Origin of the sequence: Actinomadura sp. 6K520, assembly GCF_004349245.1 — a bacterium.
Taxonomy (GTDB): domain Bacteria; phylum Actinomycetota; class Actinomycetes; order Streptosporangiales; family Streptosporangiaceae; genus Spirillospora.
Genome location: NZ_SMLC01000001.1, coordinates 54,166 through 110,764, shown reverse-complemented (window position 1 = coordinate 110,764; position 56,599 = coordinate 54,166). Strand labels below are relative to the sequence as shown.

At 73.1% G+C, this 56,599-nt stretch carries 54 protein-coding genes and 1 pseudogene (2 of these 55 running past the window's edge); 18 read left to right on the top strand and 37 right to left on the bottom strand.

The features are described from left to right. Window positions 1-1,593: the 3' end of an ATP-dependent helicase gene (locus E1289_RS00570; RefSeq protein WP_131974074.1), read on the top strand. 3,036 nt of this gene lie to the left of the window's left edge; only the last 1,593 of its 4,629 coding nucleotides appear in the window; its start codon lies off the left edge, out of view; it ends in the stop codon at window positions 1,591-1,593. A gap of 29 nt (window positions 1,594-1,622) precedes the next feature. Here the strand turns inward: E1289_RS00570 and E1289_RS00565 are convergent. Continuing rightward, window positions 1,623-2,456, bottom strand: a pseudogene (locus tag E1289_RS00565) (DMT family transporter); the annotation flags it as partial. Window positions 2,457-2,547: 91 nt separating this feature from the next. On the opposite strand from E1289_RS00565, the gene E1289_RS00560 reads away from it, so the two are divergent. Continuing rightward, a complete protein-coding gene (locus E1289_RS00560; protein WP_131974073.1) occupies window positions 2,548-3,180 on the top strand; it encodes a TetR/AcrR family transcriptional regulator in 633 nt (210 codons plus the stop codon). Between the two features lie 4 nt (window positions 3,181-3,184). Here the strand turns inward: E1289_RS00560 and secA2 are convergent, their stop codons facing one another. Further along, window positions 3,185-5,533, bottom strand: coding sequence for an accessory Sec system translocase SecA2 (gene secA2 / locus E1289_RS00555; RefSeq protein WP_131974072.1), 2,349 nt, complete (start codon window positions 5,531-5,533; stop codon window positions 3,185-3,187). Between the two features lie 231 nt (window positions 5,534-5,764). Between secA2 and E1289_RS40010 the strand changes: the two genes are divergently transcribed. Then, complete coding sequence (locus E1289_RS40010; RefSeq protein ID WP_279486419.1) at window positions 5,765-5,896, top strand: hypothetical protein; 132 nt, start codon at window positions 5,765-5,767, stop codon at window positions 5,894-5,896. Between the two features lie 71 nt (window positions 5,897-5,967). On the opposite strand, the gene E1289_RS00550 is transcribed toward E1289_RS40010, so the two are convergent. Further along, window positions 5,968-7,194 (bottom strand): ROK family transcriptional regulator, encoded by a 1,227-nt coding sequence (locus tag E1289_RS00550; protein WP_131974071.1) that lies wholly within the window; start codon window positions 7,192-7,194, stop codon window positions 5,968-5,970. A gap of 254 nt (window positions 7,195-7,448) precedes the next feature. Here E1289_RS00550 and E1289_RS00545 point away from each other — a divergent pair, with 254 nt between their 5' ends. Genes E1289_RS00545 through E1289_RS00520 form a run of 6 tightly spaced genes read left to right on the top strand, consistent with a single transcriptional unit; the run spans window position 7,449 to window position 13,329 of the window. Continuing rightward, window positions 7,449-8,717, top strand: coding sequence for an extracellular solute-binding protein (locus E1289_RS00545; RefSeq protein ID WP_131974070.1), 1,269 nt, complete (start codon window positions 7,449-7,451; stop codon window positions 8,715-8,717). A gap of 36 nt (window positions 8,718-8,753) precedes the next feature. Further along, complete coding sequence (locus tag E1289_RS00540) at window positions 8,754-9,725, top strand: sugar ABC transporter permease (protein WP_131974069.1); 972 nt, start codon at window positions 8,754-8,756, stop codon at window positions 9,723-9,725. Next, window positions 9,722-10,564, top strand: coding sequence for a carbohydrate ABC transporter permease (locus E1289_RS00535; protein WP_131974068.1), 843 nt, complete (start codon window positions 9,722-9,724; stop codon window positions 10,562-10,564). Before E1289_RS00540 ends, E1289_RS00535 begins: the two co-directional genes overlap by 4 nt. Then, window positions 10,561-12,015 carry a glycoside hydrolase family 3 N-terminal domain-containing protein gene (locus E1289_RS00530; RefSeq protein ID WP_243712510.1) on the top strand — a complete coding sequence of 485 codons (1,455 nt, stop codon included), beginning with the start codon at window positions 10,561-10,563 and terminating at the stop codon, window positions 12,013-12,015. Before E1289_RS00535 ends, E1289_RS00530 begins: the two co-directional genes overlap by 4 nt. 50 nt (window positions 12,016-12,065) lie before the next feature. Then, complete coding sequence (locus E1289_RS00525; RefSeq protein WP_131974067.1) at window positions 12,066-12,530, top strand: Rrf2 family transcriptional regulator; 465 nt, start codon at window positions 12,066-12,068, stop codon at window positions 12,528-12,530. Window positions 12,531-12,546: 16 nt separating this feature from the next. Then, on the top strand, window positions 12,547-13,329 hold the full coding sequence (locus tag E1289_RS00520) for a DNA-formamidopyrimidine glycosylase family protein (RefSeq protein ID WP_131974066.1): 783 nt from the start codon (window positions 12,547-12,549) through the stop codon (window positions 13,327-13,329). Window positions 13,330-13,362: 33 nt separating this feature from the next. Here the strand turns inward: E1289_RS00520 and E1289_RS00515 are convergent, their stop codons facing one another. The 13 genes from E1289_RS00515 to E1289_RS00455 form a co-directional block, all read right to left on the bottom strand. Continuing rightward, window positions 13,363-13,893, bottom strand: coding sequence for a hypothetical protein (locus tag E1289_RS00515; RefSeq protein WP_131974065.1), 531 nt, complete (start codon window positions 13,891-13,893; stop codon window positions 13,363-13,365). Window positions 13,894-14,028: 135 nt separating this feature from the next. After that, window positions 14,029-14,496 carry a DNA starvation/stationary phase protection protein gene (locus E1289_RS00510; RefSeq protein WP_131974064.1) on the bottom strand — a complete coding sequence of 156 codons (468 nt, stop codon included), beginning with the start codon at window positions 14,494-14,496 and terminating at the stop codon, window positions 14,029-14,031. 126 nt (window positions 14,497-14,622) lie between these two features. Beyond that, on the bottom strand, window positions 14,623-14,976 hold the full coding sequence (locus tag E1289_RS00505) for a helix-turn-helix transcriptional regulator (protein ID WP_131950198.1): 354 nt from the start codon (window positions 14,974-14,976) through the stop codon (window positions 14,623-14,625). A gap of 117 nt (window positions 14,977-15,093) precedes the next feature. Further along, the gene (locus E1289_RS00500) at window positions 15,094-16,383 is read right to left on the bottom strand and encodes a CinA family nicotinamide mononucleotide deamidase-related protein (RefSeq protein WP_131974063.1); all 1,290 of its coding nucleotides are present in this window, start codon (window positions 16,381-16,383) and stop codon (window positions 15,094-15,096) included. 511 nt (window positions 16,384-16,894) lie between these two features. Beyond that, entirely contained in the window at window positions 16,895-17,482 is a 588-nt protein-coding gene (locus E1289_RS00495; RefSeq protein ID WP_131974062.1) for a CDP-alcohol phosphatidyltransferase family protein, read from the bottom strand. Beyond that, on the bottom strand, window positions 17,479-18,885 hold the full coding sequence (gene rimO, locus E1289_RS00490) for a 30S ribosomal protein S12 methylthiotransferase RimO (protein WP_131974061.1): 1,407 nt from the start codon (window positions 18,883-18,885) through the stop codon (window positions 17,479-17,481). Before rimO ends, E1289_RS00495 begins: the two co-directional genes overlap by 4 nt. 139 nt (window positions 18,886-19,024) lie before the next feature. Further along, window positions 19,025-19,777: a helix-turn-helix domain-containing protein gene (locus E1289_RS00485; protein WP_131974060.1), complete on the bottom strand. Its 753-nt coding sequence runs from the start codon at window positions 19,775-19,777 to the stop codon at window positions 19,025-19,027. 175 nt (window positions 19,778-19,952) lie between these two features. Further along, a complete protein-coding gene (locus E1289_RS00480; protein WP_207928702.1) occupies window positions 19,953-22,604 on the bottom strand; it encodes a DNA translocase FtsK in 2,652 nt (883 codons plus the stop codon). A gap of 143 nt (window positions 22,605-22,747) precedes the next feature. After that, window positions 22,748-24,433: a ribonuclease J gene (locus tag E1289_RS00475; RefSeq protein ID WP_131974059.1), complete on the bottom strand. Its 1,686-nt coding sequence runs from the start codon at window positions 24,431-24,433 to the stop codon at window positions 22,748-22,750. Continuing rightward, on the bottom strand, window positions 24,430-25,368 hold the full coding sequence (gene dapA, locus E1289_RS00470; RefSeq protein ID WP_131974058.1) for a 4-hydroxy-tetrahydrodipicolinate synthase: 939 nt from the start codon (window positions 25,366-25,368) through the stop codon (window positions 24,430-24,432). The genes E1289_RS00475 and dapA overlap by 4 nt, the downstream gene beginning before the upstream one ends. Window positions 25,369-25,559: 191 nt before the next feature. Continuing rightward, window positions 25,560-25,781 carry a hypothetical protein gene (locus E1289_RS00465; RefSeq protein ID WP_131974057.1) on the bottom strand — a complete coding sequence of 74 codons (222 nt, stop codon included), beginning with the start codon at window positions 25,779-25,781 and terminating at the stop codon, window positions 25,560-25,562. A gap of 138 nt (window positions 25,782-25,919) precedes the next feature. Continuing rightward, window positions 25,920-26,969, bottom strand: coding sequence for a hypothetical protein (locus E1289_RS00460; RefSeq protein ID WP_243712509.1), 1,050 nt, complete (start codon window positions 26,967-26,969; stop codon window positions 25,920-25,922). A gap of 17 nt (window positions 26,970-26,986) precedes the next feature. Further along, window positions 26,987-27,895: a DMT family transporter gene (locus E1289_RS00455; RefSeq protein ID WP_243712508.1), complete on the bottom strand. Its 909-nt coding sequence runs from the start codon at window positions 27,893-27,895 to the stop codon at window positions 26,987-26,989. Between the two features lie 40 nt (window positions 27,896-27,935). Here E1289_RS00455 and E1289_RS00450 point away from each other — a divergent pair, with 40 nt between their 5' ends. Continuing rightward, window positions 27,936-29,330 carry a PLP-dependent aminotransferase family protein gene (locus tag E1289_RS00450; RefSeq protein WP_131974055.1) on the top strand — a complete coding sequence of 465 codons (1,395 nt, stop codon included), beginning with the start codon at window positions 27,936-27,938 and terminating at the stop codon, window positions 29,328-29,330. Window positions 29,331-29,356: 26 nt separating this feature from the next. Here E1289_RS00450 and E1289_RS00445 read toward each other — a convergent pair whose 3' ends face one another. Both E1289_RS00445 and E1289_RS00440 read right to left on the bottom strand, forming a co-directional pair. Continuing rightward, window positions 29,357-29,719: a VOC family protein gene (locus tag E1289_RS00445; protein WP_131974054.1), complete on the bottom strand. Its 363-nt coding sequence runs from the start codon at window positions 29,717-29,719 to the stop codon at window positions 29,357-29,359. Continuing rightward, window positions 29,716-29,982, bottom strand: coding sequence for a hypothetical protein (locus E1289_RS00440; RefSeq protein ID WP_131974053.1), 267 nt, complete (start codon window positions 29,980-29,982; stop codon window positions 29,716-29,718). The genes E1289_RS00445 and E1289_RS00440 overlap by 4 nt, the downstream gene beginning before the upstream one ends. A 123-nt stretch (window positions 29,983-30,105) precedes the next feature. Here E1289_RS00440 and E1289_RS00435 point away from each other — a divergent pair, with 123 nt between their 5' ends. From E1289_RS00435 to E1289_RS00420, 4 genes are read left to right on the top strand one after another with little or no spacing between them, the layout of a single operon-like run. Then, the gene (locus E1289_RS00435) at window positions 30,106-30,657 is read left to right on the top strand and encodes a CGNR zinc finger domain-containing protein (RefSeq protein ID WP_131974052.1); all 552 of its coding nucleotides are present in this window, start codon (window positions 30,106-30,108) and stop codon (window positions 30,655-30,657) included. Window positions 30,658-30,714: 57 nt separating this feature from the next. Next, window positions 30,715-31,281, top strand: a complete 567-nt coding sequence (locus E1289_RS00430; RefSeq protein ID WP_131974051.1) for a GNAT family N-acetyltransferase — start codon at window positions 30,715-30,717, stop codon at window positions 31,279-31,281. Between the two features lie 34 nt (window positions 31,282-31,315). After that, a complete protein-coding gene (locus tag E1289_RS00425) occupies window positions 31,316-32,965 on the top strand; it encodes an MFS transporter (protein ID WP_243712507.1) in 1,650 nt (549 codons plus the stop codon). Window positions 32,966-32,999: 34 nt separating this feature from the next. Continuing rightward, a complete protein-coding gene (locus E1289_RS00420; protein ID WP_131974050.1) occupies window positions 33,000-33,866 on the top strand; it encodes a 1,4-dihydroxy-2-naphthoate polyprenyltransferase in 867 nt (288 codons plus the stop codon). Window positions 33,867-33,909: 43 nt separating this feature from the next. On the opposite strand, the gene E1289_RS00415 is transcribed toward E1289_RS00420, so the two are convergent. Beyond that, window positions 33,910-34,584 (bottom strand): uracil-DNA glycosylase, encoded by a 675-nt coding sequence (locus E1289_RS00415; protein WP_131974049.1) that lies wholly within the window; start codon window positions 34,582-34,584, stop codon window positions 33,910-33,912. Window positions 34,585-34,696: 112 nt separating this feature from the next. On the opposite strand from E1289_RS00415, the gene modA reads away from it, so the two are divergent. Further along, entirely contained in the window at window positions 34,697-35,476 is a 780-nt protein-coding gene (gene modA / locus E1289_RS00410) for a molybdate ABC transporter substrate-binding protein (protein WP_131974048.1), read from the top strand. A 232-nt stretch (window positions 35,477-35,708) separates the two neighbouring features. Here the strand turns inward: modA and E1289_RS00405 are convergent, their stop codons facing one another. The 18 genes from E1289_RS00405 to rimP all read right to left on the bottom strand — a co-directional run bounded on the left by E1289_RS00405 (window position 35,709) and on the right by rimP (window position 54,173). Further along, window positions 35,709-36,575, bottom strand: coding sequence for a hypothetical protein (locus tag E1289_RS00405; RefSeq protein ID WP_131974047.1), 867 nt, complete (start codon window positions 36,573-36,575; stop codon window positions 35,709-35,711). A 41-nt stretch (window positions 36,576-36,616) separates the two neighbouring features. Then, complete coding sequence (locus E1289_RS00400; RefSeq protein ID WP_131974046.1) at window positions 36,617-37,147, bottom strand: transglutaminase family protein; 531 nt, start codon at window positions 37,145-37,147, stop codon at window positions 36,617-36,619. Continuing rightward, on the bottom strand, window positions 37,147-37,884 hold the full coding sequence (dapB, locus tag E1289_RS00395; protein WP_131974045.1) for a 4-hydroxy-tetrahydrodipicolinate reductase: 738 nt from the start codon (window positions 37,882-37,884) through the stop codon (window positions 37,147-37,149). The genes E1289_RS00400 and dapB overlap by 1 nt, the downstream gene beginning before the upstream one ends. A gap of 37 nt (window positions 37,885-37,921) precedes the next feature. Continuing rightward, complete coding sequence (locus tag E1289_RS00390) at window positions 37,922-38,545, bottom strand: NAD(P)H-dependent oxidoreductase (RefSeq protein WP_131974044.1); 624 nt, start codon at window positions 38,543-38,545, stop codon at window positions 37,922-37,924. Window positions 38,546-38,625: 80 nt separating this feature from the next. Next, window positions 38,626-39,000: a phage holin family protein gene (locus E1289_RS00385; RefSeq protein ID WP_131974043.1), complete on the bottom strand. Its 375-nt coding sequence runs from the start codon at window positions 38,998-39,000 to the stop codon at window positions 38,626-38,628. Window positions 39,001-39,040: 40 nt separating this feature from the next. Further along, window positions 39,041-40,369 carry a pitrilysin family protein gene (locus E1289_RS00380; protein ID WP_131974042.1) on the bottom strand — a complete coding sequence of 443 codons (1,329 nt, stop codon included), beginning with the start codon at window positions 40,367-40,369 and terminating at the stop codon, window positions 39,041-39,043. Between the two features lie 75 nt (window positions 40,370-40,444). Continuing rightward, entirely contained in the window at window positions 40,445-42,802 is a 2,358-nt protein-coding gene (locus E1289_RS00375; protein ID WP_131974122.1) for a polyribonucleotide nucleotidyltransferase, read from the bottom strand. A 310-nt stretch (window positions 42,803-43,112) separates the two neighbouring features. Next, window positions 43,113-43,382 carry a 30S ribosomal protein S15 gene (rpsO, locus tag E1289_RS00370; protein ID WP_131974041.1) on the bottom strand — a complete coding sequence of 90 codons (270 nt, stop codon included), beginning with the start codon at window positions 43,380-43,382 and terminating at the stop codon, window positions 43,113-43,115. 306 nt (window positions 43,383-43,688) lie between these two features. After that, a complete protein-coding gene (locus E1289_RS00365; RefSeq protein ID WP_131974040.1) occupies window positions 43,689-44,627 on the bottom strand; it encodes a bifunctional riboflavin kinase/FAD synthetase in 939 nt (312 codons plus the stop codon). 98 nt (window positions 44,628-44,725) lie between these two features. After that, a complete protein-coding gene (locus E1289_RS00360) occupies window positions 44,726-45,397 on the bottom strand; it encodes a hemolysin III family protein (RefSeq protein ID WP_243712506.1) in 672 nt (223 codons plus the stop codon). A gap of 108 nt (window positions 45,398-45,505) precedes the next feature. Then, window positions 45,506-46,387, bottom strand: a complete 882-nt coding sequence (gene truB, locus E1289_RS00355; RefSeq protein WP_131974039.1) for a tRNA pseudouridine(55) synthase TruB — start codon at window positions 46,385-46,387, stop codon at window positions 45,506-45,508. Between the two features lie 15 nt (window positions 46,388-46,402). Then, the gene (locus E1289_RS00350) at window positions 46,403-47,740 is read right to left on the bottom strand and encodes a bifunctional oligoribonuclease/PAP phosphatase NrnA (RefSeq protein WP_243712505.1); all 1,338 of its coding nucleotides are present in this window, start codon (window positions 47,738-47,740) and stop codon (window positions 46,403-46,405) included. Continuing rightward, complete coding sequence (gene rbfA, locus E1289_RS00345; protein ID WP_131974038.1) at window positions 47,737-48,285, bottom strand: 30S ribosome-binding factor RbfA; 549 nt, start codon at window positions 48,283-48,285, stop codon at window positions 47,737-47,739. Before rbfA ends, E1289_RS00350 begins: the two co-directional genes overlap by 4 nt. Before the next feature lie 82 nt (window positions 48,286-48,367). Next, window positions 48,368-48,676, bottom strand: a complete 309-nt coding sequence (locus E1289_RS00340; protein ID WP_243712504.1) for a DUF503 domain-containing protein — start codon at window positions 48,674-48,676, stop codon at window positions 48,368-48,370. 203 nt (window positions 48,677-48,879) lie between these two features. Next, a complete protein-coding gene (gene infB, locus E1289_RS00335; RefSeq protein WP_131974037.1) occupies window positions 48,880-51,918 on the bottom strand; it encodes a translation initiation factor IF-2 in 3,039 nt (1,012 codons plus the stop codon). A gap of 108 nt (window positions 51,919-52,026) precedes the next feature. Further along, window positions 52,027-52,329 (bottom strand): YlxR family protein, encoded by a 303-nt coding sequence (locus E1289_RS00330; RefSeq protein ID WP_131974036.1) that lies wholly within the window; start codon window positions 52,327-52,329, stop codon window positions 52,027-52,029. Window positions 52,330-52,333: 4 nt separating this feature from the next. Further along, window positions 52,334-53,383, bottom strand: coding sequence for a transcription termination factor NusA (gene nusA, locus E1289_RS00325; RefSeq protein WP_131974035.1), 1,050 nt, complete (start codon window positions 53,381-53,383; stop codon window positions 52,334-52,336). A 25-nt stretch (window positions 53,384-53,408) separates the two neighbouring features. Further along, entirely contained in the window at window positions 53,409-54,173 is a 765-nt protein-coding gene (rimP, locus tag E1289_RS00320; RefSeq protein ID WP_131974034.1) for a ribosome maturation factor RimP, read from the bottom strand. A 211-nt stretch (window positions 54,174-54,384) separates the two neighbouring features. On the opposite strand from rimP, the gene E1289_RS39325 reads away from it, so the two are divergent. From E1289_RS39325 to E1289_RS00300, 3 genes are all read left to right on the top strand, one after another. Next, on the top strand, window positions 54,385-55,377 hold the full coding sequence (locus E1289_RS39325; protein WP_243712503.1) for a ferritin-like domain-containing protein: 993 nt from the start codon (window positions 54,385-54,387) through the stop codon (window positions 55,375-55,377). A gap of 84 nt (window positions 55,378-55,461) precedes the next feature. After that, a complete protein-coding gene (locus E1289_RS00305; protein WP_131974033.1) occupies window positions 55,462-55,803 on the top strand; it encodes a hypothetical protein in 342 nt (113 codons plus the stop codon). 133 nt (window positions 55,804-55,936) lie between these two features. After that, a protein-coding gene (locus E1289_RS00300) for an SAM-dependent methyltransferase (RefSeq protein ID WP_131974032.1) crosses the window boundary here: on the top strand, window positions 55,937-56,599 show its 5' portion. It continues 402 nt past the right edge of the window; only the first 663 of its 1,065 coding nucleotides appear in the window; it begins with the start codon at window positions 55,937-55,939; its stop codon lies off the right edge, out of view.

The following is a 56,599-nucleotide window of genomic DNA, read 5'->3' as shown; positions in this document are numbered from 1 at the left end:
GTGGGCGTCCCCGAGGCGTTCCTCGAACCGGTGGACGACCCGCTCGGCGACCTGGTCTCCCGGTACGCGCGCACGCACGGCCCGTTCCGGGCGGGCGAGCCGGCGGCGCGCTTCGGGCTGGGCGTGGCCGTGGTCAACGAGACGCTGCGGAGGCTGGCGGGCGCGGGACGGGTCGTCGAGGGCGAGTTCCTGCCCGTCGAGACCGTGCCGGGCCCGCTGACGAGCGAATGGTGCGACACGGGCGTGCTGCGGACGCTCCGGCGCCGGTCGCTGGCCCGGCTGCGCGCCGAGGTGGAGCCGTCGCCGCCGGAGTCGCTCGGCCGTTTCCTGCCCGCCTGGCACGGTATCGCGGGCGGGTCGAGGCTGCGCGGCGTCGACGCGCTCGTCCAGGCCATCGAGCAGCTCCAGGGCGCCGCCGTGCCCGCGTCGGCGCTGGAGTCGCTGGTCCTGCCGTCGCGGGTCCCGGGCTACACCCCGGCCATGCTGGACGAGCTGACCTCCGCGGGCGAGGTCGTGTGGGCGGGCCAGGGCGGCCTGCCGGGCGGCGACGGCTGGGTGGCGCTCTACCTGGCCGACACCGCCCCGCTCCTCATGCCGGAACCCGCCGAGATCACCCTGACGCAGGCGCACCAGGCCGTGCTCGACACGCTCGGCGATGGCGGCGCGCTGTTCTTCCGGGCCCTGTCCGACCGGGTGAACGCGCACGTGACCGCCGCCGACGCCGACCTCGCCACCGCCGTGTGGGACCTCGTCTGGGCCGGGCATCTCACCAACGACACGATGGCCCCGCTGCGCGCCGCCCTCGGCTCGGGCCGTCCGACGCACCGCTCGCGGACGACGCGGCGCGGCCGGCCCGTCCTGCCGTCCCGGACGGGCCCTCCCACGGTCGCGGGACGCTGGTGGACCCTCCCCGGACGCGAGGCCGCCGCGACCCTCCGGTCGCACGCCCTCGCGGAGGCGCTGCTGGAGCGGTACGGCATCGTCATTCGCGGCGCGGTCGCGGCCGAGCGGACACCGGGCGGGTTCTCCGCCGTGTACCCCGTCCTGCGCGCGTTCGAGGAGACCGGCCGCTGCAGGCGCGGCTACTTCGTCGAGGGCCTGGGCGCGGCCCAGTTCGCGCTGCCGGGCGCGGTCGACCGGCTCCGCGCGCTCCGCCCGGCGCCGGCCGCTCCCCCGGACGACATCTCCGCGCTCTGGGAGACGCCCCGCCGGCCGGACGACCGTGCCCTCGTGCTGGCCGCCGCCGATCCGGCGAACCCGTACGGCGCGGCGCTGCCCTGGCCCGAGCGCGCCGACGAGGTCGCCAGCGGGCACAAGCCGGGACGCAAGGCGGGGGCGCTGGTCGTGCTCACCGAGGGCCGGCTCGTCCTCTACGTCGAGCGGGGCGGCCGTTCGCTGCTGACCTGGGACGACGATCCCGGCGTCCTGCAACCGGCGGTGGACGCGCTCGCGCTCGCCGTCCGGGAGGGCGTCCTCGGGAAGCTGACGGTCGAGCGCGCCGACGGCGCGGCGATCGCCGACTCGCCGCTGGCCGCCGCGCTGGAGTCGGCCGGCTTCCATCCCACGCCCCGCGGCCTGCGGCTGCGCGCCTGATCCGCCGGGCCCCGCAGCGCGACGGTGACGGCGGCGCCGCACACCAGGACGCCCAGGAGCGAGAGCGGGGTCAGCGTGCTGCCGAACATCAGCCAGCTCCAGATCATCGTGGTCGGCGGGGTGAGGTACAGCAGTGCCGAGACCCGGGTGACGCCGGTCCGGCGGACGTTGACCCAGTACAGCCCGTACCCGCCGAACATCGCGACGATGACGAGCAGGGCGATGGCCGCCCAGAAGGCCGGCTCGGCGGGCGGGACGAGCGTGCCCTCGGCGCCCGCGAGGCCGGAGAACAGCACCGTGGCGACACCGGCCTGCACGGCGAGGGCCTCGGGAAGCGCGAGGGCCGGGCGGGTGCGCCGCTCGACGAGGGTCGCGGCGACCAGCGACAGCATCGCGGCGAACGGAAGCAGGTACGCCCAGGCGGGGGCGCCGCCGCGCAGGTCGCCGCCGACGACGAGGGCCACCCCGGCGAGGCCGCCGACGAACCCGGCGAGCTGCCGCCGGGTGATCGGCTCCCCGAGCAGCGGGACGGCGAGGGCGACCGCGACGAGCGGCTGGAGGGCCGCGATCAGGCTGCTGATGCCGGCGGCGACGCCGTGGTCGACGGCCGCGAAGACGCCGTACAGGTAGCCGCCCTGCCCCAGCACCCCGATGACGGCGTGCAGGGCGAGGTCCCGGGGCGGGATCCGGCGGCGCCGCCGGGCGAGCAGCGCGCCGAGGAGGGCGGTGGCGATGATCAGTCGCCAGGCGAGCAGCGCGCTCGCGGGTGCGTGCCCGGAGCCGAGCTCCGCGCCGATGAAGCCGGAGCTCCAGGTGACGACGAAGGCGGCGCCGAGCAGGGCGTCCGGGTGGCGCACGGCCATGATCACTCCCCAGGTATACATACCGGTATAGATACATAGTAGCTATACCGGTATGTATACTTGTGGTGTACGTCAAGGGAAGGGAGCCGCCATGCCCGGCACCACCGCGCAGGAACGGCCGCTCACGCCGGCCGCCCGGCGCGTGCTCCAGGCCGCGAACGAGCTGTTCTACGAGCGCGGCATCGGCTCCGTCGGCATGGAGCTGATCGCCGCCCAGGCCGGGGTCACCAAGAAGACCGTCTACGACCGGTTCGGCTCCAAGGACGCGCTGATCCTCGCCTACCTGCGTGCCCGCGACGAACGCTGGCGCGACTTCCTGACCGGCCGGCTCGCCGCCGTCCCGGACGCCCGGGAGCGCGTCCTCGCCACTTTCGACGCCCTCGGGGACTGGCTGAGCACCGAGTCCGCGCGCGGCTGCTCGATGGTGAACGCCTGCGCCGAACTCCCCGACCCCGGCCACCCGGTCCACGCGGTCGCCGCCGAGCAGAAGGCATGGATCAGGGACCTCTACGCCGGCCTGACCGGCGGCGCGGACGGCGCCCTGGCCGACCAGCTCCTCATCCTGCACGAGGGCGCGGTGGTCGCGTTCAGCGTCGGCGGCGTCCGCGACGCCGCGGCGAAGGCCCGCGCCGCCGCCGACGCGCTCGTGCCCGGCACGATCCTGCCCGACACGATCCTGCCTGGCACGGACCTACCCGGCACGGGCCTGCCCACCGGCGGCTGACGGGTCAGCGGCGGCCCTTGAACATGTTGATCAGGCCGCGCAGGGCGCGTTCGTCCAGGGAGCCGAAGGGGTTGTCGTGGACGAGGTACGTCCACGTCGCCGACGGCCGCTTGAGCCCCGCGGAGTCGAGGTCGATGCCGTCCGCGGAGGCGGTGAGCGCCTCGAACGCGGCGATCGAGCGCTTCCGGGCGTCGCCGAGGAGCCGCTTGCCCGCCGGAACCGCCTCCCGGTTGAACTCGACCAGCGGGTCGAGGCCCCGGCCGAGCGACCGCAGGTGGATGCCCTCGCGGAGGTCCGCGAGGTAGGCGAGGTGCTCGGCCCAGCAGCGGTCCAGCTGGTACAGGACGATCTGCCGCGCGGCCGCCGCCACCGCGTCCGCACCCGCGATCCCGGTCAGCTCGGCGTGCCGCCCGGCGGCCTCCGCCGCCATCGCCCGGTCGGCGGCGTCGCCGTGCAGGACTGCGTCGCGCTCCGCGAGCAGCTCGCGGCGCTGCAGGCCGATCAGGTGGTTGTAGCGCCAGGTGTTGCGGTGCAGTTCGAGGTCGACGCCCTCGGCGACGCGCTGCGCGTGCCCGACGATCCAGTGGGCGCCCTTGTCCGTGATGAGCCCGTCGTCGTCCGAGGCCGCCTTCGGCCGCTCGTCGGGCGCGTAGCGGGTGACGAGGTCGTCCTGGAGGCTGGTGAGGAACACCGAGCCGCCCGGGTCGCCCTGGCGTCCGGCGCGGCCCCTGAGCTGGTCGTCCAGGCGGCTGCTGTGGTAGCGGCCGGTGCCGATGACCAGGAGGCCCCCCGCCGCCGCGACGCGGTCGTGGTCGCTCCCGCCCGCCTCGGCGGAGGCGGTGCCGGGCGCCGCGGGCGCCCCGCCGGTGCCCCGCGAGGGGCTGCCGCCGAGGCGGATGTCGGTGCCGCGCCCGGCCATCTGGGTGGAGACGGTGATCGCGCCGTACGCCCCGGCCTCGGCGATGATCGCGGCCTCCTCGGCGTCGTTCTTGGCGTTGAGCACGACCGGGTCGAGGCCGGCGCGGCGCAGCCGGCGCGCCAGCCGCTCGGACTCGGCGACGTCGCCGGTGCCGATCAGCACCGGGCGGCCGGCGGCGTGCGCGGCGGCGATCTCCTCGACGAGCGCGACCTCCTTGTCGGCGGCGGTCGCGTACAGGCGGTCGGGCCGGTCCTCGCGGACGCAGGGCGTGTTCGGCGGGATCACCGCGATCTGCAGCGAGTAGAACTCGGTGAGCTGCGGCGCGACGGCCATCGCCGTGCCGGTCATGCCGCACCGGACGGGGTAGCGCCCGATCAGTTCCTGGACGGTGATCGAGTCGAGGATCTCCCCGCTGGGCGACGCCTCCAGGGCCTCCTTCGCCTCGACCGCGGCCTGCAGGCCGTCCGGCCAGCGCTGCAGCAGCGCCACCCGTCCTCGCGACTCGCTGATCAGCTTCACCGCGCCGTCCCGGACGATGTAGTCCACGTCGCGGTGGAGCAGGACCTCGGCGTGCAGGGCCACGTTCACGGCGGTGAGGGTGCGCAGCTGCTCGGGCGCGTAGAGGTCGACGCCCAGGACGCGCTCGACCTCCCGCGTCCCCTCCGCCGTGAGCTGGACGTTGCGGGCCTCCTCGTCGGTGGAGTAGTGCAGGCCGGGACGCAGCCGACGGACGAGGTCGGCGTACCGGGGGTCGGCGGAGTCGAGGTCCGCGGCGCCCGCGAGCACGAGCGGCACCATCGCCTCGTCCACCAGCACCGAGTCGGCCTCGTCGAGCAGCGCGACGGCGGGCTCGGGCTGCACGATGCCGTCCGGGTCGGTGGCCAGCCGGTCCCGCAGCAGGTCGAAGCCGATCTCGCTGACCGGCGCGTACGTCACGTCGGCCCGGTACGCCGCGCGCCGCTCCTCCGGTGTGGACGACTGCCCGACCCAGCCGGTCGTCACGCCGAGCAGCTCGTACAGCGGGCCCATCCATTCGGCGTCGCGGCGCGCGAGGTAGTCGTTGACCGACATCACGTGGACCTGCCGGCCGCGCAGCGCGTACCCGGCCGCGGCGAGGGCGCCGGAGAGGGTCTTGCCCTCGCCGGTGGCCATCTCCGCGACGTGCCCGGACAGCAGCGCGAGCGTCCCGATGAGCTGCACGTCGAACGGGCGCTCGCCCAGCGTCCGGCGGGCGGCCTCCCGCCCGAGGGCGCAGAGTTCCGCGAGGTCCTCCTCCGCGCGCAGGGCGGCAACGGCGGCGGTCAGCTCGCCGTCCGAGAGCCCCCGGACCCGGGACTCGCGCCGGCCGGCCTCCTCGACCAGGGCGCGGAACGGCGCCAGATCGACGCTCCCCGGCTTCTGGACGAGCCGCCGCAGCCGGTCACGCAGCGCCATGGCGCCGCCTCTGTTCATCGGTCACGGGTTCTCCCACGGCGGGTACGGTACTGCGATCCCCTCCATGATCCCAGGGCGCCGCCGCCGGGTCGTCCCGGTGTGCCCTCCCCACTTGGTCTGACCTCGATTTCATTCCTCAGACGGATCTCCCGGCCCCGCGCGTTTGAAAGCATGGGTGCATCACGGGGTTGCGGTGGCAGGGCAAGGCGCCACCGCGGAACGGGGTTTCGCATGACACCTACGGCACGCAAGGCCGCCGCGATCCGGCGCAAGCGCCAGGTCATCAGCCGGACGGTCCTCGACCGGGCGATCAGCGACCCGCGGCGGCTCCCGCCGCGGGCGGTGGCGACGGCCGCCAAGTAAGACACCGCCAAGGAGCACGACGGGAACGCTCCATAGAGCGCCCCCACCGGCTGGGGGCGCTCTTCGCTTCGCTAGGACTCCCCCGACGCCGAGAAGACGTCGTCGCGTGCCCGTTCGAGTGCCGCGTGCAGGGCGCCGCGCAGGACGGGATTGCCCGCCACCTCGGTCACCGCCACGGACGGACGGGTCGGGCTGATACGTCCGACGATCTCTTCGATGCGGGTGGCGAGGGGTTCCCCGCCGGCGCGGCCGAGGCTGCCCGACAGCACGACGAGCCCGGGGTCGAGGACGATGTTGACCGACGTCACGCCGTAGGAGATGCGGCGGGCCAGGTCGTCCAGGAACGCGCCGCCGCAGTCCTCGTCGGCGGCGGCCGCGCGGACGCACTCCACCGCGGTCGGCTCGGTGATGCCGTGCTCGTGGGCGAGGGCGCGGACCCCGTCCGCGCCGACCAGGGCGCCGTAGCCGCCGGCGAGGGTCGGGATCCCCCAGGACGTCGACTCGGTCACGCCCTCGTCGGCCGGGCCGCGCCGGGCGGTGCCGAGCGGCAGCGGCGCCCCGGGGACCGGCAGGTAGCCGATCTCGCCGGCGCCGCCGGAGCGGCCGCGGTGCAGCCGCCCGCCCAGCGTCACCGACATGCCCATGCCGCGGTCGAACCACATGAGGGCGAAGTCGTCGGCGTCGCGCGCGGCGCCGTACGCGCGCTCGGCGACGGCGGCGAGGTTCACGTCGTTCTCTATCGTCACCGGCCGCCGCAGGTCGGTCCGCAGCGCGGCGAGGACGCCCTCGTGCCAGGCGGGCAGGTCGAAGGAGAACTGGACGTCGCCGGACCTCGGGTCGACGACGCCCGGGGTGCCGATGACGAACGCGTTCAGCTTCGACAGCGCGACCTTCGCCGAGCGGCACGCCTTGACGACGGCGCTGTGCACCATCTTCACCGGCTCGTCGGCGCCGTTCGGGTCGACGGTGACCTGGGCGGCGATCTGGCCGGTGATGTCGGCGACGCCGGCGGTGACCCCGTCCGGCCCCACCTCCAGGCCCGCGACATAGGCACTGGACGGGACGACGGCGTACAGGGCGGCGTTCGGCCCGCGTCCGCCCGCCTGCGACCCGACGACCGCGACGAGCCCGCGGTCCTCCAGCCTGGACAGCAACTGGGACGCGGTCACCTTGGACAGCCCGGTGTGCTCGCCGATCTGCGCGCGGGTCAGCGGCCCCTGCTCGACGAGCAGGTCCAGCGCCGCGCGGTCGTTGAGTTCACGCAGCAGCCTCGGCGTTCCCGGGCGGTTGGCGGCCATGCGGTACCCCTCGAAGTCTCAATCCGCTAACGAGCAGTTTTGTTTAGGAAAGTTTCTTGTTAGTTTACGCCCAGGCGCCAACTGGTCCATACCCCGGGCAGGGGGCGCTCGCAGAGCGCCGACTGGCGAGCAGGGCGCCCGCGTGCGATGCGAACGCGAGAGGGGCATGGCTGGGACCCTAAAGGGTCCGGGCCGTGTCCACTCGCACCGCAGGCCACCAGGCCGCGCGAGGCGAAGCCGGAAAGGATCCCCCAGTGAAGTACATCAAGGTTGCGGCCGCCGCGGCCGCGATCGCCCTGGCCGCCACGGCCTGCGGCGGCGAAGACGGCGACGGGGCGGACGCGGGCAAGGACCCCGCGCAGCTCAAGGTCTGGATGATGGGCGAAGGAACCCCGGAGCAGACGCGGTTCCTCGACGCCGTCGAGGCCGACTTCAAGGCCGAGCACCCCGACACCGACGTCCAGATCAAGTACGTGCCGTGGCCGCAGGTCGCCACCACGTTCCAGAAGGCGGCCGCCGGCGGCGAGGGCCCCGACGTGACCGAGATCGGCAACACCGACGTCCAGTCCCACATCGCGCAGGGCAGCCTCGCCGACATCACCGACGAGTTCAAGGGCTGGGCCGACGGCAAGACGCTCAACAAGACGGCCCTCGGCAACGACCAGGCGGACGGCAAGACCTACGCGGTGCCCTGGTACGGCGGCGTGCGGGGCGTCTGGTACCGCACCGACTGGTTCCAGGAACTCGGCATCCAGACGCCCAAGAACTGGGCCGAGCTGACCGCCGCGGCGAAGAAGGTCCAGGACGAGAAGAAGGTCCCGGGCATCGGGGTCCCGAGCGACCAGACCAACGCGCTGCTCAGCTTCATCTGGGGCAACGACGGCGCGGTCGCCGTCCAGGACAACGGGCGGTGGAAGGGCCGGCTCGACCAGCCCCAGGCCGTCGAGGCGGTGAACTTCTACGCCGGCCTCGTCGCCAAGGAGAAGGTCGCCCCCGAGAAGTACATCGGCAAGAACGAGCTGGAGGGCCCGCAGCGCGACTTCGCGCTCGGCAAGCTCGGCATGTACTTCGACGGCAGCTGGGCGCTCAAGGAGATGAAGAAGATCGCCGACAAGGACGCCGGCAAGTGGGGCGTCTTCCCGATCCCGACCAAGGCGGGCGGCAACGCCCCGGTCATGGCCGGCGGGTCCGACCTCGGCGTCTGGGCCGACAGCGAGGCCAAGGCCGCGGCCTTCGACTACATCACGATCCTGAACAACGCCAAGCACGCCAAGGCGTGGGCCGACTACAGCGGCTTCTCGTCCATGCGCTCGGACGTGAAGTTCTCCGACCCGAAGCTCGCGGTCTTCACCGACATCGCCGCCAACACCCAGTTCCCGCCGATCAGCGCCGGCTGGGGCGAGTTCGAGCAGGCCAAGAAGGTGCTGCCGAACACGGTCAAGGCGATCATGCAGGGCGCACCGGCCGAGGCGGAGCTGAAAAAGGCGAACGAGCAGGCCAATACCCTGCTCAACGCGTCGTAGCCCGCCGCCTCGTCACCTCGGCTGATCGGACCGTCCATGCTCGACACCGCTCCCGCGGTGCGGAAGCCGCCCGGCCGGAGAACCTCCGGCCGGGTGCGCCTCCGCCGCAGGCCCCGACTCGGGCCCTACCTGCTGATCGCGCCCACCGTCGTCGTGATCGCCGTCCTGATGTTCTGGCCGATGATCCAGATCGGGATCATGTCGTTCCAGAAGGTCGGCAACCGCCAGCTGCGCGGCGAGCCGGCCGAGCAGGTGGGCACCGGGAACTTCGAGAAGATCCTCGACGACCCGTTCTTCTGGCAGACCCTCAAGCACACCGTGCTGTTCGCCGCCGTCGCGGTGACCCTCACCCTGGTCATCGGGACGCTGGTGGGGCTGCTGCTCAACCGGCTCGGCAAGCGGATGTCGGCCTTCGTGGCGGGCGGCGTGATGATCGCGTGGGCGACCCCGCCGGTCACCGCCGCGATCATCTTCTCCTGGCTGTTCGGCTCGACCGGCGGCCTCGTCAACTGGTCACTGGACCTGCTGCCCGACGCCCTCGTCGGCGGCGGCTGGAACGACCACAACTGGTTCGCGACGCCGCTGTCCACCTACACGGTCCTCACCGTCTGCGTCGTCTGGCAGGCGTGCCCGTTCATCGCCGTGTCGGTCCTGGCGGGCCTGAAGAGCGTGCCGGGCGAGCTGTACGAGGCGGCCCGGGTGGACGGGTCGGGGCCGTGGCGGACGTTCTGGAGCATCACCTACCCGATGCTCAAGCCGATCTTCCTCGTGCTGGTCGTCATGTCGATCATCTGGGACTTCAAGGTCTTCACCCAGCTGTTCATCATGTCCGGGATGGCGAACCGCGACGCGTTCAACCTGTCGCTCTACGCCTACTCCGAGGCGTTCGGCTCGCTGAATCCGAAGCTCGGCATGGGATCGGCGATCGCGCTCGTGCTGACGATGATCCTGCTCGTGGTGACGGCCCTGTACGTGCGGGTCATGGTGCGGCAGGGGGAGACCAGATGAGACGCTCGCGTGTCCGGAAGATCCTGCTGAACGGGACGGGGCTGCTCGTCTTCGTCCTCGCGGTCTTCCCCGTGTTCTGGATGGCCTCGACCGCGTTCAAGCCCAACACCGAGATCTTCAGCACGACCCCGAAGCCGTTTCCCGTCGACCCGACGCTGGAGCACTTCGACCTCGTGCTGAACGGCCGCATCGCGGAGGTCTCCTTCTGGGAGTACTTCCGCAACAGCGCGCTGCTGGCCATCGCGACCGTCCTCGTGTCGGGCCTGCTCGCGCTGATGGCCGCGACCGCCGTGGCCCGCTTCCGCTTCCGCTTCCGCACGACGTTCCTCGTCATGCTGATCGTGGTGCAGATGGTGCCGCTGGAGGCGCTGGTCATCCCGCTGTTCCTGGACCTGAAGACGCTCGACCTGCTCAACAGCCTCGGCGGGCTCACGCTCGTCTACATCGGCTTCGCCGTGCCGTTCGCGATCTGGATGCTGCGCGGGTTCGTCGCCGCGGTGCCGCGCGAGCTGGAGGAGGCCGCCGCGATCGACGGCGCCGGGCCGGTCCGGACGTTCTTCACCGTCATGCTCCCGCTCGTCGCCCCCGGACTGGTGGCGACCAGCATCTTCTCCTTCATCACCGCCTGGAACGAGTTCATCTTCGCCTACACGTTCCTGAACGACCAGGACAAGTACACCCTCCCGATCATGCTGCAGTTCTTCTTCGGCCGCAGCGGCAACGCCTGGGGGCCCATCATGGCAGCGTCCACGCTGCTCACCATTCCCGTCATCGCCTTCTTCCTCCTCGTCCAGCGCCGCATGGTGTCCGGCCTCACCGCCGGGGCGGTGAAGGGGTGACGACCGACGACATCGCGACCACCTCGGACATCGCCCGCCTGGCGCGCGGCACACTGCTCCCGTCGTTCCCCGGCGCGACCGCGCCCCGCTGGCTGCTGGACGAGCTGGAGGCCGGCCTCGCGGGCGTCACGCTGTTCGCCCTCACCGGCAACGTGCCGAGCCCGGAGTCCCTCGCCGCGCTCACCGCGCGGCTGCGCAAGGCCGGCGACCCGTTCGTGGCGATCGACGAGGAGGGCGGCGACGTCACCCGCCTCGGCGGCCACCGGGCGGGCAGCCCCTACCCGGGCAACGCCGCGCTCGGCGCCGTCGACGACCCCGACCTGACCCGGCGGGTCTACCGCTCGCTGGGCGCCGAACTGGCGGAGGTCGGCGTCAACGTCAACTTCGCGCCGTCGGTGGACGTCAACACCGCCGACGACAACCCCGTGATCGGCACCCGCTCGTTCGGCTCCGACCCCGGTCTCGTGGCGCGGCACGCCGCCGCGTCCGTCGCCGGGACGCAGGAGGCGGGCGTCGCGGCGTGCGCGAAGCACTTCCCGGGCCACGGCGCCACCGTGGACGACTCCCATCTGTCGGTCCCGCTCGTCGACGCCGACCTGGACCTGCTGGAGCGCCGCGACCTGGTGCCGTTCCGGGCGGCGATCGAGGCCGGTACCGGCGCGGTGATGACCGGGCACCTGAACCTGCCCGCGATCACCCGCGGGGTGCCCGCCACACTGTCCCCCGAGGCGATCACCGGGCTGCTGCGCGAGCGGCTCGGCTACCGCGGAGTGATCGTCACCGACGCGCTCGACATGGCGGGCGCGAGCGGCGCGATCGGCATCCCGGAGGCGTCGGTGCGGGCGCTCATCGCGGGCGCCGACCTGCTGTGCCTCGGCCCGAACGAGCACGCCGAGACCGTCCGGGCGACGCTCGCCGCCATCGGCGGGGCCGTGCGGGCCGGGCGGCTGTCGCCGGAGCGGCTGCGGGACGCCGCGGAGCGCACCGGCCGGCTCCGGGAGTGGCTCGCCGGGCGCCCGCCCGCCGCGGTGGACCGCGCCGCCGGGCTGGAGGGCGCCCGCCGCGCCGTCCGCGTGCGCGGGTCGCTGCCCGGCTGGAACGGGGCGCCGCTGGTCGTGGAGACGGAGTCGCCGGGGAACATCGCGGTCGGGCCGACCCCGTGGGGCCTGCACCCGTGGGCCCCCGACGCCGTCCGCGCCGCGGCGGCCGGGACGGCCGAGCGGGTGCTCAAGGACGCCGCCGGGCGCGGCCTCGTGGTCGTCCTGCGTGACGCGCACCGGCACGCGGGCCAGCGGGCCCTCACCACGGCGCTGCTGACCGCCCGGCCCGACACGGTGGTGGTGGAGATGGGCCTGCCCGTCTGGCGTCCGGAGTCGGCCGTCTACGTCGCCACCTACGGCGCCGCCGCCGCGAACGCCCAGGCAGCGGCCGAACTGCTGGGCCTCTGCTAGCGGACGCGGACCAAACCCGAGTGGTCCGATCGGCAAGGGATAATGCTCATATGCGATTGTCCGCCCGGGTCGACTACGCGTTGCGCGCCGCCGCCGAGCTGGCGGTCGCCGGGAGCCGCCCGGTGACCGCCGTCCAGCTCGCCGAGGCGCAGCAGATACCGCCCAAATTCCTCGAGAACATCCTCGGCCAGCTGCGCCGGTCCGGTCTCATCCGGAGCCAGCGGGGCCCCGAGGGCGGCTACTGGCTGGCGCGGCCGGCCGGGGAGATCTCCCTCGCCGACATCATCCGCGCCATCGACGGGCCGCTGCTCGGCGTCCGCGGGGAGCGCCCCGAGCACGTCGGGTACCAGGGGCCCGCTCGTTCCCTGCAGGAGGTGTGGATCGCGCTGCGCGCCAGCGAGCGCGCCATCCTCGAGCGGGTCAAGCTCGCGCACATCGCCGCCGGTGAGCTGCCCGAGCCCGTCCGCAAGCTGACCGAGGACCCGGCCGCCTGGGAGAGCCCCTCGCTGATCTGAGCGTCCCGGAGGAGACATGCCGGAGGGCGATGTCGTCTGGCTGACCGCCCGGCGCCTGCGCGAGGCGCTGGCCGGGCGGCGGCTGACGCGGTCGGACTTCCGCGTCCCCCGGTTCGCGACCGCCGACCTGCGCGGGCGGACGGTGCTGGACGCCGTGTCACGGGGCAAGCACCTCCTCGTGCGCGTGGAGGGCGGCCTCACCGTCCACACGCACCTGATGATGGACGGGCGCTGGCGGATCGGCCCCGCCGGCCCCGCGCCCCGCGACCACCGGGTGCGGCTCGTGCTGGCGAACGCGGAGTGGCAGGCCGCCGGCTACTCCCTCGGCCTCGTCGAGGTGCTGCGCACCGCCGAGGAGGACAAGGCCGTCGGCCACCTCGGACCCGACCTGCTGGACCCGGCGTGGGGCGCGGAGACGGCCGCCGAGTCGGCCGCCCGGCTCGGCGAGCGGCCCGGCCGGCCCATCGGCGAGGCGCTGCTCGACCAGACACGGCTCGCCGGGATCGGCAATGTCTACAAGGCCGAGATCCTCTTCCTGCGGGGCGTCAATCCGTGGACCCCCGCCGGGGACGTGCCCGACCTGCCAGCCCTGGTGGAGCTCGCTCACCGGCTCCTGGACGCCAACAAGGAGCGGCACGGGCACATCACCACCGGCGACCTGGGGCGCGGCCGTGAGCACTGGGTGTACGGGCGGGCGGGGCGCCCCTGCCGGCGCTGCGGTGCCCGCGTCGAGCGCGCCCAGCAGGGCGCGCAGGCGGGTGAGCGCGTCACGTACTGGTGCCCGCACTGCCAGCCTTGACCGCACGGCCGGCCTTGACCGCCCGGCCGGGGGTCAGGCGGCGGTCACGGTGCCGTCCGCGACGGTCAGCACCACCTGCGGGCCGCCCTCACCGCAGCCCTTGCCGTTCGGGAACGTCGCCTTCGGGGTGACGTCGAGGCGCCGGTCGACGAGCGTCCGGCCACCGGTGTCGCGGAGCGTGAGCGTCACCCGCACGGGCGCCTTCGGGAGGCCCTCCACCATGGCGAACCCGGTCTTGCCTCCGTCGGGCGACGCGGAGGCTCCGCAGACGGCGTCCGGCTCCTCGCCCTCGCAGCCCATCGGGACGCTCGTCGACGACGGCCTCAGCTCGATCTCCGGCTCCCGGCACGTTCCGTCCCAGCACACCCGCAGGGACGCGGACGCGACGCGCGCCGCGCCGGGGGGTTCGACGGCGACGTTCATCCCCGGTGACGAGCCGATCGCCGTGCATTCCGCGCCGGCGCCTTCCGCGCCGCAGGCGGTGAGGGCGAGCAGCGCGGCGCCGAGCGCCCCGAACGCCAGAAGCGAGGACCTCGTGGGCGGAACCCTCCGCGTAACGTCCATCCCCCATGATCGCCACATCCGGGACGCGCCGCGCCAGGAGACACGAAAAGGCCCCGGCCCCGCCGGGTGTTCGGCGGGGCCGGGGCCTTTCGCACGCGGGAGCCGTCAGGCGCGCCGGGCCGGAGCCCGGGCATCTCAGGTCTGCGCCTGGAACATCCAGTGCTGCTTCTCCAACTCGGCCGTGATGCCGATGAGCAGGTCCTGGGTGACCTGGTCCGGCTCGTCGGTCGCGGCGACGCGCTCGCGGAACCGCTCGATCATCTGGGCGAGCAGGTCGGTGATCGCGGCGACGACCTTGTCGTCGTCGAGGTAGCCGGCCTCCAGTTGCGGGACCTTGGTGCGGTCCGCGACCGTGCGGGCCCGGCCGTCGGGGTTCACGCCGATCGCGACGGCGCGCTCGGCCACGTCGTCCTGCCCGGTACGGGCGAGGGTCACGACTTCGTCCAGGTGCTCATGGACGACCTTGAAATTGCGCCCGACGAGGTTCCAGTGCGCCTGCTTGGCCACCAGGGAAAGGTCGATGAGATCGACGAGAGCGCCCTGCAGGGCCTGCCCGACCACCTTCAGTGCCTCATCTGACAGCGGGCTCTTGACCGTCGCCATGGGTGGGCTCCTTCCGCATTGTTCCGCTATCCGTTACAACACGGACCCTCCCCGCGAATGCCATGTCCATGCGTGAGGCCGCGCACACCCGCGGCCTGGTCGAGGCATGAACACGCCAAGAGCCGGTCAGGCGGCGACCATGTCCGGCCGGAGCTCGCCGGTGATCTCCTCGGGCGTCTCCGGAATGCTCTCGGCCGAGATGCGCTCGTGCTCGGGCGCGCCCGCCATGACGGGCTCGTGCTGCAGCTCGGCGAGGGCGAGCTGATCCGCGACGTCCCTCAGGACGTGCGACAGCGGGACGCCCAGGGCCTTGCAGATCGAGGAGAGCAGCTCCGAGGAGGCCTCTTTCTGTCCCCGTTCGACCTCGGACAGGTAGCCGAGTGACACCCGCGCCGCCGCGGACACCTCACGGAGGGTGCGTCCCTGGCGCAGCCGCAGCTGCCGCAGTACGTCACCGAGCAGCTGGCGAAGCAGGACCATCGTCTCGCTCCCTCCCTCAGTTCGGACCATCTGCCGGTTCCACCGTACCCGGCTTGACGGCGAGCATGGCAGACCGTTGATTTCGTGTTCGCTGGAGACGTAACGCTGTAATCACCCCTAATCTTCCCGGTGCGCCTGAGCCTTCCCGCTCTCGGCCGCCACGTCAAGCCCCAGCAAAACCCGTCTCAGCAGGTCAAGAGCGTGCACGACCGTCATCCTCCGGATCACCGGGCGGACCTCGGGCCCGGCCTCCGGCACGGGGAGTTTCGGACTGACCACGATGCGCGAATCCCCGGGTCCGGCCACGCCGATATAGACCGTTCCCACCGGACGGCCGTCCTGCGGCTCCGGACCGGCCACCCCCGTCACCGCGAGACCGTAGGTCGCGCCGAGGGCGTCCCGCACGCCCGCGGCCATCGCGGCGGCCACGTCCGGGTGGACGGCCCCGTGCTCGGCCATCAGGTCGCCCGGCACGCCCAGCGCGCGCTCCTTCAGCTCGGTCGCGTACGTCACCATCCCGCCCGCGAACGTCGCGGACGCACCGGGGGCCTTGGTCAGCTCCGCGCCGATGAGACCGCCGGTCAGCGACTCCGCGGTGGCGACCGTCTCCGAACGCCCGGCGAGCAGCCGGTGGACCACGCGGTAGAGCGTCTCGTCGCCGGCCCCGTACACGGCTTGGCCCAGCAGCACCCGCACGCGCGCCTCGACGCCCTCCAGCCGCGTCGCGGCGTCGTCGCCGGACACCGTGATCCGGACGCTCACCTCGGCGGGGTCGGGCAGGTAGGCGAGTTCGACCCCGTCCGCCTCCTCGACCTCGGCGAGGCGGGTCGCGACCTCCGACTCCCACATCCCGGCGGTGCGCACCACCCGGCGCGCGACCGCGGGCAGCCCGGCGGACCGGGCCAGTTCCGGCAGCACGACCTCGTCCATGATCGTCCGCATCTCGAACGGGACGCCGGGCAGCGCGTAGACGATCCCGCCGGGCAGCTCGACGCGCAGGCCGGGGGCCGAGCCGGCCGAGTTGCCGAGGATCCGCGCGCCCTCGGGGACGTCGGCCATGCGCAGCGCCATGGGCTGCAGCTCGCGGCCGGCCCCGGCGACGCGGTCGCGCAGCCGCCGTTCCAGCGCCGGGTCCCGGACGAGCGCGACGCCCGCCGCCTTGGCGAGGGCGTCCCTGGTCAGGTCGTCGTAGGTGGGGCCGAGCCCGCCGGTGCTGATGACCGCGTCGGCGCGGCCGAGCGCGGAGTTCACCGCCTCGATGATCACATCGAGTTGGTCGCCGACGACCACGCTGCGGGTGACCTCGACACCGTGGTCGGCGAGCCTGCGCCCGAGCCAGGCGGCGTTCCCGTTGACCGTGTCGCCGAGGAGCAACTCGTCCCCGACGGTGACCAGTTCGACCCGCATCGCGCCCCTCTCGGCTCTTCCCGCAGCCACGCCCGGCCCCGGACCGGCGTCCCGAATCTACCGGCGATCACCCCGCGAAGCCGCTCCGGGCGGTCGCCGGACGACGGTCCCGGCCCCGCCCCGGTTGACGGAGAAGAACGACCGGTTGAGGACGGAGACGAGGCGGCCTCGATCGCACCGGTCCAAACCTGACCACCTCCGACTTCCCCGTTCGCTCGCCCGGGAAAAGCGGGGGCCGCGCTTTGTGTCCCACGCCACGACCGCCCCCTCCACTGCGCGCACCGGGGCAGGCGGCCGAAGCACGCATCGGCACCGCGTACCGTCGGCGGCCGGGTCTGCCGATCGGCGGACGCGCAGGTCACGTTGTGAGTCATAACTCATTCGCCCGATTCGTCGGCCTGCCCTTCCGCAAGGGATAATCGACCAGCGCGGCGCCCGCGAACGGGGCTGCGGGGCCACGACCGGGGTGGGCGTGGTCCCGCAGCCCACCTCAAGCGGCCTCAATCCGGACTCAGGCGGACTCCGCACCCCGCTGACGCCACGCCTGGACCACGTAGTCCACGCCGGTGCCCACCGTGACGACCAGCGCGGCGCCCATCGCGGCCCAGCGGAGCCAGTCCAGGGGGCCGGGGAGCAGATACAGGCCGATGGCGATCACCTGGAGCATCGTCTTCAGCTTCCCGCCCTTGCTCGCCGGGATGACGCTCCGCCGGATCAGCAGGAACCGCATCAGCGTGATGCCGATCTCGCGGATCATGATGGCGGCCGTCACCCACCACCACAGCTCCCCCATCAGCGACAGGCTGATCAGCGCCGCCCCGGTGAGCGCCTTGTCGGCGATGGGGTCGGCGATCTTGCCGAAGTCGGTGACCAGGCCGCGGGCCCGCGCGATGTCACCGTCGATCTTGTCGGTGAGGGACGCGACGGCGAACACGGCGAACGCCGCGAGGCGCCAGCCGGTGCCGTCCAGGAACAGCAGCCACACGAACACCGGGACGAGGGCGATCCGGACCAGCGTCAGCGCGTTGGCGATGTTCCAGACACCGGCGGGGGGCGGATCCTGGGAGCCCGTCACCGGGTCGGGAGGGCCGGCGATCATGACACGTCCGCGATCAGGTCCACGCCCTCGCTGCCGGTCACGCGGGCCGCGACGATCTCGCCGAGCGCGAGCCCCGCGCCGCGGACGAGGACCGTCCCGTCCACCTCCGGCGCCTGGTGCGCGGCGCGCCCCTCGACGCCGCCCTCCTCGGTCTTGTCCTCCAGCAGGACGTGCACCTCCGAGCCGACGCGGTCCTCGGCGCGCTGCGCGGTCAACTCCTCGGCGAGGCTCGTCAGCTCCTCGACCCTGGCGGCGACCTCGGCCGGGTCGAGCTTGCCGGCCAGGTCCGCGGCCTCGGTGCCCTCCTCGTCGGAGTAGCCGAACACGCCGACCGCGTCCAGCCGGGCGGCGGCCAGGAACTCCACCAGCTCCGCGAAGTCGTCCTCGGACTCGCCGGGGAACCCGACGATGAAGTTGGACCGCACGCCCGCCTCGGGCGCGAGCCCCCGGATCTGGTCGAGCAGCCCCAGGAACCGCTCCCGGTCGCCGAACCTGCGCATCGAGCGCAGCACCGGGCCGCTCGCGTGCTGGAACGACATGTCGAAGTAGGGGGCGACGCCCGGCGTGCCGCAGATCGCCTCGATGAGCCCCGGCCGCGTCTCGGCGGGCTGCAGGTAGCTGACCCGGACCCGCTCGATGCCGTCCACGGCGGCGAGGCCGGGGAGCAGCTTCTCCAGCGCCCGCAGGTCGCCGAGGTCCTTGCCGTAGGACGTGGAGTTCTCGCTGACGAGGACCAGCTCCCGGACGCCGTGCCCGGCGAGCCAGCGGGCCTCCTCCAGCACCTCCGCCGGGGGCCGCGACACGTACGCGCCGCGGAAGGCGGGGATGGCGCAGAACGTGCAGCGCCGGTCGCAGCCGGACGCCAGCTTCAGCGGCGCGACCGGCCCGCCGCCGAGCCGCCGCCGCAGCACCCGCGGCCCGGACGCCGGCGCCACGCCGTCCGGCAGCTCGTCCCCGTGTCCCGGGACGGCCGCCCGTGCCGCCGACCGCTCGACCGGGCTGATCGGCAGCAGTGTCCGCCGGTCGCGCGGGGTGTGCGCGTCGCGGCGGCGGCCCGCCAGGACGTCGTCGAGCCGCTCGCCGATCCCGGCGTAGTCGTCGAAGCCGATGACCGCGTCGGCCTCCGGCAGCGCCTCCGCCAGCTCCTTGCCGTACCGCTCGGCCATGCAGCCTGCGGCGACCACCTTCGCGCCGGAGTCGTGCGCGGCCAGCAGCGTGTCGACGGAGTCCTTCTTGGCCGCCTCGATGAACCCGCAGGTGTTGACGACCACCACGTCGGCGCCGTCCGCGCCCTCGGCCAGGTCCCACCCCGCGTCCTCCATGCGCGCGGCGAGCTCCTCGGAATCGACCTCGTTGCGGGCGCAGCCGAGCGTGATGAGTGAGACCTTGCGGCGAGTCGACATGACCCTAAGGTAATGGGCGCGGTCCCCCGGACCGACCAGCGACCCGAGATCGCGCCCCGCCGCCCCGTAAAGGTCCGTGGGAAGGGTTGTCTTTGGCCGTGGGAGGGGGTGGTGCCGTGGGGAGGACGGCTCGCGCCGGTCAGGCCGGTTCGGGGTCGTTCCTGTCGAAGCTCAGCCGCTGTACGCCCTCGCCCTGGCCGGGTGAACCGAGTTCCTTGCCGTTGACGGTCAGGTCGACGCTGCCGCCGACGCCGATCACCAGCTGGATCCGCTTCTTCGCCGTCCAGTCCTTGACGTCGCCCTTGCGGAGCATGCCGCTGAACAGCGTCCGGCCCTTGTCGTCCTGGGCGTTCAGCCAGGTCGTGCGCCGGGCCTCGACCTGCACCTCGACCTTGGTGCGCGGTGCCGCCGCGACCGGGCCGCCGTTCTCCGGCGACGCGGACGGCGCGGGCGCGGACGCGGAGGGCGCGGGGGTCCCGGCGACCTGCTGTGCGGTGCGCCGCTCGCCGCCGTCGTGCCCGATCACCTGGACGACGCCGTAGATCACCACGAACGCGAGGGCGAGCGCCATCGCGGCGCTCCAGTTCGGCGCCCGGCGCTCCCGGAACGCGACCGGCTGCTCCGGCTCGAACGCCGAGACCGCCGACACCGGCTGCGGCGCGCCGCCGTGCGTCGCGTCGAACTCGGCGACGAGCGGCTCCGGGTCGATGCCGATGACGCGGGAAACGCTGCGGATGTGCCCGCGGGCGTAGAAGTTGCCGCCGCAGAAGGAGAAGTCGTCGGCCTCCATGCCCCGGATCACGGTCTCCCGGATCCGCGTCTGGAGACTCACCTGTGTCACCGAGAGACCCGCCCGCAGACGCTCCTCCGCCAAGGTCTCACCGATGCTCACGCCGGGCCTCCAGGGCAGTCGTCCGCCGATCTCCTGCGACAGCAGTCTAGGAACGGCCATGCCCGCTGGGCGACGGCCGACACGTTCGAAACAGGGCAAGATTTCGCATCATTCCGCAATGCGGCGGCGTTCCGGCGTGCCCCGGCCCTTCCCGGCCTCTTCGCGAGGCACGGGGTCATCCGCCGCCGCGCAGCTCCGCGAGCACCCCGGGCAGATCGTCCGGCTTGGTCAGCACGTCCCGCGCCTTGGAGCCCTCGCTGGGGCCGACGATGTCGCGGCTCTCCATCAGGTCCATCAGGCGTCCCGCCTTGGCGAACCCGACGCGGAGCTTGCGCTGCAGCATCGACGTCGACCCGAACTGGGTGGACACGACCAGCTCGATGGCCTGGACGAGCAGGTCCATGTCGTCGCCGATCTCCTCGTCGATCTCCTTCTTCGGCGCGCCCCCCGCGGCGACGTCCTCCCGGTAGCTCGCCTCCATCTGCCCCTTGCAGTGCTCGACGATCCCGTGGATCTCCTTCTCCGCCACGTAGGCGTTCTGGATGCGCATGGGCTTGCTCGCGCCCATCGGCAGGAACAGCGCGTCGCCCTGCCCGACGAGCTTCTCCGCGCCGGGCTGGTCGAGGATGACGCGGCTGTCGGACAGCGACGAGGTCGCGAACGCCAGCCGGGACGGCACGTTCGCCTTGATGAGCCCGGTGACGACGTCCACCGAGGGCCGCTGCGTCGCCAGCACCAGGTGGATGCCGGCGGCGCGGGCCAGCTGGGTGATGCGGACGACCGAGTCCTCCACGTCGCGCGGCGCGACCATCATCAGGTCGGCGAGCTCGTCCACGATGACCAGCATGTACGGGTACGGCGTGTAGACGCGCTCGCTGCCGGGCGGCGCGGTCAGCTTGCCCGCCTTCACGGCCTTGTTGAAGTCGTCGATGTGCCGGTACCCCGACGCGGCCAGGTCGTCGTAGCGGCGGTCCATCTCGCCGACGACCCAGTCGAGGGCCTCGGCGGCCTTCTTCGGATTGGTGATGATCGGCGTGATCAGGTGCGGGATGCCCTGGTACATCGTCAGCTCGACCCGCTTGGGGTCCACCAGGATCATCCGGACCTCGTCGGGGGTGGCGCGCATCAGGATCGAGGTGATCAGCCCGTTGATGCACGTCGACTTGCCCGCGCCGGTCGCGCCCGCGATGAGGATGTGCGGCATCTTCGCCAGGTTCGCCACGACCGTGCGCCCCTCGACGTCCTTGCCGAGCCCGACGATCATCGGGTGGTGCTCGTTGGTCGCGGCGGGCGAGCGCAGCACGTCGCCGAGGCTGACGATGTCCTTGTCGGTGTTGGGGATCTCCACGCCGATCGCCGACTTGCCGGGGATCGGGGAGATGATGCGCACGTCGGCGCTCTTGACCGCCAGGGCGATGTTCTTGGTCAGCGCGGTGACCTTCTCCACCTTCACCGCGGGGCCGAGCTCGATCTCGTACCGGGTGATCGTCGGGCCGCGGGTGAACCCGGTGACCTGCGCGTCGATGTCGAACTGCTCCAGCACGCCGGTGAGCGCGTTCACCACCGTGTCGTTGGCCTTGGTGCGCGCCTTGGTGATGGTGCCGGGGCGCAGCGCCGACGGGTCGGGCAGCACGTAGATCTCGCCGGACGACGACAGCGGCAGCTGCTCGGTGCGGCGCGGGCCGGGCGTCGGGTCCGGCACCTCGGGGACCAGCACGTCCCCGCCGGCCCCGTGCTCGCCCACCGGGGACTCGCCCACCGGGTGCTCGTCCACCGGGGGCTCGCCCGCCGGCGGCTCGTCGTCCGCGGGCGGCGGGACGTCCGACTGGAACGGGTCCGGTTCGAACAGCTCGTCGGCGAGGTCGCGCCGCGGGCGGGCGGGCCGCTTCGGCTCCTCCTCCAGCAGCGGCGTGTCGTAGGGCCGGGAGTGCTCGCCGACCTCCAGCTCGTCCGGGGCCTCGTCGTCGGGCTTCTTCTTCCGGCGGCGCTTCTTCGGCGCCTCCGCCTCGTTCCCGTCACCGTCCCCGGTCTCGCGTTGCGGGCGCCCCTGCAGCGTGGCCACGGCCCACAGCTCGGTGACCCGCTCGGGGACCCGGTTGATGGGGGTCGCGGTGACGACGAGCAGCCCGAACCCGGACAGGAGCAGCAGCAGCGGCACGGCCACCCATCCGCTGAGCGCCGCCTCCAGGGGCGCCGACACCAGCCAGCCGACCACGCCGCCCGAATCGCGCACCCCGTCCATGTCCGCCGCGGGCGACGGGACGCCCGCGGCGATGTGCAGGATGCCGAGCACGCCGACGGTGAGGGCGGTCATGCCGATGACGATGCGGCCGGTGTCCTCGTGGTGCTCGGGATGGCGCAGCGTCCGCCACGCCAGCAGGGCCAGCAGCACGGGCAGCGCCATCGCGATGATGCCGAGGCCGCCGCGCGCCACCTTCTCCAGCGCGATCGTGACGACGCCGTCCGGCCGGAACCAGGTGACCGAGGCCAGCACGATGGACGAGCCGAGCAGCGCGAGCCCCAGCCCGTCGCGGCGGTGCTCCGGGTCGAGGTTGCGGGCGCCGTGCCCGTAGGCGCGGAAGATCGAGCCCACCGCGACGGCCGCGAGCAGGTACAGCTTGAACAGCAGCTTGAAGAACCCGAGAACCGCCTGGGAGATCGGGTCGGGCTTCTGCGGGGGGCGTCCCCGGCCCGTGCCGCGGCCCCCACCCTTCCCGGTGCCGGTCGGCCGCTTCCGGGGGGTGGACCGTGCCGCGGGCTTGCGGGCCGCGTTGCCCCCCGCACGCGAGGAGGACCGCTTCGCGCCCCCAGACGTACGTGTGGCCATGGTTACGAGAGTAACCAAGGACCCCGCGAGTTCCCGGGATGGGGAACGGGCGTGTTGGAGCCGGGTACCGGGGACGGGCCGCCCCCGGGCGGCGCCCGGAGCGGCGGCCGCGGGACGCGCGTCCCGCGGCCGGCCCGCCCGGGTCAGACCTCGACGACCACCGGGATGATCATCGGGCGGCGGCGGTAGTTGTCGCTCACCCACTTGCCGGCCGTGCGGCGGATCAGCTGGTGGAGCTGGTGCAGGTCGTTCACGCCGTTGCCGGCGGCGTCCCGCAGCACGTCCTCGATCCGGCCGATGACCTCGTCGAAGTCCTCGTTGAGGATGCCCGCGCCGCGGGCGTGTATCTCGGGCCCGGCGACGACCTTGCCGGACGTCGAGTCGATGCCGACGACGATGGAGACGAAGCCCTCCTCGCCGAGGATGCGCCGGTCCTTCAGCGACGTCTCGGTGACCTCGCCGACCGACAGGCCGTCCACGTACACGTACCCGGCGGGCACGGCGCCGACGATGCGGGCCCGCCCGGCCACGAGGTCGACGACGACGCCGTCCTCCGCGATGACGATCCGCTCGTCCGGGACGCCGGTGAGCGCGGCCAGCTTGGCGTGCGCGCGCAGGTGCCGCCACTCGCCGTGGATCGGCATGAAGTTGGCCGGCTTCGTCACGTTGAGGACGTACAGCAGCTCGCCCGCCGACGCGTGCCCGGACACGTGGACGAGCGCGTTGCCCTTGTGGACGACGCGGGCGCCCCACCGGGTCAGCCCGTTGATGACCCGGTTGACCGCGGTCTCGTTCCCCGGGATCAGCGACGATGCCAGCATCACGGTGTCGCGGTCGGTGATGCGGATGGAGTGGTCGCGGTTCGCCATCCGCGACAGCGCCGACATCGGCTCGCCCTGCGAGCCGGTGCACACCAGCACCAGCCGGTCGCCGGGGATGTCGTCCAGTTCCTTCTGGTCGACCATGATGCCGTCGGGCACGCTGAGGTAGCCGAGCTCGCGGGCGACGCCCATGTTGCGGACCATCGACCGGCCGACGAAGCAGACCTTGCGGCCGTTGGCGACAGCCGCGTCGAGGACCTGCTGGACGCGGTGGATGTGCGAGGCGAAGCAGGCGACGATCAGCCGTTCCTGCGCGGTGCGGAACACCTCGTCGACGACCGGGCCGATGTTGCGCTCGCTGGTGACGAAGCCGGGGACCTCGGAGTTGGTCGAGTCCGACATCAGCAGGTCGATGCCCTCGGCGCCGAGCCGGGCGAAGCCGGGCAGGTCGGTGAGCCGGCCGTCCAGCGGCAGCTGGTCCATCTTGAAGTCGCCGGTGTGCAGCACGAGCCCGGCCGGGGTGCGGACCGCGAGGGCCAGCGCGTCCGGGATCGAGTGGTTGACGGCGAGGAACTCGCAGCCGAACGGCCCGAAGTCGCGCCGCTCGCCCTCCTTGACGACGTCGGTGACCGGTTTGATGCGGTGCTCGGTGAGCTTGGCCTCCAGCAGCGCCAGCGTCAGCTTCGAGCCGATGAGCGGGATGTCGCGCCGCTCGCGCAGCAGGTAGGGCACGGCGCCGATGTGGTCCTCGTGGCCGTGCGTGAGGATGACCGCCTCGATGTCGTCCAGGCGGTCCCTGATGTATTCGAAGTCGGGCAGGATCAGGTCGACACCGGGCTGCTCGGTCTCGGGGAAGAGCACGCCGCAGTCCACGACGAGCAGCCGTCCGGCGTACTCGAACACGGTCATGTTGCGGCCGATCTCCCCGAGCCCGCCGAGCGCGACGATGCGCAGGCCGCCGTCGGGCGGCGCGGGCGGGTCCGACAGGTCCGGGTGAGGATGACTCACCGGGCGACCTCCGGGATGGTTGCCTCCGGCACTTTGACTCCCCCAATCGTGAGGTCTTCACGCAGTCGCGCCGCGAACTCCGGCGAGGCCTCCACCAGCGGCGCGCGGAGCGGGCCGCCTCCGGGAAGGCCGAGCAGGTTCAGCGCTGCCTTGACGGCGATGGCGCCCTGCGTACGGGTCATGATGGCGGTGACCACGGGAAGCAGCCGCCGATGGATCTCCAGCGCGCGCCCGTGGTCGCCGGCGCGGTATGCGTCGATCATCTCATGAAGCTCGGTACCCACGACATGTCCGACGACGCTGACGAACCCCGCCGCCCCGACCGACAGCCAGGGGAGGTTGAGATTGTCGTCGCCGGAGTACCAGACGAGGCCGGTCTCCACCATCACTCTGGACGCGCCGAAAAGGTCGCCCTTGGCGTCCTTGACGGCGACGATCCGCGGGTGCTCGGCGAGCTGCACCAGCGTGTCGTTCTCGATCGGCACCCCCGCGCGCCCGGGGATGTCGTACAGCATGGCGGGCAGCCCCGTCGCGTCGGCCACGGCCGTGAAGTGGCGGACGAGGCCCTCCTGCGGGGGCTTGTTGTAGTACGGCGTCACCACGAGCAGGCCGTGCGCGCCGGCGGCCTCGGCCTGCCGCGCGAGTTGCAGCGTGTGCTCCGTGTGGTTCGTCCCGGCACCGGCGACGATCACGGCGCGGTCGCCGACCGCCTCGATGACCGCGCGCAGCAGCTTGCTCTTCTCGTCGTCGCTCGTCGTCGGCGACTCGCCGGTCGTCCCGTTGACGACCAGGCCATCGTGGCGCCGCTCGTCGACCAGGTGGGTCGCGAGGCGCACGGCGCCGTCGTAGTCGACGCCGCCGTCCGGCAGGAACGGAGTGACCATGGCGGTCAGCATCCGTCCGAACGGAGCGTCAGGTGATGTGCTGGGTGCCATGCACCGAACGGTACCGCTCCGGCCGGACGAGGTGGACCCGCAGGTCCAAGCTGACCCGGAACGGGCGCGGAGCGGGCCGGGACCCGGTGCCCGGGGCGGGCGTGGAAGAAGCCGCCGCCACACGCTCGGGGGTACGCGTGGCGGCGGCTCCCACATCCCACATCGTGGCACGCAAATGCCGCGTTACGGGGTCAGTCCGGCCACTTCCCGGACTCGTTTGGATAACGTGACCCCGCGGTCATCTCGTGCAGCCGGACGCGCAGTTCCTCGACGTCGGGAGTGCGCACGAAGTCGTTGCCGCGGACGGCCCACCAGTGGCCGGATCCGCCCCGCCCGATCCGCCAGCCGGTGAACTCGGCCGACAGCTCGCCGAGCCGGTCGGCGGCATGCCACGCGGTCTGCTGAGTGCCCATCGGCCTCGTCCCCTTCCCTTGCCCTGCGTTCGGCCCGACCCCGACTTTGCCCGGTGCTCTACCCCGGCGGATACGCGGCTACCCAACCCTTTGTACCTACGCGGCTGACCGGTTCGTCACCTCTCCGTGCCGGGTTCGTCAGGCTCCCGTCCCCGACGCCGGGGCGGGCAGCCAGATGTCGCGATAACGTGCCCATTCGTCGGGCCGGGTCGTCCAGCCCGCGTACACGCCGACGCCGTAGGGGCGCTCCGGTGGCCGCTCCAGGTCATCGATCCCCCGCCGGACGCCGCGCAGCGCGACCGGCAGCGTCTCCGCCCACTCCACCAGGGGCCGGTAGGTCGGGACGCCCATGATGACGGTCGTGCGGTCGCCGATGAGCTCCAGCGTCGCGCGGGTGTGCCGGGCGAAGTGCCATCCGGTCAGCGCCTGCGTCGGCAGCGCCACGTCGTAGGTCATGATCGCGACCTGGTCGGCGCGGTCCGCGACCCGGCGCAGGAAGGCCGCGGTCGGCCGGGCCGGGTAGCGGACCGGGCCCGTGCGCGGGATGAGCGCCCGGTAGACGGGCTGGGCCGCGTCCACGAGCGTCAGCTGCTCCAGCGCCACCGACAGCAGCCTCCCCCGCGAGCGGGTGAGCTCGCGGGTGCGGTCCATGAGCGTCAGGAACGCCTCGTCGTCGGGGTAGATGGGTTCGAAGTCGTAGTGGATGCCGTCGAATCCGAGGTCGAGGAACGCCTCGTCGGTCTTGAGCACCCGCTCGCGGACGGCCGGGTCGTCCAGGTCGATGACCCCCTCGCCGTCCACCACCCGTATCTGCCCCAGGTACGCCTGGGCGCGGACGCCCGGCGCGTACTCGCGCATCGCCTCAATGAGGTCGCGGGCGTAGCGGTACTTGGCGGGGGGCACCGTTCCGTCGGCCTCGAACGGGCCCGTGTGGAAGTACACGTCGGTGATCCGGTTCTGTGCCAGCAGGTCCGCGAACGCGCGGTACTCCGCGTCCGTGTGCGGCTCCCCGACCCACTGGTGCCGCGCCCACAGCGCGTTCGCCTCGGTGCCCCGCGCCTCGGGCTCCTGCTGCCACCACACCCAGGCCCCGGCGAACACGAGGGCGGCGAGCCCCAGCGCGTAGGCCGTGGCCCAGCCCGCCCACCGGAGAACCCGGCCCAGTACAGCACGCCCCTTTTGCCTCATCGCGCAATGATCTCGGATCATCGGGGCGGTCTGGGACTCTCCGGCGGAGCTCGGCGCACCCGCGTCCGCTGGGTGAGGACCACGCAGACCAGGACGGCAACGGCGGCGAGCGCGGTGGCCAGATCGATCCGCTCGAAGAGGAAGATCCCCGACCACAGCAGCGTCAGCACCGGCTGGGCCAGCTGCACCTGGCTCGCGCGGGCGATCCCCGCCCGGGCCAGCCCCTCGTACCAGGCGAAGAAGCCGAGGTAGGCGGAGAACGCGGCGACGTACCCGAAGCCGAGCGCGGCGCGTCCCGTCCAGTCGGGGCCGGTCGTCGCCAGCAGCCATGCGGTCACGGGGACGGTGACGGGCGCGCAGAGCACGAGTGCCCAGGAGATGACGCGCCAGCCGGGCATGACCCGGGCCAGCCGCCCGCCCTCGGTGTAGCCGATCGCGGCGGCGCCCAGGGCGCCGAACAGCAGCAGGTCGGCGGCGGTGAGCCGCCCGGCGCCGCGCAGCAGGCCGAAGCCGGTGACGCACGCCGCCCCCGCCGCGCAGGCGAGCCAGAACGCGCCGGACGGCCGCTCGCCCGCCCGCAGGACGCCGCACATGGCGGTGGCGGCGGGCAGCAGCCCGACCACGACGGCCGAGTGCGAGGCCGAGGCGCCGTGGTCGAGCGCGAGCGTGCTCAGCACGGGGAACCCGAAGATCACGCCGGCGCCGGCGACCGCGAGCTGCGCCCACTGGCCGCCCCGCGGCGGCCGGGCTCCGGCCGCGAGCAGCGCGAGGCCCGCGAGAACGCTCGCGGCGGCCGCGCGGCCGATGCCGACGAGGTACGGGTCGAGGCCCTCCAGCGCGAAGACCGTGCCGGGGAGGGTGAAGGAGAAGACCAGGACGCCGAGGAAGGCGAGCCAGAGGCCGGGCCCGAGGACGGTGTCCGCCACCGGTATCGGCGTGCGGACAGTAGCGCTATCCTTAGCTCTCATGAAAAACGATAGCAGTGTGACGGTGCTCGCCGACGCACTGCGGGCCGAGCTCCGCCGGCTGAGCCCGGGCGAGCGCCTGCCGCCCAGCAGGGCGCTCGTCGAGCGGCACCGGGTCAGCCCGGTGACGGTGTCGCGCGCACTGGGCCTGCTCGCCGCGGAGGGCCTGATCGTCACCCGTCCCGGCAGCGGCGCGTTCGCCGCCGACCGCCCCGCGGCCGCCTCCGAACCGGCCGATCTCGGCTGGCAGGCGGTGGCGCTCGGCGACCGCTCGGTGGACTCGGCCGGAGTCTCCTGGCTCCTCACCCCCGCTCCGGAAGGGGTGGTCGCGCTCAGCGGCGGCTACCTGGCCCCGGCGCTCCAGCCGGTCCGCGCGCTGGCCACGGCGGCGGCGCGGGCGGCCCGGCGCCCGGACGCCTGGGAGGTGCCGGACCCCGGCGGGATCCCCGGGCTGCGCGCCTGGTTCGCCCGGACGGTCGGCGGCGCCGTCTCCCCCGCCGAGGTGCTCATCACCGGCGGGGGGCAGCAGTCGCTGGCGACCGTCCTGCGCGCGCTGCTGCCGCCGGGGGCGCCGCTGCTCGTCGAGTCGCCGACCTACCTCGGTGTCCTCGCCGTCGCGCGGGCGAGCGGGCTGCACCCCGTCCCGGTCCCGGTGGACGCGGACGGCGTGCGTCCCGGCCTGCTCGCCGAGGCGTTCGCGATGAGCGGCGCGCGGGCGTTCTACTGCCAGCCCGCCTTCCACAATCCGACCGGCGCCGTGCTGGGCGCCGACCGGCGCGCGAAGGTCCTCGACGTGGCCCGCGCGGCGGGCGCGTTCGTGATCGAGGACGATTACGCGCGGCACCTCGGCGTCACCGCGCCCCCTCCGCCGCCGCTGGCCGCCGCGGACGCCGAGGGCCGCGTCGTGCACATCGCGTCGCTGACCAAGGCCACCGGGCCCAGCCTGCGGGTCGCGGCGGTCATCGCCCGCGGCCCGGTCGCCGAGCGGATCCGCGCCGCGCAGCTCGTCGGGGAGTTCTTCCCCGCCAAGCCGCTGCAGGAGACGCTGCTGGAGCTCGTGAGCTCGCCCGGCTGGCCGCGGCACCTCCGGTCCGTCCGCGCCGCGCTCCGGGCGCGCCGGGACGCGACCCTGGCCGCGCTGGCCCGCGACCTGCCGGACCTCCGCGTGAACCGCCCGTCCGGCGGTCTCCACCTGTGGCTGAGACTGCCGGACGGCACGGACGACACCGCGCTGGCGGAGGCGGCCCTGCGGGCCGGGGTGCTGGTCAGCGCGGGACGCCCCTTCTTCCCCGCCGAGGCGTCCGCCCCGCATCTGCGGATCAGCTACGGGACGGCGGCCTCGGAGGCCGAGCTGGTGGAGGGCGTCCGCCGACTCGCGGGCGTCCTGCGCTCATAAGGCGCCGCACACACGGTTCCCGGGCCTCACGACTCCCTGCAGAAGCAGAACTCGTTGCCCTCCGGGTCGCGCCAGACGCGGAACGACGCGGCGGGGTCGCCCAGCGGGTGCGTGGCCGGAGTCGCGCCGAGGGCGGCGGCGCGCTCCCCCGCGGCCTGGACGTCGGGCACCTCCAGGTCCAGATGGAGGCGGTTCTTCTTCGTCTTGCGCTCGGGGACGCGCTGGAACGACAGGATCGGCCCGTTCTCGCCGAGCGGCTCGAGGTCGAGCCAGTCGTCGCTCACCTCCGTCGTCTTCATGCCGAGCAGCCCGCCCCAGAACGCCGCCATGGCCGCCAGGTCGGAACAGTCGATGACGAGGTTGGTCACCTTCGGGACCGCGCCGCTCATCGCGCACCGCCCATCTGCCGGACGTCCCGCGCCGGACGCGCTGCGGCGCGCGCGCAGTGGAGCTCGGGCCGGCGGGACCGGCGCACCGGACGCAGTCCGCCGAACCGGTCGCGGAGCAGCGCGCGCCTGCGGGCGGCCCTTTCGGCGGACCGGGCGTGGGCGATGAGCCGCGCTTCGACGATGTCGGCCGTGAGCCGGGCGTACTCGCGCCCGGCCCACTCGTGCCGCTGCGCCAGCGCCGCCATGTACGGCAGCTCGTTCATGGTCTGTCTCCATTCCTTGACACCACCTAAACGGTAACGACGGTGTCGAGGAATTGCAACCAGTCAAAGCCGAACACTGGTGTTGCAGGTTGGTAGACTGCGCGTGTACAGGCAGGAGGGGCGATGACCGGCACCCACGACGACCCCGCGCTGCTGCTCAGGGACTTCGTCAACACCTACGACGTCGAGCCCGGCAGGGAGGATCTCCCGACGCCCGAGCGGCTCGCCGGGTGGCTGGCCGGGTACCGGCTCGTCCCCGAGGGCACCGCGGCCACCGCGGCCGACCTGGCGACCGCGATCGTGCTGCGCGACGGGCTGCGCGAGGCCATGGCCGCCCACCACGCCCGGCGCGACGCCGACCTCCCGGAGGAACTGGAGGACGCCCTGGCCACGCTGCCCCTGCGGCTCACGCTCACGGGCCCGCGGCCGGGGCTCGTCCCGCTCGACCCGCCCGCGACCGCCGCGGCCGGCCTGGCCCGCCTCGCCGCCGCGATCACCGATGCCGCCGCCGCCGGAACCTGGCCGCGGCTCAAGGTCTGCCAGGAGTCCACCTGCCGCTGGGCGTTCCTGGACACCTCCAAGAACCGGTCCCGCGCCTGGTGCTCCATGAGCACCTGCGGGAACCGCACCAAGACCCGCGCCTACCGGGCGCGCCGCCGTCCACCGGCCGGATGACGCGCGCCGCTCGCTAGGGTGGACGGTGAACTTCCGCAGGAGAGGACGGGCGACGCCATGGCCGATGCCGGAGTGCGGCCCGCGCGGCGGGCGGACGCCGCCGCCGTCGCCGACATCCAGGTGCGCGCCTGGCGGCAGGGCTACCGCGACCTGCTCCCGGAGGGCGTCCTCGACCGGGTCACCGGGCCCGAAGCGGCCGAGGCGTGGCGCGACCGGTGGGCGGAGGCGGCGACCGCTCCGCCGAGCCCCCGGCACCGGCTCCTGGTCGCGGTGGCGTCCGACCTCGTCGTCGGGTTCGCCGCCCACGGCCCCGCCGAGGACCCCGATCTCGACCCCGGCGACACGGCCGAGCTGATCACTTTGCTGGTCGACCCGATGCACGCCCGCGCCGGGCACGGCAGCCGGCTGCTCGCCGCGACCGCCGACCTGCTGCGCGAGGACGGCTTCGGCGTCCTGATCACCTGGGCGTTCGAGGACGACGAGGTGACGCGGACGTTCCTCGCCTCCGCCGGATGGGCGCCGGACGGCGCGTCCAGGACCCTCGACATGGGGGAACCCGTGCGGCAGATCCGGCTGCACACCGACATCGGCGTGCGGGAGGACGAGTTCGGCAGGGGCCGGTGAAGGGCATGGGCGACCCGGCCATATCTTTGAAGCCGTGCCCGAGTCCACCTCCCTGACGCCGCCGCGCGCCCCTGCGGCGTCACCCGCCGCGGGCCGCCGCCGCTGGATGGGCATGGTCGTCATCAGCCTCGGCGTCTCGCTCATCGTCGTGGACGCCACGATCGTGGGCGTGCTGCTGCCCAGGATCATCACCGACCTGCGGCTCACGACCACGGACGCCGAGTGGGTCACGTCGGTGTACGCGCTGGTGTTCGCGGCGCTGCTGATCCCGTTCGGGCGGGCCGGCGACCTGTTCGGGCGCCGCCGGATGTTCGTGATCGGCATGGCGGTGTTCACCGTGGCGAGCGTCGCCGCCGCGCGCGCCGGCGACGGCTCGGCGCTGATCGGCGCGCGGGCGCTGCAGGGCGTCGGCGCCTCGATGATCCTGCCGGCGACGCTGTCGACGGTGAACTCGGTGTTCACCGGCCGGGAGCGCGCCGTCGCCTTCGGGATCTGGGGATCGGTGATCAGCGGGATGGCCGCGCTCGGGCCGCTGGCCGGCGGGGCCCTCGCCACCGCCGGCGGCTGGCGCTGGGCGTTCGGGGTCAACCTGCCGCTCGGCGTCGCGCTGATCGCCGCGGCGCTCGCGCTGATGCCGGAGACGCGGGCGGCCCGCGCCGGGAACGCGCGGCGCGAGATCGACTGGCCCGGCGGCGTGCTGTCGGCGCTCGGGCTCGGCGCGCTCGTGTGCGGGATCATCGAGGGCCAGACGTACGGCTGGTGGACCGCGACGCGGCCGTTCACGGCGGCGGGGTTCCCATGGCCGGAGGGCGGGCTGTCGCCGGTCCCCGTCGTCCTCGCCCTCGCGGCCGGGCTGCTCGCGGCGCTGATCGTCGTGGAGCGCTCCCGGGCCGCCGCGGGACGCGCGGTGATGCTCGACCTGGAGCTGTTCCGGATCCCCAACTTCCGCCGCGGGAACATCGCGTCGGCCCTCATCAACGTCGGAGAGCTCGGGCTGCTGTTCGTCCTGCCGCTGTTCCTGCTGGGCGTGCACGGCACGAGCCCGTTGCAGATCAGCGTGGCGATACTGCCGCTTGCGGCAGGCGCCTTCATGGCAGGCGGGTTCGCGGGCAGGCTCGCCAACAGGCACGGCCCGCACCGGATCGTGCAGGCCGGCATGGTGCTGGAGGTCGCCGCCGTCCTCGCGCTCGCCCTCACGGTCTCCGCGACCACCGGCGGGCTCGGGCTCGCGCCGTGGATGCTGCTGTACGGGCTAGGTCTCGGCCTGACCTCGGCCCAGCTGACGAACGTGTCGCTCGCGGACGTCCCGCCGGAGCAGTCGGGGCAGGCGTCCGGCACGCAGTCCACGGCACGGCAGGTCGGCGCGGCCCTCGGCATCGCCGCCATCGGGACGGTGTTCGCGACCAGCCTCGGGCACACGATGACCGACCGGCTGTCCGGCTCCGCCCTCCCGCCGGAACGCCGGGCGGCCATCGCGCACGACCTGCGGGAGAGCGCCGGGACCTCCGGGCGCGACCTGCACGCCGCCCCCGGGATGGCCGCCGAGGCCCGCGCCGCGGACGAGAGCCTCGCCGCCGCCACCCGGCACGCCTCGCTCACCACGGCGGCGATCCTCGCGCTCGGACTCGCCATGTCGCTGCGGCTGCGCCCCGGTGGTGATCATCGGGGAGAATCGAAGCGCTAGTCCCCCTGTCGTCCCACGAGAACAAGCGGTAACTGTGGCCACGCTCTCCCAATGGGTCGCCGGATCCCGGCCCCGCACCCTGCCCGCGTCCCTCGTCCCCGTCGTCGTCGGTACCGGCGTCGCCGCCGGGGAGGGCCAGGCCGTCTGGTGGCGCGCGCTGCTGGCGGCGTTCGTCGCCCTCGTGCTGCAGATCGGGGTGAACTACTCCAACGACTACAGCGACGGCGTCCGCGGCACCGACGAGGACCGCGTCGGCCCGCTCCGCCTCGTCGGGTCGAAGGCGGCGCCGCCGAAGCAGGTCCTCGCCGCCGCGCTCGGCAGCTTCCTCGCGGCCGCCGTCGCCGGCCTCGTGCTCGCCGCCGTGACGACCTGGTGGCTGCTGCTGGTCGGCGCGCTGGCGATCCTCGCGGCCTGGTTCTACACGGGCGGCAGCACCCCGTACGGCTACCGGGCGCTCGGCGAGGTGTCGGTGTTCGTATTCTTCGGCCTCGTCGCCGTCGTCGGGACGGTGTACGTGCAGGTCGAGGCGCTGCCGTGGGAGGCGTGGGCGGCGGCCGTGCCGATCGGGCTGCTGGCCTGCGGGCTGCTCGTCGCCAACAACCTGCGCGACATCCCCACCGACCGCGAGTCGGGCAAGCGGACCCTCGCCGTCCTCCTCGGCGACCCCTGGACCCGGATCCTGTACGCGGCGTGCACCGCGCTGCCGTTCATGTTCGTCCTGGCGCTGGCGGCGCCGCGCCCGTGGGTGCTGATCACCCTGCTCGCGGCGCCGCTCTCCCTGCCGCCCACGCAGAAGGTGCTGGGCGGCGCGACCGGCCCCGACCTGGTCCCGGTCCTGGGCGAGACCGGACGCCTCCAGATCGCCTACGGCGTCCTGCTCGCCATCGGCCTGGCGCTCTGACGCCGGGGATCGGGCACCGGGAACGGGCCGCGCCGCCGGCGGACTACCCCCAGTCGATCTCGGGGAGGCCGGCGTCGACCAGGGCCTTGTTGACGGCGCTGAACGGGCGCGTCCCGAAGAACTTCCTGGCGCTGAGCGGGCTGGGGTGCGCCGACTCGATCACCGTGTGGTGCGCCCCCGTGATCAGCCGCGCCTTCTTGCGCGCGTAGGCGCCCCAGAGCACGAACACCACCCGGTCGGACTTGTCGTTCAGCGCGCGGATCGCGGCGTCGGTGAAGTCCTCCCAGCCCTTGCCGGCGTGCGATCCCGCCTCCCCGCCGCGGACGGTCAGCACCGCGTTCAGCAGCAGCACGCCCTGGGCGGCCCACCGGGTCAGGTCACCGGACTTCGCGACCGGCACGTCCAGGTCGGTGGCCAGTTCCTTGTAGATGTTGCGCAGCGACGGAGGCAGCCGCACCCCGTCGCGCACGCTGAAGCTGAGCCCGTGCGCCTGGCCGGGGCCGTGGTAGGGGTCCTGCCCGAGGATCAGGACGCGGGCGTCGTCGAACGAGCAGTGCCGGAACGCGCTGAACAGGTCCTCGCGCGGCGGGTAGACGGTCTGCGCCTCGTACTCCCCCGCGACGAACGCGCCCAGCGCGGCGGTGGCGAGCGGGTCGAGCAGCGGGTCGAGCCGCCGCCGCCAGTCACCGGGCAGCATCTCCAGCAGGTCGAGGGACATCGTCGGGCCTCCGCGGACGTGATCTCCAGTTGCCGGAAACACTAGTGCGGGCCACTGACACGCCAGGCCGAATCCCGCGACCCCGGGGGCGCCGACCCTAGGATGAGGCCGTATGCCCGATTCCCCCCGTCGGCGGCGTCTCCGCGCGTCCACCGCGCTTCTCGCCTTCCTCCTTCCCGTGCTCGGCGCGGGCTGCGGCGGCTCCTCCGGGCCGGCGACGCTCACCGTCCTGGCGACCTCGTCGCTGAAGGAGGTGTTCGGCGAGATGGGGGCGGCCTACCGGCACGCGCATCCCGGGGTCGGGCTGAAGTTCGAGTTCGGCGCCATGCCCGAGATGGCCGACCGGCTGTCCGGCCATGACCCGGGCGACGTCCTCGTGACCGCGGACATGGCGAGCATGGAAGAAGCCGGCGAGTACCTGGTGGGACGCCGCCGCATCGTCGCCCACAACTCGCTCACCATCGCCGTCGCCCCCGGCAACCCCTACCGCATCCGCGGCCTGCCCGACCTCGCCAGGCCGAGGCTGCGGGTGGTGGTCGGCGCCGAGACCGTCCCGGTGGGCCGCTACACGCGCCAGGTCCTCACGAAGGCGGGCCTGACCGTCCGGTCCGGATCGCAGGTGATCAGCGCGCGGGCCGCCCTCGACCGGGTGCGGGCCGGCGAGGCGGACGCGGGGATCGTCTACATCACCGACCTGCGCTCGGCGGGCGTCGCCGTGAGCAGCGTCCCGATCCCGGCGGACCTGAACATCACCGCGGCCTTCGCCGCCGCGACCGTCCGGGACACCGACCACGAGGACGAGGCGGACGCGTTCGTGGCGTGGCTGACCACCCCGCCCGCCCAGACCGTGTTCCACAAACACGGCTTCGCCCTCCCGCCCGCCTCGCGGTGACCACCCGGCGAGATCACGGGATCCGGGCACGCTGACTACACACGGTATCTAAACTGACGGGAGCCGAGCGTGATGGAGGAACCACCCAAAGTGAGCACACTCGCTACTATTCACCACCACCGCGAGCTCCCCGACACCCCCTACAACCTCTGGATGCGGGACGAACTCGCCCGAGCCCTTCGGGCTGGAGATCCCCACGGACGAATGGGAGCCGTGGCAGAGAAGCTGATGATCAGCCGACGCCGCCGGCGGTCTGCGACCGGCTGAGGCGGGGGAGGCCGATCGGGTTGGGGAAGGGCATCTCGTTCGCCAGCGCCATCGCCGCCGGGACGAGCGCCTCGTGGAGCGCCTCGGGTGCGTCCAGGACCCCGTACGGGGGTGCGGCGAGTTCGTCGGTCAGCCGTTCGATCCGCGCTCTCAAGGCCTTCCCCTCCTCGGTGGCCTCCCCGTCCGCCAGCAGGCCGCGCTCGGCCAGTGCGCCGGCCGCCGCGTTCCACTCCTCCGGTGACCAGCCGCGGCTCTCCCGCAGCCACTCCCCCGAGACCGTTCCGACGGCGGACGCCAGGACGTTCGCCTCCAGGCCGCTGAGCCCTTCCGCGACGAGGAGGGCGATGTGCCCGTCGCCGCGGTGCTCCCGCAGCGCCGTCGCCGCCTGCCAGAGTGCCTCCACGGGGTCGTCCGGGACGGGCATCTCCCGGTTGGCGGTGAACAGCGCGCGCCCTCCGCCGTCCGCCGCCAGCACGACCTCGTGCAGCCGCGGCGCCGCCGTGGCCGCCACGTCCTCGATCCCGGGGAAGGCCCTGCGCATCGCCCGCGCCGCCGCCGCACCCCGCACCGCCAGAATGCGCTCCGGCGACGCGAATCCCCACGCGTCCGGGACGGCCCGCCGCACCCGCGCCGGATGGAATCCGAAGAACGTCGCCTCGATCGTCCCGGCGGACACGGCCCCGAGCGGCGCGCCCCGGCTGCCGAAGTAGCCCATCCAGTAGCCCTTGAGGCCGGCCTCCCTGTTCGCCGTCCGGCACTCCTCCGAGAAGTACGTCACCGCGTGCAGCGGTTCGATGACCTTCCACATGTCCCGCGCGAGCTTGGCATCCATCCGCCGAACGCTAAGCCCACCGCGACCCGCGCACAAGGTCGTCACATGGCGGGGATCGCGGCGGGGCGTGGCATGGCCTTGAGGGCCTCCAGGACCCGCGCAGGCGGGGCCGCGTGGACGGTGGGGCAGATCGGGTCACCGGGGTAGGCGAGGCGGTTCTCGGACGCGGAGAAGTGGACGTCGATGCCGGGTTTGTTGCCCCGCGGGTCGAGGTAGACCCAGCGGTCGTCGACCAGGGCGGCGGTGAGACCGTGCAGGACTCCCGAGGAATGCTGGTAGCACAGGCCCGCCTGGATTCCGCCCGCGCGCAGGAGGGCGACGTAGGCGTGGGACTTGGCATAGCAGAGGCCGGTGCGCTGGTCGAGGACGTCGGAGGCGCGCCAGGGGACGCGGGGGTCACCGGCGTCCATGGAGTGCGCGACCCGGTCCCGGACGTGGTCGAACGCCGCGTGCGCGTAGGCGATGTCGTCGCCGGTGCGCAGTTCCGAGGCGATCGACTGGACGAGCGGGTGCTCGATGTCGATCGCCTCGGACGCGGCGAGGTAGTCCCAGGGTTCGCCGGTGAAGTCCATCAGAGGCCGAGGAGGGTCTCGATGCCGAGGGTGAGGCGGTCGAGCTCCGGGACCTTGCGGACGGCGAGGAGGACCCCCGGCATGAACGACTCGCGGTCCATCGCGTCGTGCCGGATGGTGAAGATCTCGCCGTGGCCGCCGAGGACGACCTCCTGGTGGGCGACGGCGCCGGAGAGCCGGACGGCGTGCACGCGGACGCCGTCGACGTCGGCGCCCCGGGCGCCCGCGACCTCGGAGGTGGTGGCGTCGGGGGGCGGGGGCGTGCCCGCCTCGGCGCGGGCGGCGGCGACCAGTTCGGCGGTGCGGTAGGCGGTGCCGGACGGGGCGTCGACCTTGTCCGGGTGGTGCGTCTCGACGATCTCGACGGAGTCGAAGAACGGGGCCGCCTTCTGCGCGAAGTGCATCATCAGGACCGCGCCGATGCCGAAGTTCGGGGCGATCAGGACGTTGCCGGCCGAGTCGTCGGTCAGCCAGGACCGGACGGTGTCGAGGCGGGGCGGGTCGAAGCCGCTGGTGCCGACGACGGCGTGCAGGCCGTGCTCGACGCACCATCTGAGGTTGTCCATGACGACGCCGGGGTGGGTGAAGTCGACGACGACCTCGGCGGCGGTCAGCGCGTCGAGCGCGTCGCCCTCGTCGACGGCGGCGACGAGCTCCATGTCGCCGGCCCCCTGCACCGCGCGGCAGACCTCGGCGCCCATGCGGCCCCGTGCCCCCAGCACCCCGACCTTGATCACGTGTTCCTCCCGGTTGGCGTCCCGCCCGAGCCTATCGTCAGAAGCGCTTTCCCAGCTCGCGCGCTTCGGCGTGCGCGGTGCGGCGCCCGGTCTCGGCGTCGGCGGTCGCGAGGTTCGGGCGGAACGCGATCGTGCTGAGGTCGGTGATCCCCGCCCAGCGCAGCCAGCCCTCCAGGAACGGCGCCTGGTGGTCAGTGCCGAACGCGGGCGGGCGGCCGGCGCCGTACACCGCGCTGGTATAGACGACGGCCGCCTTCTTCCCGCTCAGAAGACCCGTGTACCCGGCATCGGGGTCGAAGGAGAAGACCCAGCCGGGCTGGGACACGACATCGATGAACTGCTTCAGGATGTACGGGACGCCGGTGTTCCACATCGGGACGCTGAACAGGTAGCGGTCGTAGGAGTCGAAGCGTTCGAAGACCCCGCGGGCGGCGCGCCAGGCGGCGGCCTGTTCCCCGGCGGGGTCCCCACCGGCGAAGACGGTCATCTTGGCGCCGGCTCCCGCGGGGCCGAACGCGGGCAGGGTCCCGTCCCACAGGTCGAAGTGGTCGACGACGTCGCCGTGGGTCTCGCGGTAGGCGTCCGCGAACGTCCCGGCGATCGCCAGCGACTCGGATGCGCCGCCCCGGGGCGAGGCGGAGATGTGCAGCAGGCGTGACATGAGGATCCCCTCGGAGAAGGCATGCGGACCACAGTCCGATTACTTCTCCAGAGGTTAACGGACCCTAGTCCGCTTGGCAATCAGTCGTCGTCCGAGACGAACAGGTTGAGCAGCCAGCCGACGACGCCGACGATGATCGCGCCCCAGAACGCGGGCCAGAACCAGTCGACGTGGAAGGGGAGGTCCAGTTCGCCGGCGAGCCAGCTCGTCAGCATGAGCAGCCCCGCGTTCACCAGCAGGGCGAACAGGCCGAGGGTCAGGACGTAGAACGCGCACCCCAGGACCTTGATGACCGGTTTGAGCACGGCGTTGACGACGCCGAAGATCGCGGCGACCGCGAGCAGCGTCAGCACCCGCTCCGCCGTGCCACCGGTGGTCAGTTCGACGCCGTCCACGACGATCTCGGCCACCCACAGGGCGACCGCGGAGATGACAAGCCTGATGAGGATCTTCATCCCCCGGAACCTACCCGCCCGTAGCGCCCCCCGTACACGGCTACCCGACCACCCCGTGCCGGAGACCATCCCCTACCGGGCCGATCACGGTGAGTGCCCGGGGGGCGGTGAGGACCTCGCCGGCCACGGCGCGGACGTCGTCCAGGGTGACGGCCTCGATGCGGGCGAGCACCTCGTCCACGGGCAGCAGGGACTCGTACACCAGCTCGCTCTTGCCGATGCGGCTCATGCGGGAACCCGTGTCCTCAAGGCCGAGGACCATGGCGCCGCGCAGCTGCCCCTTGCCGCGGTCGAGCTCCTCTTCGGTGAGGGACTCCGCGGCGGCCTTGGCGACCTCGTCGCGGCAGATCGACAGGACCTCCTCGGCCTTGGCGGGCTGGCAGCCCGCGTAGACGCCGAAGATGCCGGAGTCGGCGTACTGGGCCGTGTAGCTGTAGACGGAGTAGGCGAGGCCGCGCTTCTCGCGGATCTCCTGGAACAGGCGGGACGACATGCCGCCGCCCAGCGCGGCGTTCAGCACCCCGAGCGCGAACCGGCGGTCGTCGGTGCGGGACACGCCGGCGCCGCCGAGGATGATGTGCACCTGCTCGGTGTCCTTGTCGATCACCACGGTGCGCGGGTCGACGGGGGCGGGCGCGCCGTCCAGCCGGGGCGCGGTGGGCACGGCGTCCCCGGTCAGGTGCCCCTCGAACGCGCGGGACACCAGCCGGACGACCTCGTCGTGGTCGATGTTGCCCGCCACCGACACCACCAGGTTGGCCGGGACGTAGTGCTCCCGGTAGTAGCCGTGGACCCGGTCCCGGGACAGCGCGTTGATCGACTCCTCGGTGCCGAGGATGGGGCGCCCGAGCGGGGTGTCGCCGTACAGCGCGGTCGCGAACTCGTCGTGGATGAGGTCGCCGGGGTCGTCGTCGCGCATGTGGATCTCTTCGAGGATCACGCCGCGCTCGGCCTCCACGTCCTCGGGGCGGTTGACCGATGCCGCCACCATGTCGGAGACGACGTCCACGGCGAGCGGGAGGTCGGAGTCCAGGACCCGCGCGTAGTAGCAGGTGTACTCCTTGGCGGTGAACGCGTTGAGGTCGCCGCCGACCGTGTCGATCGCCGCGGAGATCTCCAGCGCCGACCGCCGCCGGGTGCCCTTGAACAGGACGTGCTCCAGGTAGTGGCTCGCGCCGGCGTCGGCGGGCGCCTCGTCGCGGGAACCGACCGCCGACCAGATGCCGAACGCGGCGGACCGCACCGTCGGCATCGTCTCGGTGATGACGCGCAGCCCCCCGGGCAGGACGGTGCGGCGCACCGTGCCGGCGCCCTCGCCGTGGATCGTGATGGTGGTGCCGGGCTCCTGCGCCCGCGCGGGCAGGGTCACGTGTCGCTCACATTCCGTCGATGGAGAACGATCCGGCCGGGCACCCCGCGGGTGCCCGGCCGGTCGGTAACACGGTCAGGAGTTGCGCTGGCCGGTGTCGTCACCGCCGCGACGGGTGCGGCGGCGCCGCGGGCGGCGCTCCCCGTCGTCGCGGCGCTCCTGGCGCTCGCCGGACTCGTCGTCGGCGGACGCCGAGGGTGCGGCGGAGGCCGAGGGCGCGGAGGGCGCGGCACCGCCGTCGCCCGCGCCGCCGTTCTCGGCCTCCTTCTCGACGACCTCGACCGGCACCAGCGACAGCTTGCCGCGCTGGTCGATCTCGGTGACCTCGACCTGGATCTTCTCGCCGACGCCCATCACGTCCTCGACGTTCTCGATCCGGGCGCCGCCGTGCAGCTTGCGGATCTGCGAGACGTGCAGCAGGCCGTCCTTGCCGGGCAGCAGCGACACGAACGCGCCGAACGTCGTGGTCTTGACGACGGTGCCGAGGAACCGCTCGCCGACCTCCGGCATGTGCGGGTTGGCGATCGAGTTGATCGCCTGCCGCGCGGCCTCGGCGGACGGGCCGTCGGTGGCCCCGACGTAGATCGTGCCGTCGTCCTCGATCGTGATGTCGGCGCCGGTGTCGTCCTGGATCGAGTTGATCATCTTGCCCTTGGGCCCGATGACCTCACCGATCTTGTCGACCGGGACCTTGATCGTGATGATCCGCGGCGCGTTCGGGCTCATCTCGGCGGGCGCCTCGATGGCCTCCTGCATGACGTCCAGGATCGCCAGCCGGGCACCCTTGGCCTGCCGCAGCGCGGCGCCCAGCACCGAGGCGGGGATGCCGTCGAGCTTGGTGTCGAGCTGCAGCGCGGTGATCAGGTCGCGGGTGCCGGCGACCTTGAAGTCCATGTCGCCGAACGCGTCCTCGGCGCCGAGGATGTCGGTGAGGGTGACGTACTCGCCGCCCTCGTGGATCAGCCCCATCGCGATGCCCGCCACCATCTGCTTGAGCGGGACGCCCGCGTCCAGCAGCGACATGGTGGACGCGCACACCGACCCCATCGAGGTGGAGCCGTTGGACCCGAGGGCCTCCGACACCTGCCGGATCGCGTACGGGAACTCCTCGCGGGTGGGCAGCACCGGGAGCAGCGCGCGCTCGGCGAGCGCGCCGTGCCCGATCTCGCGGCGCTTCGGCGAACCGACCCGGCCCGTCTCCCCGGTGGAGTACGGCGGGAAGTTGTAGTTGTGCATGTAGCGCTTGGTGCGCTCCGGGTTCAGCGTGTCGATCATCTGCTCCATGCGGAGCATGTTCAGCGTGGTCACGCCCATGATCTGGGTCTCGCCGCGCTCGAAGATCGCCGAGCCGTGCACCCGCGGGACGACGTGCGCCTCGGCGGTCAGCTGGCGGATGTCCTTCGGCCCGCGGCCGTCGATGCGCAGCCCGTCGCGGACGACCCGCTCGCGGACCAGCTTCTTGGTGACGGCGCGGTAGGCGGCGGAGATCTCCTTCTCGCGCCCCTCGAACGTCTCGGCGAGCTTCTCCGCGGCGGCGGCCTTGATCTCGTCCAGCCGGGCCTCGCGCTCCTGCTTGCCGGCGATCGTCAGCGCCTGCGCGAGGTCCGCGCTGACGGCGTCGGTGACGGCGGCGAGCACGTCGTCCTGGTACTCCAGGAAGATCGGGTACTCGGCGGTCTCCTTGGCGGCGACGGCCGCGAGGTCGCTCTGCGCCTTGCACAGGACCTTGATGAACGGCTTGGCCGCCTCCAGGCCATCCGCGATGGTCTCCTCGGTCGGCGCGGTCGCGCCCTCGCCGACGAGCTTGAGCGTCTCGCGGGTGGACTCCGCCTCGACCATCATGATCGCGACGTCGCCGTCCGCGAGCACCCGGCCGGCCACCACCATGTCGAAGGTGGCGCGCTCCAGCTCGGGGTGGGTGGGGAAGCCGACCCACTGGCCCTCGATCAGCGCGACGCGGACCCCGCCGATCGGGCCGGAGAACGGCAGCCCGGCCAGCTGCGTGGACAGCGAGGCGGCGTTGATCGCCACGACGTCGTACAGGTGGTCGGGGTGCAGCGCCATGATCGTCTCGACGACCTGGATCTCGTTGCGCAGGCCCTTGGTGAACGACGGGCGCAGCGGCCGGTCGATCAGCCGGCAGGTGAGGATCGCGTCCTCGGACGGGCGGCCCTCGCGGCGGAAGAACGAGCCGGGAATGCGGCCGGCCGCGTACATCCGCTCCTCGACGTCGACGGTCAAGGGGAAGAAGTCCAGGTTCTCCTTGGGCTTCTTGGACGCGGTCGTCGCCGACAGCACCATCGTCTCGTCGTCGAGGTAGGCGACGGCGGAGCCGGCGGCCTGGCGGGCCAGCCGGCCCGCCTCGAAACGGATGGTGCGGGTGCCGAACGTGCCGTTGTCGATCACGGCTTCGGTGGTCTGTGCACCGTCGATGCGCACGGCTTCTGTCACGGGAAACCTCCTCAGGGTTCCATGTCGGTCCTCGCGGCCGTTTCCCGTTGGTCTCGTACGCTGCCGGTCTTCGATCGAAGCACCCGGATCGGGATTCCGCCGATGCGGCGGAACGGATCCGGAAGCCACTACCGAGGACCGGCCCGCACCAGCGGTGTCCGCGAGGCTTGTCTGCAGTTTTGCGGCCCGCCCGCGGCTTCGCGGCCCCGGGCGGCCGGTATGCCGGGGGCCCGGACGGCCGGGCCCCGGCATAAACGGAGGGAGTGGCCCGGCGGGCCACTCCCTCACCCGACTAGCGGCGCAGGCCGAGGCGTTCGATCAGCTGCCGGTAGCGGTTGATGTCCTTGTTCGCGAGGTACTTCAGGAGGCGGCGACGACGGCCGACCAGCAGCAGGAGGCCGCGGCGGCTGTGGTGGTCGTGCTTGTGCTCCTTGAGGTGCTCGGTCAGATCGGTGATGCGGCGCGTAAGCAGCGCGACCTGGACCTCCGGGGATCCGGTGTCACCCTCAGTGGTCGCGTACTCGGCGATGATCTGGTTCTTCGTGGCGGTGTCGAGCGACACGTGGCTCCTTCGATGAAATCGTCACCCGCAGATCCGGGCCCGATGGGCGTGCGGGTCCGCATGGTGCGTGTTAAGAGAGTGGCGGGCCGCATGAGGGTGCAGCCAGCCGCGCCGGGGCCCTTCCCGGCGACTATTCACCGTACCATGTTGGCTGCAAGACCGGCCCAAGGTGCTCGCCTGGCGGCTCGCACCTTGACCGGTCTTGTGCGGGCGCGAATCGCTTCGCGATCTTCCCGGTGGGGCTCGCCTTCGGCTTCGCCCCACCGGTCAGGTAGCGCGCCCGCGTGACGGCCGAGGTTCCTTGGGCTAGGACGTGATCTCGCGGATCTTGTCCACGTCCCGGTGCATCTGGTCGACCAGGGCCTCGACCGAGTCGAACTTCAGGGTGTCGCGGGTGCGTGCGGTGAAGTCCACGGCCATGTGCTCGCCGTAGAGGTCCAGGTCGTCGCGGTCCAGTGCGTACGCCTCGACGGTGCGCTCCACGCCCTCGAACGTCGGGTTGGTGCCGATGGAGATCGCGGCCGGCCAGCGGAAGTCCGGGTAGCGGCCGGAGTCGCAGACCAGCCAGCCGGCGTAGACGCCGTCCGCGGGGATCGCGGTCTGCGGCGGGGTCTCCAGGTTGGCGGTGGGAAAGCCCAGCGCGCGGCCCCGCTGGTGACCGCGCACGACGACGCCCTCGACGCGGTGCGGGCGGCCGAGCGCCCGCGCGGCCGCCTCGACGTCGCCCGCTTCGAGCCGCCCTCGGATGTAGGTGGAGGAGATCGTGTCGTCGTTGGCCACCAGCGGCATGCCCTCGGCGGTGAAGTCGTACTTGTCGCCGAGTTCCCGCAGCAGCGCGACGTCCCCCTTGGCCTTGTGCCCGAAGCGGAAGTCCTCGCCGACGATCACGTGGGCCGCGTGGAGCCGGTCCACCAGGACCGACTGGACGAAGTCGTCCGGGGCCATCTTCGAGAGTTCGAGCGTGAACGGCACGACCACGACGGCGTCGGCGCCGAGGCCCTCCAGCAGTTCGATGCGGCGCCTGGTGCCGGCGAGCAGCGGCGGATGCGTGCCGGGGCGGACGACCTCGTCGGGATGCGGGTCGAAGGTGATGACCACCGAGCGCAGCCCGCGGCGGCGCGCCTCCTCCACGGCGGTGCCCACGATCCGCTGGTGTCCGCGGTGCACCCCGTCGAACACCCCGATCGTGATCACTGAACGGCCCCAGTCTGCGGGAACCTCGTCGAGGCCATTCCAGCGCCGCACCATTCTCTCCCTGCGTAGGACGTGCCTGCCCGGTCCTTGCTGTCGTCCTAAGGGTGCCATGCGAGGGCGGGCACCGTCGCATCCAGGGGTCCCCGGCGTCAGCCCGACTGGTAGACGACCAGTGACACCGCGATGTACTGCAGGACGTAGGCCGCGAGCGTGCAGGCGTGGAAGACCTCGTGGAACCCGAACCAGTTCGGCGAGGGGTTGGGGCGGCGCAGCCCGTACACCACTCCCCCGACGCTGTAGCAGATTCCGCCGGTCGCGACCATGAGGCAGGCGACGACGCCCGCGCCCGACAGGAACTGCGGCAGGAAGAGCACCGCCACCCAGCCAAGCCCGATGTAGAGCGTCACGTAGAGCGCGCGGGGAGCGTCGACCCAGAGCGTCCGGAAGAGGACGCCCGCGACGGCGCCCGTCCAGACGATGGACAGGACGGTTACGCGCACGCCGCCGTCCAGCGCGAGGACCGCGAACGGCGTGTAGGTCCCGGCGATGATCAGGTAGATGTTGGCGTGGTCGAAGCGGCGCAGGATCTCGATGATCCGGTGCGAGGTCTGCCGGTGGTAGGTGCCCGAGATTCCGAACAGCATCGCCGATGTCGCCACGTACACCGCCGACGCGAGCCGCGCCTGGACGCTCGGGCCCAGCGCGACGAGCACGAGCCCGGCGACCAGCACCGCGGGGAACGCGCCGATGTGCAGCCAGCCGCGCAGTCGCGGGCGGGTCGGGGACGCCACCGGGGGATGATGATCGTTCAGAGTGGTCACGGACACCTCCTACCCAACCAACCTACGGTTACGTAGGTTACTTGACCGTAGGTTCAGTCGTCAGCGTTTTCGTCCCGTGACGCGCACCACGGTGGCTCGGCGCGGAGGTCAGGACGCGAAGACGGCGAGCGGCTTGGCGACGCCGCCCTTCTCCTCGACCAGGGCCAGCAGCGAGCCGTCGGGTGCGAAGACGCCCACCGGGCCCGGGCCGAGCCCCGCGGCCGGGAGCCGCCCGCCGTGCGCGACCTTGCGGGCGTCGTCGGCCGAGACGTCCCGGCGCGGGAACACCGCCGCGACGGCCTCCGCCATCGGAAGGACCTCCAGCTTCTCGCCGAGCCGGTCGAGCGTCCGCGCCATGCCGAGATCGTAGGGCCCGACGCGGGTACGGCGCAGCGCCGTGAGATGCCCCCCGCAGCCGAGGGCCGCGCCGAGATCCCGCGCCAGCGCGCGGATATAGGTGCCGGACGAGCAGCCGATGGACGCGTCCACGTCGATCACGTCGCCGTCGCGGCGGATCGCGGTGACCGTGAAGTCGTGCACGGTGACCGGCCGGTCGGCGAGGGCGACCTCCTCGCCCTTGCGGGCCATCTTGTAGGCCCGCTCCCCGTTCACCTTGATCGCGCTGACCTGGGGCGGAACCTGCCGGATGGGGCCGGTCAGCGCCGCGATCCCCGCGTGCAGGGCCTCGTCGGCGACCCCCGCGGCGGACGCGGTCGCGGTGACCTCGCCCTCGGCGTCGTCGGTGTTGGTCGACTCCCCCAGCCGGATCGTGGCGTCGTAGCCCTTCTCGGTCAGCGCCAGATGCCCCAGCAGGCGGGTCGCCTTGCCGATGCCGAGGACGAGGACGCCGGTCGCCATCGGGTCCAGCGTCCCCGCGTGCCCGACGCGCCGGGTCTTCGCCAGCCGCCGCATCCGGCCGACCACGTCGTGCGAGGTCCAGCCGGCGGGCTTGTCCACGATGACGAGCCCCGATTTGCCCGAGTTGTCCACACGCGCTCCGAAAGGTCAGTCGGCATGGTCTCCGGGGACGCGCAGCGCGGCGCGCAACCGGTCGATGATGCAGGCGGGCTCGCCGCCCATGGTGAACGCGGCGGCGGTGCGGTGCCCGCCACCGCCGAGTTCCACGCAGGCGCGGCCGACGTCGACCGAGCCCTTGGAGCGGGTGGAGACGTACCAGTCGCCGCGGTCGTCCTCCTTGCACACGACGGCGACCTCGGCCTCGTCGGTGCGCCTGAGCTGGTCGATGACCCCTTCGAGCTGGTCGTAGGGGACGTCGCGGGCGTCCCGGTCGGAGCGCGCGATCGTCGTCCAGACCAGGCCGCGGCCGCCCGCGGCGTCGCGTTCCAGCCGGGCCCGCGCCAGCGCGCCCGCGAGGACCTGCAGGTAGCCGAACGGCGCCCGGTCCCACAGCTCCCGGCTCACCGCCTCCGGCCGGACGCCCGCGGTCAGCAGCCGTCCCGCCAGGTCGTGGACCTCGGGCGTCGTGCACGGGTACTTGAACGAGCCGGTGTCGCTGGCGAGCCCCGCGTACAGGCCCTGCGCGATGTCACGGTCGAGCGGGACGCCGAGCCGGCGGATCAGCTCCTCGACCAGCACCGCGGTGGCGGCGGCGTCCGGGTCGACCAGCCGCACCCCGCCGAAATCGGTGTTGGACGCGTGGTGGTCGACGACGATGAGGGCGCCCGCGCGGGCCGCGGGCTCGGCGAGCGAGCCGAGCCGCGCCTGCCCGGCCGCGTCCAGCGAGATCATCAGGTCCGGGGCCGCGGGCATCCGGGCGGGCTCGACCAGCAGCTCCTGGCCGGGCAGGAACCGCAGGATCGCCGGGACCGCGAACGGCTCGCCGAAGGACGCCAGGCAGTCCTTGCCCAGCGCGCGCAGGGCCTGCGCCAGTGCGAGCATGGAGCCGAGCGCGTCGCCGTCCGGCGCCACGTGGCAGGCGAGGCACACCTCCCCGGCCCCGCGGATCAGCTCGACCGCCCGGTCCCATTCCAGGTCGGCGGCCTGCGCCGCCGGCCCGGCGATCGCCCCGGCCGCCGGGTCGGCCGCGGCCGAGTCCACCGGCGCGGCGCGGCCGTGCGGCCCCCGGAACTCGGACGGCACAGCGGGTTCGGTCGGCACGGGAGGCTCGAACGGCACCGCGGGCTCCGGTGGCAGGGCGGGGACGGGCTGCCCGCCGCCGCTCCCACCGCTCAGCCCGCCGCTGAGCCCACCGCTGAGCCCGCCGCCACCGCCGCGCGGGACGATGTCGTGGCCGCTCGCGGAATGGCCGTCAGCGTCGTGCAGGAGCCACTCCGCGGGCCGGCCGGCGCCCGGTGACTCCGCGCGCCGCTCCGTCCCGCTCACGACGACGGGCGTCCGGGACGGCCGTCCTCACCGTCCTCCGCGATGTCGTGGCCGTCGAAGTCATCGTCGTCGTCCGCGTCCCCGGCGTCCTCTTCGTCGAGGTCGTCATCGAACTCCTCGTCGTCGGAGCCGGGCTCCCGGTAGGGGTTGGCCTCACCGGCCGGGGACGCGCCCTGCGCGGCCTTCGCCACCTCGGCGTCCCTGGCGCGGGCCTTGGCCAGCAGGTCGTCGATGTGGGCGGCGTTCTCCATCAGGGAGTCCATGACGAAGGTGATGCTGGGCGTGTGCCGGACACCGGTCTGCCTGCCCACCTCGGACCTGATGACGCCCTTGGCGCTCTCCAGCGCGGCGGCCGTCTCCGCGCGCTCGCCGTCGGACCCGTACACCGTGTAGTACACGGTCGCGTCGCGCAGGTCGTTGGTGATGCGGGTGTCCGTCACGGTCACGAAGCCGAGCCGCGGATCCTTGATCCGCCTCTCCAGCATCTCGGCCACGATCTGCTGGATGCGGTCGGCGAGCTTGCGCGCCCGAGCTGCGTCCACCATGATCGCACTCCCTTTCTATGGTTACGTGAGGACCGAACGGCTTCAGCCGGCCTGCGGCCATCGCGGGGGGCGCCCCCGCCGCTCAGTCCTCATCACGGAACAGCCGCTGCCGCGCGGACAGCAGCTCGATCTCCGGCCGCCCGGCGACCAGCCGTTCGCACCGGTCGAGCACCTGGGTGCAGTTGGCCGCGGTGCCGGACACCACCGCCACCCCGATCTCCGCCCTGCGGTACAGGTCGTTGCCGCCGGTCTCGGCGACGGCCACCGCCGGGAAGTGCTTCTGCACCTCGGCGATGATGGGCCGGAGGACGGACCGCTTCTGCTTCAGCGATTGGACGTCCCCCAGCAGCAGGTCGAGCGTCAGCGCACCCACGTACACCTGGTCGATCACCTCGGAATCATCGAAGATGAAACGACGGCGGTCACCCGCCGTGTTCCCGGCCGCGGTGCCGCGCGCCGGGCCGTGCGTGCGGCCGGCGGCGGACCGGACCGGATATGCCGGACGCCAGGCTAGAAGATCCGCCTGGCGCCGTGTCACCTGATTAAACGATCATTTTGTCGCGGCCGGGCGGACACGGCCGTCCGCGTCGGTGCTCAGGTGCGGGGCTTCTCCCGCATCTCGAAGCACTCGATGACATCGCCGAGCTTGATGTCGTTGTACCCCACGCCGATACCGCACTCGAAGCCCTCGCGGACCTCGGTGGCGTCCTCCTTGAAGCGGCGCAGCGACGACACCGTGAGGTTGTCGGCGACCACGACGCCGTCGCGGACGAGCCGCGCCTTGGCGTTGCGCTGGATGATCCCCGAGGTGACCATCGACCCGGCGACGTTGCCGATCCGCGGGACCTTGAAGATCTCCCGGACCTCGGCGGTACCGAGCTGGGCCTCCTCGAACTCCGGCTTGAGCATGCCCTTGAGGGCCGCCTCGATCTCCTCGATCGCCTGGTAGATGATCGAGTAGTACCGGATGTCGACGCCCTCGCGGTCGGCCAGTTCCTGCGCGTTGCGCTCGGGCCGCACGTTGAAGCCGAGGATGACCGCGCCCTCCTCGGACGCCAGCGACAGGTTGACGTCGTCCTGCGTGATCGCGCCGACACCGCGGCGGATGATCCGCAGGCTGACCTCGTCGCCCACGTCGATCTTGAGGAGCGAGTCCTCCAGCGCCTCGACCGAACCGGACACGTCGCCCTTGAGGATGAGCAGGAGCTCCTCCCGCTTGCCCTCCTGGAAGTCCTTGAAGAGTTCCTCGAGGGAGCTGCTCTTGCGGCTCTTGAGCAGCTCGGCGTTGCGCTTGCGCGCCACCCGCTTGTCGGCGATCTGCCGGGCGACCCGGTCGTCGTCGACGACCAGGAAGTTGTCCCCGGCACCGGGCACGGCCGCGAGGCCGAGCACCATCACCGGACGGGACGGGCCCGCCTCCGTGACGTTGTTGCCGTTCTCGTCGAGCATCGCCCGGACGCGGCCGTTGGCCACCCCGCAGACGATCGAGTCGCCGACCCGCAGCGTGCCGCGCTGCACCAGCACGGTCGCCACGGCGCCCCGGCCCTTGTCCAGGTGGGCCTCGATGGCCGAGCCCTGGGCGGGCATGTCGGGGTTGGCCTTCAGGTCGAGCTCGGCGTCGGCGGTCAGGATGATCGCCTCCAGCAGCCCGTCGATGTTCTGGCGCTGCTTGGCCGACACGTCCACGAAGATGGTCGAGCCGCCGAACTCCTCGGCGACCAGGCCGTACTCGGTCAGCTGGGCCCGCACCTTGTTCGGGTCCGCACCCTCGACGTCGACCTTGTTGACCGCGACGACGATCGGGACCCCCGCCGCGGTGGCGTGGTCGATCGCCTCGGTGGTCTGCGGCTTGACGCCGTCGTCCGCGGCGACCACCAGCACCACCAGGTCGGTGGTGTCGGCACCGCGGGCACGCATGGCGGTGAACGCCTCGTGACCCGGGGTGTCGATGAAGGTGATCTTGCGCTCCTCGCCGTCGACCTCGGTCTCGACCTGGTAGGCGCCGATGTGCTGGGTGATGCCGCCGGCCTCGCCCGCCTGCACGTTGGCGTGCCGGACGGCGTCCAGCAGCTTGGTCTTACCGTGGTCGACGTGGCCCATGACGGTGACCACCGGCGGCCGGGGCAGCAGGTGCTCCTCGCCGCCCTCGTCCTCGCCGTACTCGATGTCGAACGACTCGAGCAGCTCGCGGTCCTCGTCCTCGGGGCTGACGACCTGGACGTCGAAGTCCAGCTCGATCCCGAGGGCCTCCAGGTCGGCGGGGTCGACCGACTGGGTCGCGGTGACCATCTTGCCGAGGTGCATCATGATCGCGACGAGCGACGCCGGGTTGGCGCCGACCTTCTCGGCGAAGTCGGTCAGGGACGCGCCCTGCGGCAGCCGGATCGTCTTGCCGTTGCCGCGCGGAGCCGAGACACCGCCGACGGCGGGCGCCTGCATGTTCTCGAACTCTTGACGACGCGCCCGCTTCGACTTGCGTCCGCGTGCGGGACGCCCGCCGGGACGGCCGAACGCGCCCTGCGTACCGCCGCGGCCGCGGCCGCCGCCACCGGGACGGGGACCGAAGCCACCGCCGGGACGACCGCCGGCACCCGTGCGGGGACCGCCGAAGCCGCCGCCGGGACGGCCGCCGCCACCGGGACCGCGGCCACCGCCGCCGCCACCGGGACCGCGGCCACCGCCGCCGGGACCGCGGCCGCCACCGCCGCCGCCACCGGGACCGCCGCGACCGGGCGCGGCCGGCCGCGAGGACGGCATGTTCATCGGGCTCGGACGCGGACCGCCCGGCCGGGGCGGCATGCTGCCCGGGCTCGGACGCGGGCCACCGGCACCGGGACCGCCGCCGGGACGCGGGCCACCGGGACGCGGGCCGCCGGCGCGGTCGCCACCGGGGCGGTCACCCCGGTCGGGACGCTCGGCGCCCGGACGCGGACCGGGGCGCGGGCCCGGCTTGGGCGCCTGGCCCATGCCGCTGGCGTTGGAGCTGAACGGGTTGTTGCCCGGACGCGGGCCACCGGGGCCACGGCCACCGCCCCCCTGACGGGGACCGGGACGCGGGCCCGGCTTGGGCGCGCGGGGACCCGGCTTCGGGCCACCGGGCGCGCGGCCACCGGGACCGGCGGTACCGGTTCCGGCACCGTCGGCGGCGGAACCGCCCGCGCCGGCCGGACCGGACGGACCGGCCGCGGGCGGGGCGCTCGGGCCCTGCGCCGCGGGGGCGTCCACCTGCGTGCCCGGCGCCGGCGGGACCGGCGGGCGCGGGCCCGGCTTCGGGGCGCCGCCCTGGCCGCCGGGGCCGCCGGGGCCGGGCCGCGGCGCGGCCGGACGCGGCGCCGCGGGCCGCGGGGCCTGCGGGCGGGCGTTCTGGGAATCGGATGCGCCGCCGCCGGACGGTCCCGGACGCGGCGCGGCGGGCCGTGGAGCCGAAGGCTTCTTCGGCGCGGCCCGCTTGTCCCCCTGCTTCGGGGGAGAAGAAGAATTTGAGAAGGCTTCTGTCAGCCTGCGAACGACCGGCGCCTCAATCGTGGAGGACGCCGACCGTACGAACTCGCCCATTTCCTGGAGCTTGGCCATCACGACCTTGCTCTCTACACCGAACTCCTTGGCGAGTTCGTAAACCCGGACCTTCGCCACTGCACTCCCTACTCGGTCCGGGGGTGCGGCCTCCGGACCGTCGCTAACTTGCCGTACTCATCGCGGCGTGCTCATCGAGCGCTCATAGCAATCTCGACCTGCTTCCGACTAGACGTCGCTTACCATTTGGCCATCCTGCTGCCGCGCGGCGTGTGCCGCAAGCCGCGCTCGCAGCGCACCGGCGTCGAGCGGGCCCGGGACGCGGAACGCCCTCGGGAACGCCCGACGCCGCTCTGCGAGCTCGAGGCATCCCAGGTCGGGGTGCAGATGCGCACCCCTTCCCGGCAGCCGCCCAAGGGGATCGGGGACGATGACGCCCTCGACCACCACCAGGCGCAGCAAGCCGGATTTGACCGTGCGAGCCCGGCAGCCAACACACGTGCGTATAGAGGCCGCCCGGCCACGTTTCATGAGTCTACCGCGCCGACGCGTCGGCGGGGCCGGTCGCATGCGCCTCCGGGGCAGAAGATCCAGAATCGCCGGTCTCGCCGGACTTCGCGGCGGCCTGCTCGGGCTCGGTGTCGGACCGGATGTCGATCCGCCAGCCGGTCAGCCGGGCGGCGAGACGGGCGTTCTGCCCCTCCTTGCCGATGGCGAGGGACAACTGGTAGTCGGGCACGACCACCCGGGCGACCCGGGCGTCGGCGTCGACCACCTCGACAGTGGAAACCCGCGCGGGCGACAGGGCATTCCCGACGAACTCCGCGGGGTCCTCGGACCAGTCCACGATGTCGATCTTCTCGCCGTGCAACTCGGCCATCACGTTGCGGACCCGGCTGCCGAGCGGGCCGATGCACGCGCCCTTGGCGTTCACGCCCGCCTTGCGCGAGCGCACCGCGATCTTGGTGCGGTGGCCGGCCTCGCGGGCGATCGCCGCGATCTCCACCGTCCCGTCGGCGATCTCCGGGACCTCCAGCGCGAACAGCTTGCGGACGAGGTTCGGGTGCGTCCGCGACAGCTGCACCGACGGGCCGCGGTGCCCCTTGCGGACCTGCACCACGTAGGCGCGCAGCCGGTCCCCGTGGTCGTAGTGCTCGCCGGGGACCTGCTCCTGCGGCGGCAGGACGGCCTCGATCTTGCCGAGATCGACCAGCACGTTCCGCGGGTCCTTGCCCTGCTGGATGATGCCGCTGACGATGTCGCCCTCGCGGCCGGCGTACTCGCCGAACGTCAGCTCGTCCTCGGCGTCCCGCAGCCGCTGCAGGATGACCTGCTTGGCGGTGGTCGCCGCGATGCGCCCGAACCCGGTCGGGGTGTCGTCGTACTCGCGGAGGGCGTTGCCCTCCTCGTCGGTCTCGGTCGCCCAGACCGTCACATGCCCGCTCTGCCGGTCCAGCTCGACGCGCGCCTTCGCCGCCGCGCCCTCCGTCCGGTGGTAGGCGATCAGCAGGGCGTCCTCGATGGCCTTGACGGCCACCTCCAGCGAGATGTCCTTCTCGCTTTCCAGGCCCCGAAGGGCGGTCATGTCGATGTCCACGAGTTTCCCCCCTCTAGTCCGGCTCAGCCGGAGAACGCGTTCCCTCAGCCCCAAGTGGCGAGTCCTTCTGGGGGGAAGGCCCCGCAGACCCCCCGGAAAGGGGTTTGAACTCCACCTGCACGCGGCCGCGCCCCAGCTCGCCGAGGCGGAACCGGCGCCGCACGGTCTCCGTCCCGGGGGTCCTTCCCTTCTGGCGGGACTTCCCCCCGGACCCGCCGGAGGGGGTTCCGGACCCGGTGGACCCGCCGCCGTCCTTCGCCCCGGCTCCCTTGCCGCGGCGCTTCTGGACGACGTCGATCTCGACGCTCTCGTCGTCGGCCGCCACCACGCGGCCCTCGATCTGGCCTCCCTCGGCCAAGGGGGCGACGACCAGCCGGCCGGCGGCACGGCGCCAGTGCCGCGGCTCGGTGAGGGGGCGGTCGACGCCGGGGGAGGTCACCTCGAGCACGTACGGCGAGGTCCCCATGACGTCGGACTCGTCGAGCAGGGCGGAGGCCGTCTCGCTCAGCCGGGCGATGTCGTCGAGGCCGACCCCGCCGTCCCCGTCCACAACGATCTTGACGAGGCGGCGCCGCCCGGCGGGCCGCACGTCGACCTCCTCCAGGTCGAAGCCCGCCTTCCGCACCGCCGGCGCGAGCAGCCGGGTCAGCTCGGGGACGGCGGCGCCGCGCGCCGGGCGCCGGGCGCCGTGCTCGCGCGGACCCCGGTCGTGCCGGGCCTGCCGCCCCTCCTGCTCGCGCCCCCCTTGAGCGCGGCCACCGCTGGACTCGACGCTCATGGGACCCTCCCTCTGTTGTCCGCCTGCGGTCGCGGGCGTCGCCGCTCATCCGTTGACACCTCAAGCCTATCGACAGCCGGAGACCGCGGCGGTTTTTCGGACGCGTCACCGGCGCGGCGGATATGGAATGCTTGAGCTGGCCTGATGGGCGCGTCCGGGACCGGGACCGCAGCGGGCCGCCACCACCACACCGTCGGGTGAGGAGACTCCCTTGCCAGAGGCCGTGCCGCGCTTGCCGGGAGCCGCGTCCCGCCGCGCGCTGCTGGGCCGGGGCGCCGTGCTGGGCGGCGCCGCGCTCCTCCTGCCGTGGGCGGCGGGCTGCGCCGCCGAGACCCACCCGCACAAGGACGTGCCGACGCTGGCCGGCGCGATCGCGTCCGAGCAGAACCTGATCGCCACCTACGAGGCGGCCAAGGCGGCGGACGCCTCGCTCGCCGCGCGGCTGGACCGCGTCCTCGCCCATCACCGCGAGCATCTCGCCGTTCTGCAGCGCCACTACGTCCCCGGTTCCGGCGACCGGGCCGACGAGGGCGGCGGCATCCCGGCGCCGAGCGCCCTCCCGCTCCCGGACGGGGGCGGGGTCCTGGAGGCGCTGCGCGACGCGGAGGACCGGGCGGCGCAGGCGCGGGGGGCCGACGCGGCGAAGGCGGCCCCGGGGCTGGCCCAGCTGCTGGCCAGCATCGGCGCCTGCGAGGCGGGTCACGCCATGCTCGCGTCGGGTGAGCCGCCGCCCGTCCGGTCGAATTCCGGTACCGAGGCGGTCCGGACGGCGCTCGGGGCCGAGCACGCGGCCGTCTACGGGTACGGGGTGCTCGGCGCCCACCTGCGCGGATCGCTCAGGACGACGGCGAAGACCGTCTGGAACGACCACCGCGCCCGGCGGGACACGCTCGTCTCGATCCTGTCCGTGGAGCCCGGCGAAGCGGTCGCCGGGGCGGCCGCCTACCGGCTGCCCGTCAAGGTCACCTCCGCCCGCAGCGCCGCCCGGCTCGCGGCGGCGCTGGAGGACGATCTCGTGCCCGCCTACGTCGCCCTCGCCGGCGCCTCCTCCCCCGATCTGCGGGCCTACGCCGCGGACGGCGCGCGGCGGGCCCGGGCGCGGTCCGCCGCCTGGCGTACGAAGGCGGGCATCCCGGCGCGGGCGGACGCGTTCCCCGGGCTGCCCCCGTCGGCGCGGTCACCGCGTCCCGTCCCCGGTGAGTGATCTTCCGCACCCCGGGAAGGAAGCGTCCGATCAGTGACGTTTGTCCCTGCGGAGGGATCACTCGGGGGAGGAGTCCAGATCAGCATGAGCACCAGTCCACAGGGAAGCGCTCTCGACGAACTGCGGGCCGCCTACCAGGAACAGCTGACCAGGCTCGCGGCCGAGCGCGACGCGGCGCGCCGCCAGGCGCGCAGGGCCCAGGCGCAGGCCGATGTGGCCCGCGCCGACCTCGCCAGCCTTCGGAGCAGCGTCCAGCAACTGCTGGACGCCGCCGCCCGCCACCTGCCCGGCCTGGCCCCCGGGGAAGCGCCCGCAACCGGGCCTCACGAGGCGTGGGAGGCGCGGGAGCTGCCGCCGGGACGGCGTGCCCTGCCCGCCGCCGCGGACGCCGCCGAGGATGGGGCGCGGCCGGCCAGAGCGGCCTGAGCCGGGGAGGAACGGCCCGCACAAGGGCCGTGCGAGACCGCCGGGACGCGGTTCCGGCGGTCTCCGTTCGCGCCGCGGCCGGCGCCGGCGACGGCGCGAACGCGAGCCCGCCGCTGCTGTTAATGTCGAGCGGATGACCGCGTACGGCCTTCTCGTCTCCCCCTCCCACAACCGGGTCTATGCACAGGCCGCCGCCGGCCTGGTGAAAGCCGAACTGGCGGTGTTCAGTGAACGGGCGCTCGGCGGGCGCGTCCAGGACATCTCGGAGACGGAGATCGGCGGCGTCCCGTATGTGACGTTCTCCGCTGACGCTCTGACGGAACAGGACGTCCGGCTTCTGTCGAACCTGTCGTCGCTCTACGCGCTGTTCCAGATGGAGGGCGACCTGCTGCGGCCGGTCGCGCTCAAGCCCCTCGACGTGTTCGGCAGTGACCTGCTCACCATCCAGAAGTACTCGGGCAAGACCAACGAGTACTTCACCAAGCTCCTGCTGAACGTCACCGCCATGGCGGCCGACTCCCCCATGGACCTGGTCACCGGCCGTCCCAGCGTGCTCGATCCCATGTGCGGCCGTGGCACCACCCTCAACCAGGCCATGATGTACGGCCTGGACGCCGCGGGGATGGACATCGACGGCAAGGACTTCGATGCCTACGCGGCCTTCATCAAGACGTGGCTGAAGAACAACCGGGTCAAGCACCGCGCGGAGATCAGCAACGTGCGGCGGGAGAAGTCCGTTGTCGCACGCCGCCTGCACGTCACGCTGGGCGCGTCCAAAGAGCGCTACAAGGGCGGC

Excerpts from the sequence above, each read along its gene's own strand:
- E1289_RS00535 (WP_131974068.1), top strand. The coding sequence starts at position 9,722 with ATGAGACGCTCGCGTGTCCGGAAGATCCTGCTGAACGGGACGGGGCTG.
- E1289_RS00415 (WP_131974049.1), bottom strand. The coding sequence starts at position 34,584 with ATGTCCCTCGACCTGCTGGAGATGCTGCCCGGTGACTGGCGGCGGCGG.
- dapA (WP_131974058.1), bottom strand. The coding sequence starts at position 25,368 with ATGGCACCCAGCACATCACCTGACGCTCCGTTCGGACGGATGCTGACC.
- E1289_RS00445 (WP_131974054.1), bottom strand. The coding sequence starts at position 29,719 with ATGAGCGGCGCGGTCCCGAAGGTGACCAACCTCGTCATCGACTGTTCC.
- E1289_RS00385 (WP_131974043.1), bottom strand. The coding sequence starts at position 39,000 with ATGAAGATCCTCATCAGGCTTGTCATCTCCGCGGTCGCCCTGTGGGTG.
- E1289_RS00435 (WP_131974052.1), top strand. The coding sequence starts at position 30,106 with ATGACCGGCACCCACGACGACCCCGCGCTGCTGCTCAGGGACTTCGTC.
- E1289_RS00460 (WP_243712509.1), bottom strand. The coding sequence starts at position 26,969 with ATGAGGCAAAAGGGGCGTGCTGTACTGGGCCGGGTTCTCCGGTGGGCG.
- rbfA (WP_131974038.1), bottom strand. The coding sequence starts at position 48,285 with ATGGTGGACGCAGCTCGGGCGCGCAAGCTCGCCGACCGCATCCAGCAG.
- E1289_RS00450 (WP_131974055.1), top strand. The coding sequence starts at position 27,936 with ATGAAAAACGATAGCAGTGTGACGGTGCTCGCCGACGCACTGCGGGCC.
- E1289_RS00560 (WP_131974073.1), top strand. The coding sequence starts at position 2,548 with ATGCCCGGCACCACCGCGCAGGAACGGCCGCTCACGCCGGCCGCCCGG.
- E1289_RS40010 (WP_279486419.1), top strand. The coding sequence starts at position 5,765 with ATGACACCTACGGCACGCAAGGCCGCCGCGATCCGGCGCAAGCGCCAG.
- E1289_RS00525 (WP_131974067.1), top strand. The coding sequence starts at position 12,066 with ATGCGATTGTCCGCCCGGGTCGACTACGCGTTGCGCGCCGCCGCCGAG.
- E1289_RS00305 (WP_131974033.1), top strand. The coding sequence starts at position 55,462 with ATGAGCACCAGTCCACAGGGAAGCGCTCTCGACGAACTGCGGGCCGCC.
- E1289_RS00540 (WP_131974069.1), top strand. The coding sequence starts at position 8,754 with ATGCTCGACACCGCTCCCGCGGTGCGGAAGCCGCCCGGCCGGAGAACC.
- E1289_RS00510 (WP_131974064.1), bottom strand. The coding sequence starts at position 14,496 with ATGGCGACGGTCAAGAGCCCGCTGTCAGATGAGGCACTGAAGGTGGTC.
- E1289_RS00440 (WP_131974053.1), bottom strand. The coding sequence starts at position 29,982 with ATGAACGAGCTGCCGTACATGGCGGCGCTGGCGCAGCGGCACGAGTGG.
- E1289_RS00480 (WP_207928702.1), bottom strand. The coding sequence starts at position 22,604 with ATGGCCACACGTACGTCTGGGGGCGCGAAGCGGTCCTCCTCGCGTGCG.
- E1289_RS00495 (WP_131974062.1), bottom strand. The coding sequence starts at position 17,482 with ATGATCGCCGGCCCTCCCGACCCGGTGACGGGCTCCCAGGATCCGCCC.
- E1289_RS00465 (WP_131974057.1), bottom strand. The coding sequence starts at position 25,781 with ATGGGCACTCAGCAGACCGCGTGGCATGCCGCCGACCGGCTCGGCGAG.
- E1289_RS00390 (WP_131974044.1), bottom strand. The coding sequence starts at position 38,545 with ATGTCACGCCTGCTGCACATCTCCGCCTCGCCCCGGGGCGGCGCATCC.
- E1289_RS00520 (WP_131974066.1), top strand. The coding sequence starts at position 12,547 with ATGCCGGAGGGCGATGTCGTCTGGCTGACCGCCCGGCGCCTGCGCGAG.
- E1289_RS00505 (WP_131950198.1), bottom strand. The coding sequence starts at position 14,976 with ATGGTCCTGCTTCGCCAGCTGCTCGGTGACGTACTGCGGCAGCTGCGG.
- E1289_RS00550 (WP_131974071.1), bottom strand. The coding sequence starts at position 7,194 with ATGGCCGCCAACCGCCCGGGAACGCCGAGGCTGCTGCGTGAACTCAAC.
- E1289_RS00405 (WP_131974047.1), bottom strand. The coding sequence starts at position 36,575 with ATGGATGCCAAGCTCGCGCGGGACATGTGGAAGGTCATCGAACCGCTG.
- nusA (WP_131974035.1), bottom strand. The coding sequence starts at position 53,383 with ATGACCGCCCTTCGGGGCCTGGAAAGCGAGAAGGACATCTCGCTGGAG.
- E1289_RS00330 (WP_131974036.1), bottom strand. The coding sequence starts at position 52,329 with ATGAAACGTGGCCGGGCGGCCTCTATACGCACGTGTGTTGGCTGCCGG.
- E1289_RS00430 (WP_131974051.1), top strand. The coding sequence starts at position 30,715 with ATGGCCGATGCCGGAGTGCGGCCCGCGCGGCGGGCGGACGCCGCCGCC.
- modA (WP_131974048.1), top strand. The coding sequence starts at position 34,697 with ATGCCCGATTCCCCCCGTCGGCGGCGTCTCCGCGCGTCCACCGCGCTT.
- E1289_RS00400 (WP_131974046.1), bottom strand. The coding sequence starts at position 37,147 with ATGGACTTCACCGGCGAACCCTGGGACTACCTCGCCGCGTCCGAGGCG.
- secA2 (WP_131974072.1), bottom strand. The coding sequence starts at position 5,533 with ATGGCGCTGCGTGACCGGCTGCGGCGGCTCGTCCAGAAGCCGGGGAGC.
- E1289_RS00500 (WP_131974063.1), bottom strand. The coding sequence starts at position 16,383 with ATGCGGGTCGAACTGGTCACCGTCGGGGACGAGTTGCTCCTCGGCGAC.
- rimO (WP_131974061.1), bottom strand. The coding sequence starts at position 18,885 with ATGTCGACTCGCCGCAAGGTCTCACTCATCACGCTCGGCTGCGCCCGC.
- rimP (WP_131974034.1), bottom strand. The coding sequence starts at position 54,173 with ATGAGCGTCGAGTCCAGCGGTGGCCGCGCTCAAGGGGGGCGCGAGCAG.
- E1289_RS00515 (WP_131974065.1), bottom strand. The coding sequence starts at position 13,893 with ATGGACGTTACGCGGAGGGTTCCGCCCACGAGGTCCTCGCTTCTGGCG.